At 46.1% G+C, this 57,671-nt stretch carries 55 protein-coding genes, 1 other RNA gene and 1 pseudogene (1 of these 57 running past the window's edge); 34 read left to right on the forward strand and 23 right to left on the reverse strand.

Annotated features, from left to right (window positions below; all coding sequences use genetic code 11):
• Positions 1-314: 314 nt before the first annotated feature.
• Positions 315-1,886: a CHAT domain-containing protein gene (locus tag QUB06_RS19930; protein WP_445251405.1), complete on the reverse strand. Its 1,572-nt coding sequence runs from the start codon at positions 1,884-1,886 to the stop codon at positions 315-317.
• 852 nt (positions 1,887-2,738) lie between these two features.
• On the opposite strand from QUB06_RS19930, the gene QUB06_RS19935 reads away from it, so the two are divergent.
• The 3 genes from QUB06_RS19935 (at position 2,739) to QUB06_RS19945 (ending at position 6,761) form a co-directional block, all read left to right on the forward strand.
• Complete coding sequence (locus QUB06_RS19935) at positions 2,739-4,691, forward strand: FAD-dependent oxidoreductase (protein ID WP_333436764.1); 1,953 nt, start codon at positions 2,739-2,741, stop codon at positions 4,689-4,691.
• A gap of 313 nt (positions 4,692-5,004) precedes the next feature.
• Complete coding sequence (locus QUB06_RS19940) at positions 5,005-5,691, forward strand: class I SAM-dependent methyltransferase (RefSeq protein WP_333436723.1); 687 nt, start codon at positions 5,005-5,007, stop codon at positions 5,689-5,691.
• On the forward strand, positions 5,691-6,761 hold the full coding sequence (locus tag QUB06_RS19945) for an aromatic ring-hydroxylating dioxygenase subunit alpha (protein WP_333436724.1): 1,071 nt from the start codon (positions 5,691-5,693) through the stop codon (positions 6,759-6,761). Before QUB06_RS19940 ends, QUB06_RS19945 begins: the two co-directional genes overlap by 1 nt.
• Positions 6,762-7,002: 241 nt before the next feature.
• Here QUB06_RS19945 and QUB06_RS19950 read toward each other — a convergent pair whose 3' ends face one another.
• Positions 7,003-7,476 carry a hypothetical protein gene (locus QUB06_RS19950; RefSeq protein ID WP_333436725.1) on the reverse strand — a complete coding sequence of 158 codons (474 nt, stop codon included), beginning with the start codon at positions 7,474-7,476 and terminating at the stop codon, positions 7,003-7,005.
• Between the two features lie 189 nt (positions 7,477-7,665).
• Between QUB06_RS19950 and QUB06_RS19955 the strand changes: the two genes are divergently transcribed.
• From QUB06_RS19955 to QUB06_RS19970, 4 genes are read left to right on the forward strand one after another with little or no spacing between them, the layout of a single operon-like run.
• Positions 7,666-7,953 carry a type II toxin-antitoxin system RelE/ParE family toxin gene (locus QUB06_RS19955; protein ID WP_333436765.1) on the forward strand — a complete coding sequence of 96 codons (288 nt, stop codon included), beginning with the start codon at positions 7,666-7,668 and terminating at the stop codon, positions 7,951-7,953.
• Positions 7,950-8,330, forward strand: a complete 381-nt coding sequence (locus QUB06_RS19960) for a transcriptional regulator (RefSeq protein WP_333436726.1) — start codon at positions 7,950-7,952, stop codon at positions 8,328-8,330. Before QUB06_RS19955 ends, QUB06_RS19960 begins: the two co-directional genes overlap by 4 nt.
• Before the next feature lie 4 nt (positions 8,331-8,334).
• On the forward strand, positions 8,335-8,679 hold the full coding sequence (locus QUB06_RS19965) for a type II toxin-antitoxin system RelE/ParE family toxin (protein ID WP_333436727.1): 345 nt from the start codon (positions 8,335-8,337) through the stop codon (positions 8,677-8,679).
• On the forward strand, positions 8,651-9,046 hold the full coding sequence (locus QUB06_RS19970) for a transcriptional regulator (RefSeq protein WP_333436728.1): 396 nt from the start codon (positions 8,651-8,653) through the stop codon (positions 9,044-9,046). Before QUB06_RS19965 ends, QUB06_RS19970 begins: the two co-directional genes overlap by 29 nt.
• Before the next feature lie 16 nt (positions 9,047-9,062).
• On the opposite strand, the gene coaBC is transcribed toward QUB06_RS19970, so the two are convergent.
• The 6 genes from coaBC to QUB06_RS20000 all read right to left on the reverse strand — a co-directional run bounded on the left by coaBC (position 9,063) and on the right by QUB06_RS20000 (position 16,572).
• On the reverse strand, positions 9,063-10,262 hold the full coding sequence (gene coaBC / locus QUB06_RS19975) for a bifunctional phosphopantothenoylcysteine decarboxylase/phosphopantothenate--cysteine ligase CoaBC (RefSeq protein ID WP_333436729.1): 1,200 nt from the start codon (positions 10,260-10,262) through the stop codon (positions 9,063-9,065).
• A gap of 395 nt (positions 10,263-10,657) precedes the next feature.
• Positions 10,658-10,870: a protein IsiD gene (isiD, locus tag QUB06_RS19980; RefSeq protein WP_006632739.1), complete on the reverse strand. Its 213-nt coding sequence runs from the start codon at positions 10,868-10,870 to the stop codon at positions 10,658-10,660.
• A 45-nt stretch (positions 10,871-10,915) separates the two neighbouring features.
• A complete protein-coding gene (locus QUB06_RS19985; protein ID WP_333436730.1) occupies positions 10,916-11,539 on the reverse strand; it encodes an alpha/beta hydrolase in 624 nt (207 codons plus the stop codon).
• 274 nt (positions 11,540-11,813) lie between these two features.
• Positions 11,814-12,104, reverse strand: coding sequence for a hypothetical protein (locus QUB06_RS19990; RefSeq protein WP_333436731.1), 291 nt, complete (start codon positions 12,102-12,104; stop codon positions 11,814-11,816).
• 91 nt (positions 12,105-12,195) lie between these two features.
• Entirely contained in the window at positions 12,196-14,283 is a 2,088-nt protein-coding gene (locus QUB06_RS19995; RefSeq protein WP_333436732.1) for a CHASE domain-containing protein, read from the reverse strand.
• Positions 14,284-14,661: 378 nt separating this feature from the next.
• Positions 14,662-16,572: an ATP-binding protein gene (locus QUB06_RS20000; RefSeq protein WP_333436733.1), complete on the reverse strand. Its 1,911-nt coding sequence runs from the start codon at positions 16,570-16,572 to the stop codon at positions 14,662-14,664.
• A gap of 395 nt (positions 16,573-16,967) precedes the next feature.
• Here QUB06_RS20000 and QUB06_RS20005 point away from each other — a divergent pair, with 395 nt between their 5' ends.
• Both QUB06_RS20005 and QUB06_RS20010 read left to right on the forward strand, forming a co-directional pair.
• Positions 16,968-17,165 (forward strand): hypothetical protein, encoded by a 198-nt coding sequence (locus tag QUB06_RS20005; RefSeq protein ID WP_333057913.1) that lies wholly within the window; start codon positions 16,968-16,970, stop codon positions 17,163-17,165.
• A gap of 350 nt (positions 17,166-17,515) precedes the next feature.
• Positions 17,516-18,361, forward strand: coding sequence for a cyanophycinase (locus QUB06_RS20010; RefSeq protein ID WP_333436734.1), 846 nt, complete (start codon positions 17,516-17,518; stop codon positions 18,359-18,361).
• Between the two features lie 161 nt (positions 18,362-18,522).
• On the opposite strand, the gene QUB06_RS20015 is transcribed toward QUB06_RS20010, so the two are convergent.
• Positions 18,523-18,771 carry a hypothetical protein gene (locus QUB06_RS20015; protein ID WP_333104672.1) on the reverse strand — a complete coding sequence of 83 codons (249 nt, stop codon included), beginning with the start codon at positions 18,769-18,771 and terminating at the stop codon, positions 18,523-18,525.
• A gap of 841 nt (positions 18,772-19,612) precedes the next feature.
• On the opposite strand from QUB06_RS20015, the gene QUB06_RS20020 reads away from it, so the two are divergent.
• Positions 19,613-21,268 (forward strand): alpha-amylase family glycosyl hydrolase, encoded by a 1,656-nt coding sequence (locus QUB06_RS20020; RefSeq protein WP_333436735.1) that lies wholly within the window; start codon positions 19,613-19,615, stop codon positions 21,266-21,268.
• An 11-nt stretch (positions 21,269-21,279) separates the two neighbouring features.
• Here the strand turns inward: QUB06_RS20020 and QUB06_RS20025 are convergent, their stop codons facing one another.
• Positions 21,280-21,522 carry a hypothetical protein gene (locus QUB06_RS20025; RefSeq protein ID WP_333436736.1) on the reverse strand — a complete coding sequence of 81 codons (243 nt, stop codon included), beginning with the start codon at positions 21,520-21,522 and terminating at the stop codon, positions 21,280-21,282.
• Between the two features lie 24 nt (positions 21,523-21,546).
• On the opposite strand from QUB06_RS20025, the gene QUB06_RS20030 reads away from it, so the two are divergent.
• Both QUB06_RS20030 and QUB06_RS20035 read left to right on the forward strand, forming a co-directional pair.
• The gene (locus QUB06_RS20030; protein ID WP_333042016.1) at positions 21,547-21,924 is read left to right on the forward strand and encodes a BON domain-containing protein; all 378 of its coding nucleotides are present in this window, start codon (positions 21,547-21,549) and stop codon (positions 21,922-21,924) included.
• 108 nt (positions 21,925-22,032) lie between these two features.
• Positions 22,033-22,449, forward strand: a complete 417-nt coding sequence (locus QUB06_RS20035) for a DUF2294 domain-containing protein (protein WP_333436737.1) — start codon at positions 22,033-22,035, stop codon at positions 22,447-22,449.
• On the opposite strand, the gene QUB06_RS20040 is transcribed toward QUB06_RS20035, so the two are convergent.
• Together QUB06_RS20040 and QUB06_RS20045 are read right to left on the reverse strand one after the other, a co-directional pair.
• The gene (locus QUB06_RS20040; protein ID WP_333436738.1) at positions 22,418-22,876 is read right to left on the reverse strand and encodes a response regulator; all 459 of its coding nucleotides are present in this window, start codon (positions 22,874-22,876) and stop codon (positions 22,418-22,420) included. The two genes, QUB06_RS20035 and QUB06_RS20040, sit on opposite strands and share 32 nt — an antisense overlap.
• Positions 22,851-22,976, reverse strand: a complete 126-nt coding sequence (locus QUB06_RS20045; protein WP_333104665.1) for a hypothetical protein — start codon at positions 22,974-22,976, stop codon at positions 22,851-22,853. Before QUB06_RS20045 ends, QUB06_RS20040 begins: the two co-directional genes overlap by 26 nt.
• A 444-nt stretch (positions 22,977-23,420) precedes the next feature.
• On the opposite strand from QUB06_RS20045, the gene QUB06_RS20050 reads away from it, so the two are divergent.
• The 3 genes from QUB06_RS20050 to QUB06_RS20060 all read left to right on the forward strand — a co-directional run bounded on the left by QUB06_RS20050 (position 23,421) and on the right by QUB06_RS20060 (position 27,396).
• A complete protein-coding gene (locus tag QUB06_RS20050) occupies positions 23,421-24,224 on the forward strand; it encodes a DUF2267 domain-containing protein (protein WP_333436739.1) in 804 nt (267 codons plus the stop codon).
• A 206-nt stretch (positions 24,225-24,430) separates the two neighbouring features.
• Entirely contained in the window at positions 24,431-24,766 is a 336-nt protein-coding gene (locus QUB06_RS20055; protein ID WP_333436740.1) for a hypothetical protein, read from the forward strand.
• Positions 24,763-27,396, forward strand: coding sequence for an EAL domain-containing protein (locus QUB06_RS20060; protein ID WP_333436741.1), 2,634 nt, complete (start codon positions 24,763-24,765; stop codon positions 27,394-27,396). The genes QUB06_RS20055 and QUB06_RS20060 overlap by 4 nt, the downstream gene beginning before the upstream one ends.
• A gap of 110 nt (positions 27,397-27,506) precedes the next feature.
• Here the strand turns inward: QUB06_RS20060 and QUB06_RS20065 are convergent, their stop codons facing one another.
• Both QUB06_RS20065 and QUB06_RS20070 read right to left on the reverse strand, forming a co-directional pair.
• Positions 27,507-29,159, reverse strand: coding sequence for an alpha-amylase family glycosyl hydrolase (locus tag QUB06_RS20065; RefSeq protein WP_333436742.1), 1,653 nt, complete (start codon positions 29,157-29,159; stop codon positions 27,507-27,509).
• Between the two features lie 439 nt (positions 29,160-29,598).
• Positions 29,599-30,318, reverse strand: a complete 720-nt coding sequence (locus QUB06_RS20070; protein ID WP_333057024.1) for a response regulator transcription factor — start codon at positions 30,316-30,318, stop codon at positions 29,599-29,601.
• Positions 30,319-30,715: 397 nt separating this feature from the next.
• Between QUB06_RS20070 and QUB06_RS20075 the strand changes: the two genes are divergently transcribed.
• Complete coding sequence (locus tag QUB06_RS20075; protein WP_333436743.1) at positions 30,716-32,584, forward strand: PAS domain-containing sensor histidine kinase; 1,869 nt, start codon at positions 30,716-30,718, stop codon at positions 32,582-32,584.
• Between the two features lie 252 nt (positions 32,585-32,836).
• Here QUB06_RS20075 and QUB06_RS20080 read toward each other — a convergent pair whose 3' ends face one another.
• Complete coding sequence (locus tag QUB06_RS20080; protein WP_333082890.1) at positions 32,837-33,364, reverse strand: orange carotenoid protein N-terminal domain-containing protein; 528 nt, start codon at positions 33,362-33,364, stop codon at positions 32,837-32,839.
• Positions 33,365-33,691: 327 nt separating this feature from the next.
• Between QUB06_RS20080 and QUB06_RS20085 the strand changes: the two genes are divergently transcribed.
• Positions 33,692-34,060, forward strand: coding sequence for a hypothetical protein (locus QUB06_RS20085; protein WP_333436744.1), 369 nt, complete (start codon positions 33,692-33,694; stop codon positions 34,058-34,060).
• A gap of 190 nt (positions 34,061-34,250) precedes the next feature.
• On the opposite strand, the gene QUB06_RS20090 is transcribed toward QUB06_RS20085, so the two are convergent.
• Positions 34,251-35,387: a glycerate kinase gene (locus QUB06_RS20090; RefSeq protein ID WP_333436745.1), complete on the reverse strand. Its 1,137-nt coding sequence runs from the start codon at positions 35,385-35,387 to the stop codon at positions 34,251-34,253.
• A gap of 96 nt (positions 35,388-35,483) precedes the next feature.
• Positions 35,484-35,816: a DUF565 domain-containing protein gene (locus tag QUB06_RS20095; protein ID WP_333294226.1), complete on the reverse strand. Its 333-nt coding sequence runs from the start codon at positions 35,814-35,816 to the stop codon at positions 35,484-35,486.
• A gap of 361 nt (positions 35,817-36,177) precedes the next feature.
• Here QUB06_RS20095 and QUB06_RS20100 point away from each other — a divergent pair, with 361 nt between their 5' ends.
• From QUB06_RS20100 to QUB06_RS20115, 4 genes are all read left to right on the forward strand, one after another.
• On the forward strand, positions 36,178-36,756 hold the full coding sequence (locus tag QUB06_RS20100; protein WP_333436746.1) for a hypothetical protein: 579 nt from the start codon (positions 36,178-36,180) through the stop codon (positions 36,754-36,756).
• Positions 36,757-37,196: 440 nt separating this feature from the next.
• Positions 37,197-39,188: a glycosyltransferase family 39 protein gene (locus tag QUB06_RS20105; protein WP_333436766.1), complete on the forward strand. Its 1,992-nt coding sequence runs from the start codon at positions 37,197-37,199 to the stop codon at positions 39,186-39,188.
• 42 nt (positions 39,189-39,230) lie between these two features.
• On the forward strand, positions 39,231-39,758 hold the full coding sequence (locus QUB06_RS20110; protein ID WP_333436747.1) for a GNAT family N-acetyltransferase: 528 nt from the start codon (positions 39,231-39,233) through the stop codon (positions 39,756-39,758).
• A gap of 137 nt (positions 39,759-39,895) precedes the next feature.
• The gene (locus tag QUB06_RS20115; protein WP_333436748.1) at positions 39,896-40,165 is read left to right on the forward strand and encodes a hypothetical protein; all 270 of its coding nucleotides are present in this window, start codon (positions 39,896-39,898) and stop codon (positions 40,163-40,165) included.
• On the opposite strand, the gene QUB06_RS20120 is transcribed toward QUB06_RS20115, so the two are convergent.
• Complete coding sequence (locus tag QUB06_RS20120) at positions 40,162-40,782, reverse strand: hypothetical protein (RefSeq protein WP_333436749.1); 621 nt, start codon at positions 40,780-40,782, stop codon at positions 40,162-40,164. The genes QUB06_RS20115 and QUB06_RS20120 overlap by 4 nt on opposite strands.
• 18 nt (positions 40,783-40,800) lie before the next feature.
• On the opposite strand from QUB06_RS20120, the gene QUB06_RS20125 reads away from it, so the two are divergent.
• The 9 genes from QUB06_RS20125 to nuoK all read left to right on the forward strand — a co-directional run bounded on the left by QUB06_RS20125 (position 40,801) and on the right by nuoK (position 47,613).
• Positions 40,801-41,019, forward strand: a complete 219-nt coding sequence (locus QUB06_RS20125; RefSeq protein WP_333042039.1) for a hypothetical protein — start codon at positions 40,801-40,803, stop codon at positions 41,017-41,019.
• Positions 41,016-41,234, forward strand: a complete 219-nt coding sequence (locus QUB06_RS20130) for a ParE family toxin-like protein (protein WP_333436750.1) — start codon at positions 41,016-41,018, stop codon at positions 41,232-41,234. Before QUB06_RS20125 ends, QUB06_RS20130 begins: the two co-directional genes overlap by 4 nt.
• Positions 41,235-41,319: 85 nt before the next feature.
• A complete protein-coding gene (locus QUB06_RS20135) occupies positions 41,320-41,580 on the forward strand; it encodes a type II toxin-antitoxin system prevent-host-death family antitoxin (protein WP_333436751.1) in 261 nt (86 codons plus the stop codon).
• Positions 41,581-41,640: 60 nt separating this feature from the next.
• Entirely contained in the window at positions 41,641-43,419 is a 1,779-nt protein-coding gene (locus QUB06_RS20140; RefSeq protein WP_333436752.1) for a serine/threonine-protein kinase, read from the forward strand.
• Positions 43,420-43,664: 245 nt separating this feature from the next.
• Positions 43,665-44,055, forward strand: a transfer-messenger RNA (tmRNA) gene (ssrA, locus tag QUB06_RS20145).
• Between the two features lie 635 nt (positions 44,056-44,690).
• Positions 44,691-45,809, forward strand: a complete 1,119-nt coding sequence (nuoH, locus tag QUB06_RS20150) for an NADH-quinone oxidoreductase subunit NuoH (RefSeq protein ID WP_333436753.1) — start codon at positions 44,691-44,693, stop codon at positions 45,807-45,809.
• A 103-nt stretch (positions 45,810-45,912) separates the two neighbouring features.
• Positions 45,913-46,488: an NAD(P)H-quinone oxidoreductase subunit I gene (ndhI, locus tag QUB06_RS20155; protein ID WP_333042046.1), complete on the forward strand. Its 576-nt coding sequence runs from the start codon at positions 45,913-45,915 to the stop codon at positions 46,486-46,488.
• 116 nt (positions 46,489-46,604) lie between these two features.
• The gene (locus tag QUB06_RS20160) at positions 46,605-47,228 is read left to right on the forward strand and encodes an NADH-quinone oxidoreductase subunit J (protein ID WP_333070831.1); all 624 of its coding nucleotides are present in this window, start codon (positions 46,605-46,607) and stop codon (positions 47,226-47,228) included.
• Between the two features lie 79 nt (positions 47,229-47,307).
• Positions 47,308-47,613 carry an NADH-quinone oxidoreductase subunit NuoK gene (gene nuoK, locus QUB06_RS20165; RefSeq protein WP_199292736.1) on the forward strand — a complete coding sequence of 102 codons (306 nt, stop codon included), beginning with the start codon at positions 47,308-47,310 and terminating at the stop codon, positions 47,611-47,613.
• A gap of 98 nt (positions 47,614-47,711) precedes the next feature.
• Here the strand turns inward: nuoK and folB are convergent, their stop codons facing one another.
• From folB to QUB06_RS20180, 3 genes are all read right to left on the reverse strand, one after another.
• Entirely contained in the window at positions 47,712-48,068 is a 357-nt protein-coding gene (gene folB, locus QUB06_RS20170; RefSeq protein WP_333436754.1) for a dihydroneopterin aldolase, read from the reverse strand.
• A 155-nt stretch (positions 48,069-48,223) separates the two neighbouring features.
• A complete protein-coding gene (locus QUB06_RS20175) occupies positions 48,224-49,591 on the reverse strand; it encodes a serine/threonine-protein kinase (RefSeq protein WP_333436755.1) in 1,368 nt (455 codons plus the stop codon).
• A gap of 387 nt (positions 49,592-49,978) precedes the next feature.
• Entirely contained in the window at positions 49,979-51,262 is a 1,284-nt protein-coding gene (locus QUB06_RS20180) for a glutamate-5-semialdehyde dehydrogenase (protein WP_333436756.1), read from the reverse strand.
• 320 nt (positions 51,263-51,582) lie between these two features.
• Between QUB06_RS20180 and QUB06_RS20185 the strand changes: the two genes are divergently transcribed.
• The 4 genes from QUB06_RS20185 to QUB06_RS20200 all read left to right on the forward strand — a co-directional run bounded on the left by QUB06_RS20185 (position 51,583) and on the right by QUB06_RS20200 (position 56,790).
• Positions 51,583-51,870: a hypothetical protein gene (locus QUB06_RS20185; protein ID WP_333436757.1), complete on the forward strand. Its 288-nt coding sequence runs from the start codon at positions 51,583-51,585 to the stop codon at positions 51,868-51,870.
• Positions 51,871-52,135: 265 nt separating this feature from the next.
• On the forward strand, positions 52,136-53,116 hold the full coding sequence (locus QUB06_RS20190) for an SMP-30/gluconolactonase/LRE family protein (protein WP_333436758.1): 981 nt from the start codon (positions 52,136-52,138) through the stop codon (positions 53,114-53,116).
• Between the two features lie 159 nt (positions 53,117-53,275).
• The gene (locus QUB06_RS20195) at positions 53,276-55,003 is read left to right on the forward strand and encodes a hypothetical protein (protein ID WP_333436759.1); all 1,728 of its coding nucleotides are present in this window, start codon (positions 53,276-53,278) and stop codon (positions 55,001-55,003) included.
• A 326-nt stretch (positions 55,004-55,329) separates the two neighbouring features.
• The gene (locus QUB06_RS20200) at positions 55,330-56,790 is read left to right on the forward strand and encodes a DUF1565 domain-containing protein (RefSeq protein ID WP_333436760.1); all 1,461 of its coding nucleotides are present in this window, start codon (positions 55,330-55,332) and stop codon (positions 56,788-56,790) included.
• A 119-nt stretch (positions 56,791-56,909) separates the two neighbouring features.
• On the opposite strand, the pseudogene QUB06_RS20205 reads toward QUB06_RS20200, so the two are convergent.
• Together QUB06_RS20205 and QUB06_RS20210 are read right to left on the reverse strand one after the other, a co-directional pair.
• Positions 56,910-57,144, reverse strand: a pseudogene (locus QUB06_RS20205) (transposase); the annotation flags it as partial.
• A gap of 163 nt (positions 57,145-57,307) precedes the next feature.
• Positions 57,308-57,671, reverse strand: partial view of an NAD(P)-binding domain-containing protein gene (locus QUB06_RS20210; protein WP_333436761.1) — the final stretch only. The gene runs 401 nt beyond the window's last position; 364 of the gene's 765 nt are visible here — the last part of the coding sequence; its start codon lies beyond the right edge, outside the window; the stop codon is at positions 57,308-57,310.

Here is a 57,671-nt window from a genome sequence, read left to right on the forward strand (position 1 = left end):
TGGGTGAAAATTGTAATAAGCGCACTTTTTTCAGTATAACCGATAATTCATCAACTTATTTATTTTTCATTCCTAAGTGTCCTGATTCGCCGATCGTCGCGCAAAGCCTAGTCGAAATTGGGCGGGCCTCATAGGCGATAAGTCCAGGCGCATCTAAGTCGGGACTTATATCAATTCCGGTTGCATCGGAATTAATATCACCCGAAATCAGGATACGGCGAGTGCCTAAGTCCCTACAATAAATCTGGCGTAGGGAAACGGCACTGCCGTGTCCTCGCTTATCATTCCGGCGCAGCCGCCGGAATTGATATAACTTACCAAGGACTGCCGATAATGCTGAAAGCTGCCCAATAATACGGATGGGATAAATCTTTGCTGTCGAGTTTGGGGATGGAGGGGGGCAAGGGAATGTCGCCTCGGGCACTTCGCAGTTGACCGTCTTCGATCGTCACTTTGCCTTCGATCGCGGCAATTTGTGCTTGCCGCATTGCTTCAGCTTTAATGATTGGAGGGTCGTTTGGCCTGCGAATTCTTAACTGCTGGTAAAACTCTGTCATCAGGGCGAGAGTGCCCGCATCGCTGACGTACCACAGGCTGGCGAGGGCTGATTTTGCTCCCGATTGCAGCGCTAAACCGGCAAATCCGAGTTCTGCTTCTTTGTCTCCCAAGGCGGTTCTACAGGCGCTTAATACTAATAGTTCGAGGGGCGGATTGTTCCATTTTAAATCTCTCATTTGATCGAGACCCAGTTGGGTGTCCCAAAATTGAATGTAGGAGTTATTTGGGGTTCCTGGGCGGAATTCGGCGTGGGTGGCAAGGTGGATGATTCCGTATTTTTGTTGCAGTCGCTGGGATTGCAAGTTTACTATGGTGAAGTCTTGGTTGAGAAAGGATTGACCGGGCCACTGTCGGGCGATCGCACCTAGTTCTAATGGCACTGCTGGCAGCGGTTCTTTGTTCGCCGTTTCTGCGAAATCTGATGCTCCCATTGCTAGAACTTGCACGTTTCTGAGGTCGGTGTAATTGCTGTCTGTGAGTTTGAATGCGGGGATGCGGGCAAGACTGTATTTTTGGATCAGAAATTGCTTTCCGTCGTGCATTGCTGCTAGGGGTACGGTTCGCAAACCTGCGCCGACGCAGAACAGCAAGGTTTCAATTTTTGCTGTTTGCAAATCTGTTTCTAGGGGTGCAACTATCCATTTGTAGAGTTGTTGGGCTGGTTCTAGATAGGTGGTGGTGTTGAGTTTTACGGGGTTGGTGATTTCGCTACCTAATTCTTGGACTACTGAGAGCAGTTTCTCTTGTTTGGCTTCCGGGACGCTGCGGAGAATGGGCGGGCGATCGGGTAATATTAAGATTAATTCTAGTTGGTCGGTGCGCGGGATAGCGTAAATTAAAGCAGGTTTTTTCTTTGTTTGAACTGCTAGGCGGGAGAGAGTTTTTGATATGGCTTCGGCCGTTTTCGCACGGGTCTCAAAGTCTTGTTCAAAGTATGTTTGATAGTCTTCTTCCCAGCTTTCTTCGATTCTGGTTACGGCTTCGGTGAGGTTGCCCCGATCGAGCAAATTTCTCATTTCTTGCCCGTTAAGCCCGCCCTGGCCTGTGTTTTGGGCAATTGTAGCGAGGTTCGCGGTACTCCAGCAGAAAAATATTGCTGTCAAACAGTAAAAAATAGCTTTTTTAATTTTTTTCTGAGTCGTGTGTTTTTGGCGTTGCTGCTGGGATTGGTAGTGCATGATTTTGGGGCGGTTAAGGGCGCCGTTGGCGGCAGCAGTTGGCAAAAGTTTGGATGTAGGTGGGAATTTTGACTGTGCTGGCGATCGCCGCACGATTTTAGCATTCAAGACCAACCCCAAATATCTACCGTAGGGTGTGGATACCAGCAGCAACAGAGGCCCCGCACCCAGAAATTCGCGATTTATATAAATTTTTGTAAATTATGCAGGGGTTTTGCATAAGGCGGACTTACGCAAAAACCCAGTTTCTTCACGTAGTAAGTCCTGTTTTTTACCTAGCAGCCAGGTGCATTTAACTGAGATGTTGCACCATTCTCAATAATCCTTTTATGAACAGCCATCTTGCCTGTTCCACAAAAAATTCATCTTTTGTGGAACGGGCATCTTGCCCGTTCTTAAGAATGGTGCAAGATGTGAGTTTAACCAGCATTAGCTATACGGGCGTCTTTTAATTTTTGCGGCACATCCGCACTTCTCAGGTTGAATCTAGTTTGGTCTTGGTATTAAGTGAGGAATAACCTGCATCGATCGCCGATATATTGAGTTACCTCAGTAGATATATTCTCTGTATTTACTTATTTTAAAATAGTTATATTTTTTGCCCCAACTTACTTAAAGCTCGACTGGTTAATTGTTTGGTCTCGGATATCTGCCAGGTTATTTCGTACAATTCGTCTAAACTGCCTTTTGCCTAAGATTTTGCCTGAAAACCTCCTAATTTTTTAACATCATTGGCGGCGGTTGCCAAGAGTTGAGCAACATAAATAAAAACACGTAATTATTTAGAGGATTTTACGCTATGGGGTCGATCGCTTTTTCCTTCTTTTCTCCTAAATAAGTAAAGCCTTCTTCCTTCTGCTATACATTGTGTGCGATCGAACCGTGCCAAGTGCGATCGGACTGGGGAATGTGTCTTAGTATTTCTTCACATATCCTGATTTCGGTCTATGATATATGCCTTATGGCGTATTTGTGTTTAAAGCCCGTTACCGCGTACCGCTGATGAGTCAATCAACCAATTCACCGCTATCCCAACCAGTTTCTCGAAGAACCGCTCTCAAATTCCTCGGAGTCGGTGCCGCAGGCGGGCTGCTGGGCTACTCTCGATTTTCCAAGCCAGAACCCACCATTTTTGTGCAAGATTCTCTTGACTTGCCGCGACTGCTGAATAACCGCAAAACCGTTGCAGTTGTGGGGGCAGGCTTGGCCGGGCTCGCCTGTGCTTACGAACTCTCCCAGCGAGGTTTCGCCGTAACATTGCTCGAAAAATCGCCCCAACTCGGTGGCAAAATTGCTAGTTGGCCGATTCAAGTCGGGAACGAAACTTTTATGATGGAACACGGTTTCCACGGTTTTTTTCCGCAATACTACAACCTCAAAAGTGTGGTTGAAGAACTAGAAATTACCGATAACTTTGTATCTTTAGAATCCTACGCCGTTCTGTTTCGAGACGGCAAATACAAACCCGAAGTTTTTCGTCCCAACCATTCAGCTTTTCCCTGGAATATAGTTGACTTGGGGATATCTTCTCCCAATCGGCTTAAATGGGGAATCAATCTGACAAAACCCGCTCACTGGCAAGTATTTCGGGAAATAGGCGGTTTTCAGACTCAAAAAAGTTTTGAGAGACTAGACAATATATCCGTTGCCGACTGGGTAAAAGGTGAATTCCCGCGCGGACTTTATGACTTGTATTTTCTGCCTTTTGCCAAATCCAGCCTCAACGCTCCCGACGAATTGAGCGCGGGAGAATTAATGCAATTTTTCCACTTTTACTTTTTCGGAAATCCAGAGGGTTTGGCCTTCAACGGCACGCGGCAAGATATGGGGACGAGTTTGGTGCAGCCTATTGCCAGAGCCATTGAAAGTAAAGGTGGCAAAGTATTGACAGATGTCGCAGTCAGTGAGATTCGCTGGGAAAACGGCAAGATTGATTCTCTGAGTTACCAGTCTGGAGACGTGCAAAGTAAAATACCTTTTTGGGTGAAGCGAAACGCGCTGTTAACTGACAGCAACTCTACCGAATATTTCGGCGCTGGGGACAGCGTATTTGCCGCCGCACCGTCGGGAAAAGAGGCAATTTCTCTGAGCTGCACTCACCAAGGCTGCACAGTTCAGAAACAAAACGACGGTCAATTTCACTGTCCTTGTCACGGGGCCGTTTTTGATGCCGAAGGGCGAGTGGTGAGCGGGCCTGCTCAGCGGGATTTGCCTCGATTTAAGGTAGTCGATGAAAAAGCAGATGAAATACAGTTAGTAGCAGCGGTTAAGCAATCGCAGCCGCAAAATTTGGCGGAAACATTGAAGGCGGATTACTATGTTTTTGCGGCCGATGTTCCGGGGATGCAGCATTTGTTTAGTTTGGCTAGCGGTGAGGTAAATCCGCAGGTGCAGAGTCGGATCGAGAGCTTGAAAATAGCCGATCCGTTTGCCGTGGGTCGTTTTTGGTTCGATCGCGAATTTCCCTGGCAACACAGCAATTTCAGTTCGCTTTCCGGTTACAAACTGACTGACAGCATTACGCTTTACCACCGAATTCAGGATCAGTTCATCGAGTGGAATCAGAAAACTGGCGGTAGTGTTGTGGAACTACACGCTTATTGTTACAAGGAGAAGGAGTTTCCGAACCAGGAAGTTTTACTGGCCACTTTTGAGCAAGAATTGTACGAAATTGTACCGGAATTAAAAGAGGCAAATATGCTGCACCGGGAATTGGTAAATCAAAAGAATTTCTCTGGATATCCGCCCGGTAGCTATGCAGAACGACCAGAAACTTGCTGCGCTGTTCCCAATCTTTTGTTTGCGGGAGATTGGGTAAAAATGCCGTTTCCGTGCGGTTTAATGGAAAGGGCAGTGAGCAGCGGTTTGTTGGCCGCTAATGCTATTTTATATCAGGAGGGTTTGCAGAGGCGATCGCTCTTGACGGTGAATCCCGAAGGCGTGTTAAAAATCTAAGGTTTGCAGCGGGGCGGGTTTTATAAATCGTCAATTATCGGCTGGTATCCTCGGTGAAACCCGCCCCCTGTCATACCCTTTTAGATTTTAGATTAGAGATTTTAGATTTTAGATTTGAAGAAATGGGAATGACTGATTTAATAAGGGTTTGGAGCTTTCCTACAGTTGCATTCTTTTTTTAAGATGAGTTACGGTTTGTGGGGGTGGTTTCGCTGAGGGGAAAAGGCAGAGCTTGCCAACAAAAAAAATATCTACGTTGAGGGGGGTGGATATGCGGTTAAAATATTATTGAATGAGTATAAAGCAATAATAGATGCTAAATAGTAACTGCAAAATTCGCAATAAATCTGTAACCTTTGATGCTTTTGCAACAGAATACGATTTCGCCGCCACCTTGCAAAACCAGAACGATTTCTTTACTAAAAATCTATCGACCAGCAAAGGTGCAGTATTAGATATTGGCTGTGGATCGGGAATTCTTGCTTTTGAATTAGCCCAGTATTACGATAATGTTGTCGCCGTCGATTTGTCAGCAAAAATGCTAGATATAGCCCGTCAAAAACGCTCAGCCCCCAATATCGAATACATCCAAATGGATGCCAGTCAATTAGCGCTAGATCGCCAATTTGATTTAATAGTTAGTGCTGCTACTTTTCACCACCTGCCCAACCTCCCCGCCGCCCTTGATGCAATTAAAAAAATGTTAACTCCGCACGGAAAAATCGTGTTTTTAGATAATATTTCGGAGGTCGAAACACCTGCTACAATAGGTTACATATTAGGTGCTACGAGAGATTTTAGACTCGACTGTTCCACCTACGGATTTCGCAATGCTTTAAGATTATTAAAATTTCGATTGTCGCCAGGGTGGTTGAAGCATTTAGCTAGCGATAGGTATTTGTCAGAACGGAAATTTAGAAAAATTTACGGTCGTTGCTTTCCGGGCTGTTATTTTGTAAAATTGGGTTGTTTTATGGGCGTAATTTGGGAACATTTGTAATGCAAAACAACGCGATAAAATCAGAATCTGCAAGGGGACAAAAAACTCACATCCGCCAGTTGGGCATTAATCTCGATCGCTGGTATGCGATCGCCCGCAGCAGCGAGGTGGAAACTGGGCCCGTCGCTGCGAAAATCTGGAATCGGGCGATCGTACTTTTCCGCGACAGTTCAGGCAAAATCAACGCTTTAGAAGATAGATGTCCGCACCGGCAAGTTAAACTCAGCCACGGCAAAGTTAAAGGCGACTTAATCGAATGTGCTTACCACGGATGGCGGTTAAATGCAAGGGGAGAATGCGCCGAAGTCGATTATTTAGCAGAAAACCAAAAGCTACCTAACTGCAAAATTCGCTCCTATCCTGTCAAGGAACAAAACGGTTTTATCTGGCTGTTTCCCGGCGACGAAACCCAAGCAGAAAAAACTCATTTACTGGATTTGCCAGAGTGGGAACATCTCAATTATATTGCCACAGTTTCAGTCATCGACTGTCAGGCCCACTATTCATTTTTAATTGAAAACTTGATGGATATGTACCACGGACACTTGCATGATGATTGGCAAGCTTGGGCAAACCCGGTGTTAGATACTTTAGACGAAGATGAGCATCAAGTAACAGCGCGCTATCAGGCCCAAAGTTATTACAAAATAGATAAAATCTGGTCAATTTCTCAGTTATTTTTTAAATCTTTGCGCCGACTGCACCCGGAACCGCTGGAGGTGAGTTATGTTTACCCGCACTGGGTTTCAACTTTGGGAAGCGACTTTAAAATTTACTGCTTGGTTTGTCCGGTTAGCGAGACAGCAACTCGCGCTTATTTAATTCACTTTACCTCATTAAATGCGTTTTGGCGGCTGCATAAATTGCCTGTTTGGTTTCGCAAGTTTATCAAAGATAGTTGTTTCGGTGCTGCTCAAAAGTTATTAGATGGTTTGGTGCGGCAGGATGTGTTAATGATTGAGGAAGAACAGCAGGCTTTTTTGCATAATTCAGAAAGAAAGAGTTATGAATTAAATCGGGCTTTAGCTAGCGTGCAAAAGTTGATGAGAAGTCAGGCGGAAAATGGATAATTCAGGATCAGATTGAAGCCTGAACAGGCTAATATGTATATTTCACAAAAATCATGGAAGTATAACCGAGGGAAATTCGGCTAGTCCTGAACGCAGAAATTGTATTTGGATGCGCTAGGATTTAGACTAAAAGTTACTTTAAAAGAAGATGAATTGGCGGGGAATGAAACCCAGCGCAATTCATCTGCGTTAATCCGCGTGCATCAGCGGTCAAAAAATCTAAATTCCGCCAGCAAAAACTTTACTTTTTAGGTTGCTGCTTCTGGTAAACGCTGACAACTTTATCCGCATAAGTAGCAGTTGCACCACTTTTGCAAGCTGCGGAGTCCCCAGTCATCCACCAGCAAGCGGCGCGGCGTACAGCGGTTAATTCATTGTTGCTGCTAGCTTTGTATTCGTCGCGCAGCAAATCGCCCACGATACAGGTAACAATTGATTTGGCTTTTGTCGCGTCGGCCTCAAATTGTTGGGGTGTTAAATCTTGTTTGGTACAGAATTTTGCCCAGCGGGAAATATTCCCTGGCAAAACTTGCCACTGACTGTACATTCCGTCATTTGCTGCTTGTGGCGGGGCGGCTTGTCGCATTGCTTCTACGAGGGCGGAAACTTGCGCGTCGGTGACTGATTGCGCTGTGGCTGGAAGTGCTTGCAATCCGAGGCTAATTATCAGGCTGCCGAATAGTAGATTGGTTTTTGCGATCGATTTACAATTCATTCACAATGCCCTGTTTGATTTAAACTTTGTTTCCTCAAACAAGGTTTACTATTTTGTCTATCGAATACCTCTGTCTTAAGTATGATTTATTTGCCCACTTAATGCACTGTCGATCGCCCTTACGATAGAAATTGTTAATCAAGTACGATAAAATCATGGAAGTACAACGAGAGAGAAATTCGCAACTACCTGAGAGCAGATGGGACAAATCCTTTTGAAGATTGGTATAACTCGCTCCGGGATACCACAGGCAAAAATAGGATTCGGTTAAGGCTTAAGCGAGTCATGACTGGTAATCTAGGAGATTGTAAGCCCGTCGGAGAAGGAGTTTTTGAACTCAAAATAGACTCTGGCCCTGGATATCGGCTTTACTTTGGACAAGTGGGGCTGACAATTGTACTTCTGCTAATAGGTGGAGATAAGAGAAAGGAAAGAGCAAGATATTGGCAAAGCTATTCAATATTGGAGAGACTATGAAAGACGTGAAAGCACCAACGAGTAGGAGTTACCAAGAATTTCTGATCGAATCTCTGAGAAATGCCGAAGAAGCAGCAGGTTATATCGAGGTGACATTGACAGAAGCCAGCGATGAACCTAAATTGCTCCAAATGGTACTCAAAGACGTTGTAGATTCTCGGCTAAAGTTCAACAATTTATCAGAGTCAGCTCAACTTCAATGGGAAAAACTTGACAAGATGTTGACAGAAAGTGCAGGTTCGGAAATTTTCTCCTTTGTAGAATTGCTCGAAGCGTTAGGATTTAAACTAGAAATTAATATGGCAGATATTGAGTTGTCTGCTGAATGTACTACCGATCATCGCCCTACGATAGAAATTGCCGAGCAAGTCCGATAAAATCATGGAAGTACAACCCAGGGAAATTCGACGTTACACTACAGCAGAGGGTAGGGCACCATTCACCGAGTGGCTTGATGCCCTCCGCGATCGGAATGTTAGAGTTAGAATCAAATCTAGGCTTGACCGAGTTGAGCAAGGTAATCTCGGAGATTTCAAGTCAGTGGGACAAGGAGTTTTTGAACTCAGAATTAATTATGGCCCGGGCTACCGCCTCTACTTCGGACAAGTCGGCTTGACAATTGTGGTAATCCTCATAGCTGGGGATAAAAGCACCCAAGAACATGACATTCGACAAGCTATAGAATACTGGACAGATTATGAAAAACGTGAAAGCACCGACAAGTGATAGCTACCGCGAGTACCTAATTGAATCTCTCAAAGAGCCGGAAGAAGCTGGTGGTTTTATCGAGGCTATTTTGGAAGAAAAAGACCCGGAACCCGCACTTTTGAGAAATGCCATCCGAAAGGTGATTGAGGCTCGAATCAGGATGAATGCTCTTTCGGAGCCAGCTAAGCAGCATCACGAAAAACTTGACAAGATGCTGACAGAAAGCGGCGGATCGGAAATCTATAGTTTGGTAGAATTGCTCGAAGCATTAGGATTTAAACTAGAAATTACGGTCGCAGATACTGAGTTGTCGGCTGACTCGGAATCAACGGATTTTGGGCAATCAGAGTTATCGCCAGAACCAGTAGTAATTAATCCCAGTTAATGAGTAAATCGCGCCCTCACCCTCCCCTCACAAAATCTAACAATCGGTGAGCCATTTCTAGCTTGCTGCAAGGTGCTATTTCTACTTGCTTGCCGGCGGCATTAATTAATATTGCTTGATTGGTATTGCTGCCGAAACCTGCACCTATTCGATCGATCGGGTTTGCGGCAATTACATCCAGTTTCTTTGCCCGCAATTTCTCCAAAGCTGGCTTGACAATATCCCCAGTTTGTGCTGCAAACCCGATTAATTTTTGGTGCGGCTGTTTCAAAATTCCCAACTCTGCCACAATATCCGCTACCGGTGCCAACGGTAAACTATTCGGGAGCGATCGCTTCGGCAATTTCTCACTACTGTACTCAGCCGGCTTCACATCCGCTACCGCCGCAGCCATCACCGTCAAATCCGCATCGTGAAAGCATTGCAGCATCGCCTGCCGCATTTCTTGTGCACTCGTAACGGCGATCGCCCGCACACCTGAGAGCGGCAATTCGCCAGTTATACTGTGTACCAGCGTCACTGTCGCGCCCCGGTGCTGTGCAGCTTGCGCCAAAGCTATACCCATTTTGCCAGTGGAAGGATTGCCGATAAAGCGCACCGGATCGAGGTGTTCCCGCGTTCCTCCCGCACCGATCAACACCCGAATGCCCGCTAAATCTCGATCGCCCTTCGCATACAACAGCGATTCAATATGAGGCAAAATCTCATAAGGTTCTGCCATGCGGCCGACACCCGCGCGATCGCACGCCAGCATTCCCGCCCCCGGATTCGCAGCATGATAGCGCCGATAACTCAACACTTCCCGCCAATTCCGCTGCACCGTCGGCTGTTCCCACATATCCGTATTCATCGCCGGCGCCAGCAAAATTGGGCAATTAGAAGCTAAGACAGTATTAGTCAGCAAATTATCAGCAAAACCCCCCGCCAACTTAGCCAAAGTATTAGCTGTCAGGGGAGCAATAACAAAAACTTCCGCCCATTCTCCCAGTTGAATATGCAGGGGGCGCCCGTGACTTGCTTGCCAAAAATCTTTGTCAGTAAAAGCAGGATGGCGGCACAGAGTAGCAAAAGTCAAAGGCGTGACAAACTCCCCGGCGGCATCAGTAAGAATAGCTTTAACTTCAGCTCCAGCTTTCGCTAAAGTTGAAACTACTTCGCAAACTTTATAAGTTGCAATCCCGCCGCTAACCCCGATTAAAATTCGTCTGCCCTTCATGATTTTTGGTAATACAGCAACCTTCGAGGTTATGAGAACTTGATGAATTCCTGAAACCATTGCGGAGAATTGCCCGATCGCATCTCCTCATTCCTTCTTCCTTCTTCCTCATTCTTTCTTCCTTCTTCCTCATTCTTTCTTCCTTCTTCCTTCTTCCTAATTCCTTCTTCCTAATTCCTTCTTCCTAATTCCTTCTTCCTAATTCCTTCTTCCTAATTCCTTCTTCCTTCTTCCTTCTTCCTTCTTCCTTCTTCCTTCAGCCCTAAAAAAGAATCAAGAAAGAAATTAAGATAAAGACAGACTAAAATCCCTCATTCATCTGTTTAATCCGCAACAAAATATGCTGCTAACTTCTTCCTCAATTCCGTTGAAAATTTTGAGCTAGATTTTTCAGTCTATGCTTCGTCGTAGGCTTCCATATCCAGAAGGTGGAGATAAGGTTCAACCAGCTCCGGCCGCTGAAAAGCAAGCGATCGCAACAAATGCCAATCATTCAATCCCTCAAAAGGATCTGTATAATCGTCAACTTCCAAACGGACAGCCAATTCTGCCACGTCCTGAGAAGTAAGTACAGCAATATCGCGCGATGCTTTGGTTAAAGTTTTCATTTTTTTCCCCTGCCCGAGACTTCCGCCATACTATATACTAAACCTTTAATCAGATTTCGACACAGTTTCTAGAACAAAACTTCGCATTACCTCTATAACTTCCGGCAGAATCTCGTGTCCCATGTTAAATTCTCGATACTGCACCGCAGATCCCCAAGCCGTCAAACTCTCGCGCGATCGCGCAGCAGCACTAACGGGAACAATAGTATCTTGAGTACCGTGTACGATTAAAACAGGTGGCAAAGCACTCCCAGCAACTGGCGAAATCTGGTGTAAATAACCACTAAGACAAATTAAACCAGCTAGGGGCAAAGTCAATCCCACATCTAGAGTCATCGCTCCGCCTTGAGAAAAGCCACCTAAAATCGTGCGAGACAAAGGCACGCCCGTGGTGCTTTCCAAAGACAGCAAAAATTCCCTCAGCAATTGCCGGCTTTCTACCAATCCCTGAGCGTCTTTGCTTTGAAGGTTATACCACGCTTTGCCGCTCGTTACCTGGGGATGGGGAAAGGGGGCATCGGGAAACACAAACTGATAATCCGGCAAATTGAAAAAGGGTGCTAAGGAAGTCAAATCCCGAGCATTAGCACCCCATCCATGTAAAGCGACCATCAAAGCGACAGGTTTGCGATCCGTTGTGGGCGGTATGCTAATAGATTGTAAAGACATCGTAGTTAATAATTGGTAATCTGGCCTTGCTACAATTATAAATTGTTACGACTGGTAAAACCCCAGATATTTGTTTTCGGCAATATTCCACTGGGGATTAGCACAGGTTGGCTAATAACTATAATAGTTGACTGTTGACTGTTGACTGTTAACTGTTAACTGTTAACTGTTGACTGTTAACTGTTAACTGTTGACTGTTAACCGTTGAAAGTAGAGTGCGACATCGCGCCTTTCCAAAGTAGAGTGCGGATAGTTCACCTTTTCTAAACAGGAATTAGGGAGCATCTCCTATTTGTAAAAACACTTCTTCTGGCTCCTTCCTTCTGCCTCCTTTCTTCTTCCTCTTTCCTCCTGCCTCCTGTCTCCTTTCTCCTTCTTTCTGCCTCTTTCCTCCTGCCTCCTGCCTTCTGCCCCCTGCCCCCTCCTGCCTCCTGCCTCCTGTCTCCTGTCTCCAATTTATAGCTGGGCTGCTTTCATTGAGATGCTCCCAGCAAGACTCCGCTAGAAGCGAGATTTGTTCCGCTAATTCCAATTGACCGAAAGCATCCAGGATACAAGCCGCCATATTAATTTATAAAAAAATAAAAAAACTTTTATCCGATAAACAAGCCCCCGAATTTATCCGTGGGGTCAATCTAAAATCTAAAATCTAAAATCTAAAATCGTATGGCCCCTACCGCAGGTGAAACCTTAGAAACAGATTGCTTAGACTGTTGCCGCACCGGCACCTCAATCCAGAATTCAGTTCCCTCTCCCGGAGCCGATACACACCTGAGCGAACCTTGATGTTTGTCCACTATTTGATAGCAGATAGACAATCCCAAGCCAGTACCTTTGCCTACAGGCTTGGTAGTAAAAAACGGATCAAACAAACGTTTTTTGACATTCTCCGTCATGCCCGTTCCATTGTCAGCGATTCGCACGCATACACAATTAGAACTTAAAAGTTCAGTGCGAATCCGAATAGTAGGTAAAAATGCAGAATTAGAGGGGTTTTTTTCGATGATTTTTGGATTTTCTGGATCAGATAAAACATCAATAGCATTGCTCAAAACATTCATAAATACCTGATTTAATTGTCCCGCCCAGCACTCCACTAAGGGCAAATTTCCGTATTCTTTGATGAGTTTAATGCCAGAAAAATCAGCTTTTGGTTTCAGCCGACTATCCAAAATCATCAAGGTGCTGTCAATGCCTTGGTGAATGTCAACCGACTTCATGTCAGCTTCATCCAAGCGCGAAAAATTCCGCAGAGAAAGCACGATCTGGCTGATCCGTTGAGCACCCATATTCATAGAGTTTAGGATTTTAGGCAAGTCTTCACTGATAAACTCCAAATCAATATCTTTTAGTTTCGCTTGCACTTGGGGCGTTGGGTTGGGATATTGCTGCTGGTATATTTCCACAAGTTCCAGCAAGTCTCTAGTATATGCGCCTGTATGGATCAGGTTGCCAGAGATGAAGTTGACAGGATTATTAATTTCGTGGGCAACTCCAGCCACCAACTGCCCCAAGCTGGACATTTTTTCAGTTTGGATTAGTTTAAATTGAGCTTCCTGCAAATTTTTTAGTGCTGTTTCTAGTTCAGCGGTGCGCTGTTTTAGTTGAATTGTACGATCGTACACTTGCTGTTCTACTTTTGCAGTACGTTCTAGAGACATCAACAGGTAAATCGTCAAGCTGCCAGTCATCAATAGCCCGATCGCACAAATTGCCAGCGAACCCTGATGCGTCCTCATACTCTGGTACCCCTTCCCAGGCAAAACTAGCAGCTTCCACTGGCGGTCTGCTACGTTAAATAGGCGAGTGCAAGCACTAGGATTTTGACAGATTTTTCCCCGGATATTAGCTAACTCTGGCTTTTCGTATTTTGGGTTATCTATCAACTGCTTAGCTTGTGAGTCGTAGCGCACTAGAAAGCGTTCTTTCTCTATAGCAGAGTTGTCATAGAGGTAAAAATTAATCTTGTCTAAATTTAGCGATTCTAAAGAGGAATCGACCATACTGGTGATCTGAAACAGACCCGCAATAACTCCCATTAGGTTTTGGCGGCCGTTGACCGAGTTATCTGGAGAATTTGTGCGGCGGGGTACTGGTAGAAATACTTGCAATCCCGGTTGATTGTTGCTGACTAATCTAATCCGCGCGGAAGCAGCTATTTTCCCGGTATTCACCGATTTCTCTAAAGCTGTTTTGCGATCGGGGCTGGAGGCAACATCAAAACCGATCACTTTGTTATCTTCTTCTAGTGCTTCTCTGTAAATAATGGGAAAGTATTCCGATCGCACTTTTGCTTTGACCTGCTTTTTGTCAGGAGTTCGTTCGTAAATTTGAAATGCCGGAAAACCTTCGGCTCGAATTTTCCGTTCATAAGCTGCTTTTTGGGCAGCCGGCACGCGCCGAATCCAGTTAACAGAATGTATAGCAGAATTTCGGGCAAGTGCAGGTTGAGTGAATTCCTTAAAATCTTCTCTGGTAACTTCAGTAGATGCCCTGTAGAATCCTTCAAGTGAGTACAGAACTTCTAAATTTTTATTGATGCTTTGCTGCAATGCCGCATTCAGGCGATCGGCTTGCTGATGAAATTCAGCTTGCATTCGTTCGTTTTCCGAATGCCACACAACGGCTGCGGCTGCCAATGACAAACTCGTACCTGTGCAAAGAGTCAGCGCTGCTGGAATGTAACGACGGTGCGACTGTAAACTTTCGGTCAGCGAATTAAACCAATTGCTCGCAACATTCATATTCCCACACCTTGTGCCACCGGAGTGCAATTCGTTTAAGGACTTTTGAAATTCCTTGATAGCACGATCGACAGCGCACCAACCAGATTGTCTCAAAACTTACGATCGCAGCAATAGGACTTACCGTAAGAAACCCAATTTCTCCGAAAATCTTGGTGTGGTAACGAGAAATTTGGGAAGAAAGCGGGTTTCTTAGCAATAGTGCATCCACGACTGAGGAATGGAAACCAATTGTAACTAAGTGTAACGAAGCGAGTTCAAATCTGGGCGCTCCCCAACTTCCTGCCCCGGAAGAACCTGGGAACGAGAAAAAGCCTTGATCTGGTGGGGCGGGTACTCAATACCCGCCCCACAACGCCAACTTAAAGGTGGAACAGCTTACAAAACAGTCCCTATTTCCTTCAAATAAACCCGTGTAAACGGTTCATCATCCCCCAGAGTATACTGTTCGATCAATCCCTGGCGGCGAAGAGAAATACTATTTCCTTCCCTCACCACAACAGTATCGTCATCAGTGCTTTCTCTGACCAACATCATCTCAGTTTCTCCCGGATTGTCCAGCACCACCATATTGCTGCCCCGATAAAACATTCCCTCAGCTTCCAAAATCTCTTCTGGATATTCAGCAATTAACAAATCGAGCTTGGGATTCCGCAGCAAACTTTGCAAGTTGAGATGGTAATTCTTATTCAAAACTTTTTCCGAACGGTTAACAAAAAGTCCACCGCGACAAACAGCACCGATTGTCCAATCGGGATGTTGCAACAGAATATGGTCGATGGTTTCTTGTAGGTCATGTACCGAAATTCTGTTGAAAGTAATAATCGGAATTCTGGCGGATTTTCCCGATGCAAAGAAAGTTTCGATAATATGCGAAGGCACATCAACTCCTTCGCCGACAGCGGGGTTGAGGTGCATAAAAATTCCCGGCGCGGCATTGATCTCGATAATCCCAAAATTGCCTGTTTTCCAAGATTTGGCGAGAGTTTCTGTTATCACATCAATCCCCAAACAAGTTAACCGAAAATGTAGGGCGATATCTTGAGCCAAAACAATGTTATCCGGGTGAATAGTGCGGGTAGCGTCGATGCTGATGCCGCCTGCGGAAAGATTAGCGACTTTGCGTAGATACACAGTGCGATCGCGAGTTGGCACACTATCCAATGACAGCCCTTGTTCTTCCAGATACATTTCCATCGCTTCGTCGGACTGAATTTTGCTCATCGCCGAAGTTGGCGTATCCAAACGTTCTGGTTTGCGGTTTTCACGGCGGATCAATTCGCGAATTGTTGAGTCGCCATCACCTGTTACCGAAGCGGGCCGGCGTTCAGTTGCAGAAACAAATTTGCCGTCAACGCACAGCAGCCTAAAATCCGATCCTTTGATGCTGTTTTCCACAATTACTCGCACCGGGTCTGTTTCGGGAATGGCCTTAACTGCTCTTTTAAAAGCCGCCTGCAATTCCTCACCATCTCGGACATCTGCTGTTACGCCAATTCCTTTATGACCGACTACTGGTTTGATAGCAACTGGGTAGCCAATTTCTCTAGCAACTGCTAGAGCTCCGTTTTCTGTGGAGACGATATCGCCTTTGGGAACAGGAAATCCTAATGTAGCGAGAAAAGCTTTACAATCGTCTTTGCGCGTGGTAAAATCTGAGTCTAAGTGGCTGTCAGAATCAAAGGTAGTTGCAGAGCCGCGAACCAGTTTTTTACCGTACCCATATTGCATGAGTCCTTCATCCCACAAATAAAATGCGGGAATGCCTTTTTGGGATGCAGCTCGCATTAACGAATAAACTGTGGGGCCTCCGTAAACTGACTGCCGGAACATATTTTGCAGCGCGCCAATTTGTGATTCCAAGGGAAAGTCTTGATTTTGATTGATGGCTTCAAACCAATCCCAAACTGCGTACACTACTGCTCTGGCCGTGCGGGCGTGAAGTGCTTCTATGCTGATTCTGTTAAACTGAGAAAACGGCTTGATGTTCCAGTTTTGGAAGTGCAAACCCATGTCGAGTTTTGCTACTTCTGAGGCGGTACGGCCGAACAGTTGGGCATGGTTTGAGAAAGTTTCGTGCAGCAGTTGCGGGTAGCGCTCGCTAATAATTTCCTGGTAATGTGCGATCGGCAAAGGTTCGCTCGCCCCCGTCACCGCGAAATCAAAAACTAAAGCCGCGGTGTCTAAATAAGGGTTGGGCCCGATATAGTGTTTGAAGTTGAAAACATCAAAAATATCGGTTTTTCGAGCATTGACGCGGGCTGTTTCAGTGGTTTTTTCTTGCAGCATTTTCTAACCTCCTTTGACCTAATTTTTTACGGTAACTTTATAGTCGGTGCATGGGATACTACCTGCGGGCATAGATATTCCAGCAGTGAGACAAATACTCCGACCACTTCTGCCTTGAGTATTGCCCGAAAGGGGGAGTGGGAGAGTAGGGGAGATGGGGAGAGGGGGAGAGGGTGAGAGTGGGAAAATATTCCTTCTTCCTTCAACATCTGACTAAGTATTGATGACTAAGCATTGATAACTAAGCATTGCTAACTAAGCATTGATGACTAAGCACTTATGACTAATGACTACTTCTTTCCCCCCTCCCAAAAAAAAGCTATAACTTTTGAGAGGTACACTCTGTACTTATAATTGTTTATGACAGTGAAAGAAAATTTAAGAGGCAGCAAATTATGAAGATCGCACAAACTGCTCTCAGGGAAAAAGTTCACCACTTAGCTGAGGAAGCATTTCACCGGAAGCTAATTTCTGGCTACGGCGATGGTCAAAACAGCAACGAATATCAGATTGTCTGGAACGGCAAACCCAGACACCTACCTTTAGAACGGGCGAGTACCATATTGAGCAATTTGATCGATCGCTCGCACTAACGGGCGATCGGACTAATTGAGGACTTACGCTCATCAACCGGATTTCTACGAGCAATCAGAGGAGGATTAGCGAAGAATCGGATCAGAAACCGGATTGATCACCGCGCGCGCGTGGGCCCCATAGTTTAAGCTCATTTCTTGACCCCCCCTATCTCCTGTGAGGGGGGGTAAGTTTTTTGTGTGTGTCGATCATCGAGGATGAGTAAACTCCCATATCACCCTTGCTGTGTGCGCCCTGGAGGGGTAGAAGTCTGAGATATTTGTGTATCTAGATATACCTTTTGGCGGTTTTCGGAAAAAAGAAGTTTGTGTTTTAGTGAAATTATTAATAAATTAACAGTGGAGATAATATGGCGAGCAGCGAAATTCAGGGGAAGTTGCTAATTATTGGTGGCGCCGAAGACAAAGAGGGGGACTGCAAAATTCTGCGGGAATTCTTGCGCTGCGCCGGAGGCACTAAAGCCCGCATTGTAGTGATGACGGCTGCGACAAGCCTGCCGGGAGAAGTAGGAGATAATTACATCCGAGTGTTTGAGCGACTCGGCGCTGAAGATGTGCGAGTTGTTGACACCCAGAAACCGGAAGATGCCAACAATCCAGATTATTTAGAAGCGATCGAACAAGCCACTGGCATATTCTTTACCGGCGGAGATCAAGCGCGGATTATTACCTGCTTGAAAGACACAAAACTCGACGCAGCTATGCACAAACGCTTCTCTGAAGGAATTATCATTGGGGGCACCAGTGCCGGCGCGGCAATGATGCCAGACGTGATGATTATTGAAGGAGACTCGGAGACAAATCCCCGCGTTGATGTGGTAGCAATGGGCCCGGGAATGGGTTTCCTTCCAGGAGTTGTCATCGACCAGCATTTCGCCCAGCGAGGTCGTCTGGGACGCTTAGTTTCGGCACTCTTGCTGCAACCGGCCGTGTTGGGATTTGGTATTGACGAAAATACAGCTATTTTAGTCCACGGTGACGAGTTGGAAGTCATTGGCGCAGGCGCTGTAACTGTCATCGACTCGTCGGAACAACTCCACGACAATCTGGAGGGACTGTTGAAGGATGAGGCTTTGGCGGTTTGCGGGGCCAAGTTGCATATCCTCCCCCACGGATACCGGTTTAACTTGAAAACTCACCAGCCGGTGCTCCATAACGTAGCAACTACAGCAGAGAAAGAAAGGGCGATCGCCTAATTTACTTGCAACTGGCAAACCTCTCAAAAGTATGTAGGGTGTGCAGTGCACACCTTACCGCTGCAACGAAGTAGGATGGTTAAAAACCCAGTTTCTGTCTCCAAAGATAATAAAAAGAAGAGGATGTTACCTCTTCTTTTATTGCTGCAGTTTCAGATTTTTTAAGCACTTTTCTGTTCGCCAAAAATCGACTGCTGCCCTTCTGCAGTCGATATTAAATTCCACCCTTGAACTCTCAGCTTCTGATAAGTTGCCCATCCCTTAGAACCGCCCGGTTCCCGGTAATCGGATACAGCGAACTGCGGAAAAGCTGTATAAGGCCGCCACCCCTGACGGGCATCGGTGCGTAAGTGCAATATCTTTTCTCCATTGCGTCCCAATCTGGGCAACCAACACATTTGTTTTAGCATTTTTAACACTCCAGAGTTTTACAGTAACGGTAATTCGCCAACATCCCACATTAAACTTTTAGAGCCTTAGAGCTACTGCTCGGAATATCTAACGGGTAACAGGGACGAATGAGATTTTCACCAATTACCAATTACTGAGGTAGCAGCAGTCGTTAAAGCTGATTTGGGTTCTACAAAGTTTGCCGGTCAAAAACTATAAAACAAGTGCTACCAAGACATAAGCAAAAATAATCATTGCTATTCTCGGCTCAAACTTGGCTTAAAGTCCCAGGAAAACCCAGTTGAATAAAGGATTCATGTTTCTGGTTTCCCTTGCCTTCTAATTACACGCTCATCCTCGCTGTTTCCGCATAAAATGACATCTTTCTACGGTATTATTCCTGTAGCGTAAAAAATGTTTCTTTAGTTACAAATGTTAAATGTTGACCACGATTTATCTAGTTATCAAAAGTTAAATTACTTTTCATACAATACTTCGGACAGTTTTTGAGAGCCAACCGTAGAATAAGGGTTTCAAGGCTCTAAGGCAAGTTCGCTACCAACGGAAAATCTAGCGCTTCAGACTACTAACTAAAAACAGTCTCGACTATTTTTCATAAACAGCACTTAATAATTTTTAGTTACTTTAACTACATTTTTGATTAAAATCAGGTTTCCGGGTGCCTAGGGCTACACCTTACTCAATCGCTAGGGTTCGCACTACTAAACCCTCCGGCTGCGCCCCCAAGCACCTGACAACATAAGAGTTACAGGTTTAACTCTTAAGAACGATGGCGACAGATTTGCAAAATGGTAAAAATTAATACTAATCACACTTATAAGTTCTGCAAACAAGCTATTCATGGCCGCTGCAATTGAATTCAAACTCTTCGCCCCGAACAACAAAGCAGCTACACTGCGAGGCTCCTTTTCCAACTGGGCAGAAATTCCCTTAGAAAAAGATGACAAAGGTTATTTCCGCACTCACATTAAGTTAGAAGACGGTATTTATCAATACAAATTCCGAGTTCAGTCGCAAAGTCCAGATTTTGAACCCGACGAATGGGTAGAAGTCAATGACCCCTACGCTACTGAAATTGACCGCACTACTGATACAAGTACAGTTCGGATCAAAGCAGGCGCGCGAATTATTGATACCTATGTTTGGCAGCACGACGACAAAGAACTCCCCGATAATGAAGAATTAGTCGTTTACGAAATGCACGTTGCTGATTTTTCAGCGCCGGATGGTTCCCACAGTGGCGGTAAATTCCAGGATGTGAGGGAGAAATTAGATTATCTGTGCGATTTGGGGATAAATGCGATCGAACTAATGCCAGTTAATGAATATCCGGGCGATTATAGCTGGGGCTACAAAGTCCGCGATTTCTTTGCCGTAGAGTCCAGCTACGGTGCAACCGCAGATTTGAAGCAATTGATTGACGAGTGCCACGGACGGGGCATTCGGGTGATTCTGGACGGGATTTACAACCACTGCGATGAAGAATGTCCCTTATTGCTAATCGATCGCAATTATTGGTACTACCGCGACAAACACTATCCCGAAGATCCGGCTAACTACTGGGGCCCGGAGTTTAACTACGAAAATTTCGACCCAAAACTCGGCATTCGTCCTGCTTGGAAATTTATCGGCGATGTCGTTAATTTCTGGATTCAAGAATATCATATCGACGGCATTCGCTACGATGCTGTGCGGCAGTTGGACAATCGGGATTTCCTACACTGGATAACTCGTGAAGCGAAAAAAACCGCCGGCGACAAGCCATTTTACAACATAGCAGAACACATTCCCGAACTTCCCGAACTCGTGGCTGCGGACGGGCCGATGGACGGGTGCTGGCACGAAAGTTTTCGCATTTTTGCCATAGAAAATCTCGCGGGGAATACTTTCGATATCGAAAAGCTCAAGCAAGTTCTCGAACCCAAACAACAAGGCTATCAAACCACAACTAATGTGATCAATTATTTAGCCAGTCATGACCGCGATCACTTGCTGGCAGAAGCCAGCTTTCGGGATATCGATCGAGAAACGGCTTTTAAACGCGCTAAATTGGCAGCGGTTTTGTTAGTCACAGCAGTAGGAATACCGATGCTGTGGATGGGCGAAGAGTTTGGACAATCCACTCGGCAAACTCCCAACCAGCCGAATAAACTACAATGGTCTTTGTTGAAAAATCCGCCCAATCATGAGTTATTGGAATACTACAAACACGTGATTCGGCTGCGGCAACATTTGCCTGCACTTTATACCGACAATATTGAATTCATCCACGAAAATCCCGAAGCCAAAGTGCTGGCTTATTACCGCTGGAGCGATGAGGGAACGCGAGCAGTAGTTGTCGCTAATTTTTCGGATACTTATCTATCTAGTTACTGCATTCCTAAGTTTCCGGCTGGGGTAACTTGGCACGAGTGGATGTACAACAAAATAGTAGAAGTTGGGGAAGAAGGGTTTAAGTTTGATTTGCCGGAATGGTCAGCGCAAGTATTTGTTTGAGAGCGGGAGAATTATGTCTCCAGGCAGATGATGGGCGTAGTTGTACAACAGTAAATTGTATTTAGGATGGGCGCACAAAACTCAACAAACCTGGTTTTTCTACCGGGGCGGATGGCTGTAACGATACTTTTTTGTAAAAAAAACTCGGTTGCTGCATCCAAGAGTGCGATCGTAATTCCTGGTATTGAGAATAACAATTGCAGGGCGACTTGCCAACCGTGAATTAACACGTCAATTAACACGTCAATTAACACAAACTTTGTCGGAGGACAAACTCTATGGGCTGGTTAAAAAGATTGTTTGGTTTAGAAAAACTTGAAAATCAAGAAACAGTTGACGCTCCTGCTTACCAAGCACCTGTAGCTCAATCTCAAGCTCAAGCTCAACCTGCTGCGAGCGCTCAGACAATCCCGCCGGAACGCATGGGCTTGAACGGAGAATACGATCAAAGCGGTTTAGCTAAACGGGTGGCTCAGGCTTTCGATGCAAATCCAGATGTTGCGGATATTGAGACTGTTTATGTGGCTCAACTTGGCACTACGGTAGTTCTCAAAGGTACAGTTCCCAGTCAGGAAATTGTCAACAAGTTGGTGACAATTGCTAAAGGTGTTAAGGGTGCAACTGGGGTGGAAACTAATGAAGTTACTGTCGGCTAACGCGACGGTTATTTCTAATAGTTAGCAGTTAGGAGTTAACAGTTAACTTAACTGCTAACTGTTAACTGCTAACTGTCTTTTTTATCTCTCATGCTTTCAATAAAAAATATGACAGGGGAAACCTTAGAACCTACTCGCGGGAAATTAGAACGGACTCTTTCGCAGGGAATTCAAGCTTTGTACCGCTCTCAACTCGGACACCCAACGAGTCAGGCGCTCTGCAATCTTTTGGATAACAAATTGATAATAGTTGTCGAAAATGGGCTTACTCAACCCGAAAAACTTCTGGCTGAGAACGGTCAGCAAGATTTGGCGTTGCAGGTGCGGACACAATTGGAATCAGTTCTGGAATTGCCACTGAAAGAATTAATCCAAACGGTTTTGGGCGTGGGAGTCACTGATTTGCTCCGCGATGCGACCTTGGAGACTGGCCGCACTGGAACGATCGCAATTTTGGACTCTGCACCTCAAGTTCGTGATTCTAATTATAAATCTAAAACTCAACCAAAACCAGTCGAGAGTTGAGGTGCTGGCGGATAACACTTTCTAAATCTTTGATGTTAAAAGGTTTGGAAAGGTATTCCACGCAGCCTGCTTGGAGAATTCGATCGCGGTCTTCTGGTTTTGCTAGTGCTGTGACAGCAACAATCGGAATATGTCTGATATCGGGGTTTTGTTGGACGCGCTTTACTACTTCCATACCGTCTATATCCGGCAGGCAAATGTCGAGTACGATTAGGTCGGGCTGTCGATCGACTGCTGCTGAAAGAGCTGCGTACCCGTCAACTGCTCCCACGCACTCGCAGCCGAATAAATCGAGTATTTGTGTCAGCAGCTCTAAGTTGTCTGGATTGTCGTCTACAGCCAACACTAAAGGACGCTTATCAACCGGGGGTTGACCGCTAATGAAAGACGAGGATTCCAATTTATTGTCCCAATGAAGGTAGTTCATAAATGCCGATCGCAACCATCAAAAAATTTGTCTCCGAGGCATTCTTCAAGTGGCGCTGCGGCACTTGAAACAGATTGGCTCGTATTTGTAGCTCTCCCATGACCAGTTTTTGGTCTCACCCGATACAATATCGCTACAAGCTGCGGGCAAAACGACCGCAGTTGATTGATGCCATAGCATCTGCTTAATTCTACCTCTCCCAGCACCAATTACCAGGTGAGGCCCTCTTGGTGCGTCAGCCTTGGTAAAAATACGCACTAAACACGAAAACTCTTACCAATAAAGCATCCTCGCTTAATAGCATTGAATAGTGGCGACAGCTTTTTAGGATATTAACCACATTAAACATGGGTTTCAATACAAGGATCTACCTAAAGGAAGATTCTAAGCGATACTTAATTTTAATAACTTCCACCTGCTGAGAGATACTTGATTACTCTACTTTATACTTCAATGTTTTTAAGTAGTAATCATCACAATTTAAGCCAGTAAAAAAATTCAGTTTTTACATGAGCTTTACCGGATATTAACCTAGGAGGTTTTAATGACAATTCCAATCAGAGACGACCTGACTTACATTTTGCTCAAAAAGATTGGCAGCGGCAACGCCAAGGGAGAGTCGGAAATTAGGAATGCAGCGGAAGAATATGTCGGTCACAAGGTGGCGGAAGCGGAATTGCTCGGTCATTTGGACTACCTCAACCAAAGGGAATTTATCAAAGCTCAGTTTAGTGGCGAGCCTTATGGAGGAGCTGAGTTAGTGCCGCCTTTAGTGGCATTTCAAGAAGCTGAGTTAACAGAAAAAGGTCGCAAACTGTTACACAAAATGGAGACGAATCCTCCGACCTCGCTCCACCAGGAAGGATCGGCAGTTCCTATCGCTTCAAAGGATATGCCGTTTTTGGAAAAAGTGATGGTAAACGGTAACATGGAGGATATTTTTGATGCCCGCGACATTACCGAAGTAGTGTACCGGGTCATGCGCGACGTGATGACAAAAGACGCCATCGAGCACGTGGAATCTGAATTGCACAAAGAAGTTTTGCCTACGGATGACAAAACCCTGCAACAAGAAATAGCAGACCTCTGGAAAGATACCAATCCGCTGGTGGGATTGCTGAGCCGCATACGTCAACCTTTGACCGGCCCGCCTGCACCTGCGGGGATCGATGGCAATTTGTTTGCACGGAGGGTGGAACTAGAAGGCGCACTTCCTTCGGGAGTAAAACCGGAAACTGCGATCGCCGCTGTATTTTCGGCAACGAAGGATGAGCTGTCCGAGGAGCGAATACAGGAAATAGCTGGCTTTTTGCCGGACAGAATTCGGGAAATTTGGGCGTCGGCTTAACGAGACTTTTTAAGGTATAAATACTTACTAGCCGGGTTGAGCAAGCAGTATTCTCCCTCCAGAGGGCAGAAGACTGGTTGGTCAACCCGGTTTCTCTATAGCTTTTGTCTTGTAGCTGTGCAATTGCTTTGTACTGAGGACTCAAGTCCGATCGAGTTCAATCGAACTTTCGTCCTCACTAATTCTCAGAGCGATCTTTCCTTGCCTTGTCATATCGTTTCCGGTTGCATCGGAATCATAAAATCGAGTCAACAGTCAACAGTCAACACTCAACACTCAACACTCAACACTCAACACTCAACACTCAACACTCAACAGTCAACAGTCAACAGTCAACAGTCAACAGTCAACAGTCAACCATCATTCCGGTGTTACCGGAATTTGTCGCCAAATCCGAAATATCCCCAGAAACCGAGTTTCTCGCTCCAGGGTTGGGTCTAGCCCCTAGACGGCGCGCAAGTGTTGTAATGTATAATACAGGACAAGTTAAGACTGTGGCTCGCAAAAATGCTGTCAACAGCCCGGGAGCTCAAAAGCGATGACCCGCACCAAAGTTAGACAAATGTCACGATCGACTTTAGAACAAGAGATTTTACTCAATCGAATTACAAATCGCATCCGCAACTCTTTAGAACTGCAAGAGATTTTGACAACAACGGCCCTAGAAATCCGCAGCTTTTTAGAGAGCGATCGAGTAAAAGTTTATCGCTTTGAGACCGACGGTAGCGGTGAGGTCATTGCTGAGTCCATCAACGGCGACAATTTGCCCTCTATGCTGGGTTTGCGCTTTCCACCAGGCGACATCCCCCAGAGTGCTCGGGAAATGTTTCTCAAAGCGCGCCAGCGAGTGATTGTAGATGTGGAATTGCAGCATCAAACAATTAATCGGTTAGATTGTCCCGAAACCGGCAAAACTTTAGCAGTTGAAGATATTAGCTATCGTCCTGTAGACCCCTGTCACGCTGAATATCTGAAGGCTATGGGGGCACGTTCTTCTCTGACGGTGCCGATTTTGCATCAAAATCACCTTTGGGGACTGTTGGTGTCTCATCACAGCCAACCGAAACGGTTTAGCGATCGAGAATTGAAAATGGTGCAGTTGCTTGTGGATCAACTTTCAATTGCGATCGCCCAATCTTTTCTGCTGAGTCAAGCTAGACAGCAAGCGCGTGACGAAACCGTTATCAACCAAATTACCAGTTTGCTGCATTCTCCTTTGGAACTAAACGAAATTCGGAAAGCAGTTCTCGAACAAACTGTCAAGCATTTGCGTGGTTCAGGAGGGCGACTCTACCTTGCAGCGGAGTTTGGCGATCGGCCCGCTTTGCTTTATACCTGTGGCCAGCAGCCCGCGAACATCGACCTTGAACTCAGCCCATTTTGGCAGCAGATTATGGGGAGGGCGAACCAAGACGAGCCAGCACAAACTGGTAATCAGAAAAGCCAATTAGGTATTTTTGAAAATCTATATTCCCAGCATTACAGTTCAATTGACAGCAATATTTCCAGTTTTCTCGTACCGCACTTGTACGCAATTTCCGATATTTCTAAAGAACCTCAACTCAAATCTGTATCGGCCAATTTAGTCGCAGCTTCCATTCGCTCATTTTTGGCCGTACCGCTGCAATACCGCCAACAGTGCATCGGCTGTCTCACCGTTTTTCGCAGCCCTATACAAACCGAAATTTTGTGGGCGGGCCGTTGCAGTTCGGACGCCCGGAGCGATCGTCCCCGACAGTCCTTTGCAGCTTGGAAAGAAATCAAAACAGCCGAAGCTCAAAAGTGGACTAGCGAGGAACAGAAGCTAGCACAATCTTTAGGAACTCACCTGTACATGGCTGCAATGCAGAGGCGTGTAGAGGCGATGATCCGACATCAAGCTTCTCACGACCCATTAACGGGTTTACCTAATAGATTACTGTTTAATGAAAGGCTGTCTTTAGCTTTAGCTAGCGCTCACCAAAATGGAGAAATGCTGGCAGTAATCTTTCTAGATTTAGATAGATTTAAAAATGTTAACGATACTCTCGGTCATCCCGTGGGCGATTTGTTGCTGCAAAGTGTATCTCGGCGTTTGACTAACTGTTTGCGCGTGGGGGATTCGATGGCTCGTTGGGGCGGAGATGAATTTACTGTGCTGCTGTACAATATCAACACCCCGGAGGAAGCAACTAAGATTTGCCAGTTAATTATCCAGAGTTTAAGCAGTCCTTTTGATTTTGATGGTTTGGAACTTTATATTAAGGCTAGCTTGGGAATTGCTTTGGCTCCTTACGACGGAGAAGATGCAGAAACTTTGCTGAAAAATGCTGATGCTGCAATGTACAAAGCTAAACAGAAAGGTCGCAATAATTATCAGTTTTACACGCAGGCGATCGGCAGTAAAGTCTCCGAGGATCTTAACTTAGAAAATCATCTTTACAAAGCTATAAAAAACTCTGAGTTTGTCCTGTACTATCAACCGCAAATAAATTTAAATACTGGCAAAATAGTGGGCTTGGAAGCTCTGATCCGCTGGGAGCATCCCGAACGCGGTTTGATTCCTCCCGATCGATTTATTCCCTTAGCTGAGGAAACAGGATTAATCTGCCAAATTGACGAATGGGTGATGCGGACTGCTTGCTTGCAAAATCGAGCGTGGCAGTTACTGGGATTGCCGCCGATGCGGATAGCGGTGAATTTATCAGCCCGCCAGTTTCTGCAACCTCATACGGTACAAATCATCGCTGAAATTTTATCAGAAACCAAGTTAAATCCTGAGTATTTAGAAATAGAAATTACCGAGAGCATTGCCATGACAGATGTGAGCTTTACGGTGTCGGTATTGCAGCAGTTGCAGGACATGGGAATTCACATTTCTCTGGACGATTTTGGCACCGGTTATTCTTCGCTGTGGTCTCTGAAAAACTTTCCGCTCAATAATTTAAAAATAGACAAATCCTTCGTGGCAGATTTGGTGACCGGCAGCAACGGTGCTACTATTGTGAAACTGGCGATCGCCTTGGGACAGGGCCTGAATTTACAGGTGATTGCTGAGGGAGTGGAAACAGCAGAACAGTTGGCGTTTTTGCGATCGCATAAGTGCGATATGGGTCAGGGTTACTTCTTTAGCAAACCAATACCGGCGGCGGCTATAACCCAATTGTGCTTAGAAAATCAATCTGGGAAATAATATCGATTCTCTAACTGCACCGCCCGTGATTGTTGACTGTTGACTCACAGTGAACAGTGAACAGTCAACAGTCAACCGTCAACATCATTCCGGTGTTACCGGAAATGATATTACTGCCAAACAAACACTTTCGCTTCGTATTCCGGCAAGTCAATCATAATATTGTTATCGCCCGATTCAATATCATAATTGCCCGTCCATTCGTGCCAAGTTCCGTTTTCCGGGAAGTGGGGAACGCTGTAACCGGCGAGATAATTTTCCGACATATTCGCCACTACTACAACTCTCGAACCTTCATCGTTCCAGCGAGTGTAAGCAAAAACTTTCGAGTCGGGGTCTTCGTGGAAAAACTCGATGTTTTCTGTGTAAAGTGCTTGGTTATTTTTACGCAGGTGAATCAAGCCTTTGTAGTATTCCCACAAACCTTTATTCATGTCATTTCCTAGCAGCGTCCAGTCTATTTTAGCTTGCTCAATTGTTTTGGCTTTGTATTCGCCAAATTCTTCGCCCATCCAAATCAGCGGCACGCCCACTGCTGTCATTAACAGCACGGTTCCCAACTTCGCCCGCTTGAATGCTGCTTCATCCAAAATCCCGCACGATCCCAATTCGGCAAAAAGGCGATCGTGGTCGTGATTGGTCAGATAATTCACTACATTCGTAGCACCCAAGTAACCTTGCCGCTTGCAGTCGATTACCTCTTTAAGCCGTTCTAAATCAAAATTGTCCCCGCAGAGTTGTGGAATTATCGAGTGATAGAAACTGTCGTGCCAGCAGCCGTCCATCGGCCCGTCTAGATTGGTGATGCTGGGATCGTCGGGAATGTATTCGGCAACGGTGTAAAACGGTTTGGGGCCGGCGGCATCTTTGGCTTCTTGAACTATCCAGTGCATGAAATCGTAGTTGGCAATTTGTCGCGCGGCGTCGAAACGAATGCCGTCGAGATGATATTCTTGAATCCAGAAGCGGACTGTATCGCCAGCAAATCTGCGTGCGGGGAAAGTTCCTAAGTTTTCGTCGTAGAATTCGTAGTTAAATTCCGGGCCCCAATTGTTGTCTGGATCGCGGGGTTCGTGGTGATACCAATAATCGTGATCGATTTGAGTCAGGGGGCTCGATGCTTCCGAGTGGTTGTAAATCCCGTCCATGATGACGCGAATGCCGCGCCCGTGACACTCGTCTATCAGGTTTTTGAGTTCTTCTGTGGTTCCGTAGCTGGACTCGGCAGCGAAGAAGTAGCGGGGGTTATAGCCCCAACTGTAGTCGCCTGGGTATTCTTTGACGGGCATGAGTTCGATCGCGTTGATGCCGAGTTCGACTAGGTAATCGAGTTTTTCGACGACGTGCTTGTACTGGCCGCGGGCGAAGGGATCATCTTCGCCGCCAGAAAAGTCGGCAATGTGCATTTCGTAAATCACTAATTCGCGATCGGCCGGCAGCGGTTTGTCGTCGTGTTTCCAGACGTAGGTATCGATAATGCGATCGCCGTCTTTGATCCGAACAATGCCGTTTTGAGTGGGATTGTCGATGTCAGTCGCGTAGGGATCGACCACATCTATCCACTGATCTGCTTCCACAAACCAGCTTTTCGACTGAACGCGGAATTTGTATTGATAAACGCCATCCTCCAACTCAACTCGCGTGCGGAAATAACCTTCTTCGTCCTTTTCCATCGGAATCTCTTCCCAATTAGAAAAAGAGCCAATCAAGGCAGCTCCTTTGTTGTAGGGAGCAAATAACTTGAATTCAATTGGAGCGGCCATAATACCTCTTTCTAAAATATTTCAGTAGCAGTTGATACTTTTAATTTCGCAAATTTAAGCGAACTCAGCATCACTCTACGGATATAATTTCTTTAAGGCTTAACTATTCCTAAAAGTATCGTAATCTTGCCTGTGCCTGCGCCTTTTATGAAGTGAAATCGCGCCATATCGGCAGTGCGATCGAAATTTATCTAACTGGGGAGCGCTCAACAATAAGTATTAGTAATATGATTGTTTTTTATCATCTATCTCAAGATAGATTTACTTCTCAAAATTTTAAATAAAATATCTGTACTGGGATAGATGCGGCTTTAAAGTTTGGCTTTTTTTAACAATAAACAATTAGTCAGTCGGTGTGCAGTGCACACCCTAAATCAGTGGCCGTAAGGTGCGCTGGGCGCACCCTACTTTTAACTTGATTTTGCCTGATGATAAGGCATCATCCAACCAAGCCAGAACGCAGGGCGAGAACGGCTGCCTGAGTGCGGTCATCAGCGCACAACTTGTTCAAAATATTGCGGACGTGAGTCTTGACTGTACCGACAGTAATGTACAGCTTTTCGGCGATTGCAGCATTGCTGTAACCCTGTACGATCAGTTCCAGAACCTCTAATTCCCGCTCGGTTAAAGGGTAAGTCTCAATGATGTGACTAAACTCGGGTTCGGCCGCCTTAATTGTGACTCTTTTGCCCTCAGCCTTCGGTTCTTCCGGCGCGGGTTCCTGAGTGCGAGCTTGTTTCAGGACGATACGGGCGATCGCTGGATCGATCCAAGAGTTACCTTCGTGAGTGACTTTTACTACATCTAATAACTGATCGAAGCTAATATCTTTCATGCAGTAAGAGTCAGCTCCGGCGGCAAAAGCTGCCAGAACTTCTTCTTCATTGTCCTGAAAAGTCAGAATCAAAATTTTGGTATCGGGATCGGACTCCGCTACCGATTTCTTGAACTTTTGTGTAAGTTCAATGCCATCAAAATCCGGCAAGCCAATATCTACAATTGCCACGTCAGGTTTTGAAGACTGAAGCAGTTTCAATCCCTCTGTAGCGTTAGCTGCATCGCCGACAACTTCTATGGTGTCACGCTGTTGTAAAGCAGTGCGGATGCCGACTCTTGTCAGGTCATGGTCTTCTACCAAAGCAACGCGAATTTTACTCATCTTTCTTCCAATAGCCCGCTAAACTTTTAAAATATCGTCAACTGACTCAGCTAAACTGAGTAAATTTGAGAATGTGTCCTGATTTATGGTTTTACAGGTCGCACATCATTTTTAAGCATACTCATGCAGCCGCCAAGAATGCAAGTTAATTTTTAAGTTATTTTGCCGCGATGCCTGCACGAGCCCGATCGGGACAGGTAAGCTCTCAATGTTTCAATAGTTTAACTGAATTATCTCATTGTCCGCCCGTTGATAGAGGTAAGGATACCACTACCCAGATAAATTTAAAGTATAAAAAATTTTGATGCACTTGGGCCCTCAAAATCAATAAAGCTAGCAGCACGAGTCTTTAATCGGTGTTAGGGCTCTAGTCCAACGCTTATTTATATAACCTGTTATGACTCAGTATCACGGCAATAAGTCTTTTCCCTCGGAGTTTTCCGACTCGGAAATCTTACACAAAGTATCTGAAATAACCTCCCCCCAACCGCAAGTTGGCGACCGCGAAACTCAGGACGATCGCCTGTGGTCGGCAATTCCTCAGATAGTTTGGAAAACAAATGCTGACGGCTGGGCGACTTATTTCAGTCAGCGCTGGGAGGAGTACACGGGGCTACCAGCAGCAGCAGCTTTGGGTTTCGGCTATCTGGCGCGCGTCCACCCAGAAGACCGCCCTCGTCTATTGGCGAGATCGCACACTTCTAAGTTCCAACCGCCAAGTTACGAAATTCTATTTCGTCTGCAGACGCGAGAGGGCACTTACCGCTGGAACGTGGCCAGAGGATGGCCCGCTAATCTAGACAGTCAGGAAGTTTTGGAGTGGGTGGGAACCTACACAGATATGGAGCCGATCAAACAAACTCAAGCCGAGCCCCAAGCAGAACAAGAGTTTTGGCGCCATCAACCGCGCTCGGAAGCTAACTTCAAAGATGAAAAATGGTGCGAAGGCCCGACGGTAATAGAGCCGGGGCGGGAGTTACAGGTGATAGAGCAGTTTACAAATATATTGAGCCAGCGCGCGGGTAATTGGAATGAATTGTTGCAAGCGATCGCGGACGCGACTGTGGAGGCGATCGCAGGAGCGGAATTTTGCCTAGTTGCTCTCCTGGAGTCCGATTGCAGCGGCCTCAAACTCAGCGCTGTCGGGGGCACGGAAAACTTTGGTAAGGGCAAAACCCCGCACGTGCAAAACAAGCTGCTGTGGAAAGCATTTGCGACGGGAGAGTCTGTACTGTGGCGGTCGGAGTACCGCAAAGGCTTGCTGCCGGCGGCGGCTTGTGCAGCGGCGATCGAGTCGGGGCAAAGCGGGCGTTTGGGTGTGTTAGCGATCGGCAACGGGAAAGACAGCACGGCGATTGACGCGCATACTCAGGAACTGCTGGCGGTTATGGGAAAACAAGCTGCGATCGCGATTAACAACGCGCTGGCGATCGAAAAATTAAAAAAGCAGGAACAGCTTTTAGACTTGCAAAACGAGCTGCTAATTCGTCAGCAGGAAGAACTGGAAAATCAGGGGCGACGCATTCAACAGCAAAAATTGGAACTGCTAGAAGCAGCCAAGTTAAAATCGCAATTTTTGGGCATCATGTCCCACGAATTGCGAACTCCCATGAATTCGATTATCGGCTTTTCCCAATTGCTGCTGCGCCAGCAAAAACAACTGCTGACCGCCCAGCAAACAGAAATGGTGGGCCGCATTTTACATAACGGCAAAAATCTGCTACTGCTAATTAACGATATCCTCGACCTCTCCAAAATCGAGAGTGGCCGCACAGAATTAAAAATTGAAAAATTTCATTTAGCGCATTTAGTAATGGATGTGGCCTTGGAATTCGGAAATCAAGCCACCGATAAGAATGTGGCCATGTCCGTCAGCGTGTGCTTGCAGGATCAGTTGATAGTTAATGACAAGTTGCGCCTGCGGCAAATTTTGGTGAATCTCGTTTCCAACGCGGTTAAATTCACGCATGAGGGCAGCATTTACATTGAGGTGCGGGAATTAAATTGCGATCGGCTAATTATCACCGTTCGGGATACAGGAATCGGCATCTGTGAAAAGGATCTTCCCCACATTTTCGACAAGTTCCACCAAGGCGACCAAAGTACAACTCGCCAATATCCCGGCACTGGTTTAGGACTAGCTATTTGTGCTTCTTTAGTCAAGATGATCGACGGTACAATTACTGTCGAAAGTCAACCCAAAAAAGGTTCGATATTTCGGATGGAATTCCCGCGAAAAGTTTACCCTAAAAAACTCACTTGCTGACTGAAGACCTTTTAATATTTCTCAGAAGAGCCGATTTTAACTGCTCACAAAAAAAGTTTCGTCCCTCTCTAAGACACGAAAAAATAAATATGACTAAGAGCAAAAAAAGGTTTTACCTACTCATTAGGGCGGTAGGGTGCACCTCGGCGCACCCTACATATAGAGGTTTTGGGTAATTCCTTTATTCTTGAGTCCCTCTCTGCTAGGAGGAGAGTTTCTGTAGGATAGGTTGCAACAGCAGACTTTTATGTCTTAAAGACTAGAAGTTTTCCCTACTTCCGCCTGAGTAGCAATTGGTTTAACATCGGTGTAGCCCATATTATTAGCTACGTCGCGCAGCACTGTAATTTGCTGTTCAAACTCAAGACCTTCAATTTGACCTAACACGCCATTGACAGCCTCAGTTGCCTCATATCCTTCGGGAATATCGACAATTGTTTCCCCCATACCAATAGCCCAAGCATACCAAACCACCAACTGATTGTTAGCAGTTAAAGCTCCGTAAGCGTGGGAATAGGGCGTGTCGTCGCGGTTGACAATACCGCGCATTATATTCAGTTGTTGGTCATGGGAAAGCTTGTAAAAATCATCGAGCAGCATGGGAGCTAATTGTGGGTCGGCAGCGGCGGGAGCGGCTGGTGTAACTGAATCTCCCATTTTTTCATAAACAAAGTAGAGCAGCGCCAGCTTTTCATCTGTACCCAACCCGTTGATTGTCTGAACGATGTTTTTAGTGTCGTTGGATAGAGAGTGAGGATTGGTGGCGGCGGGTGAGTTCATAAACAAAATTCCTTAAAAATGCTTCCAGAATATACAAATATCAAGATTTGTAAGTACAAGTCACCATCCCCTAGAGGTAATACGATTTTAGTTTTTAGATTTTAGATTTTAGATTAAACAATGGGGAATGGCTTAGTATGTATGGGTTGGGAGCTTGCCTAAAGCTGCATTCTTTTCGGAAAGTGATGTAATGTTAAGGCACTAACCTAGGATAAATCATCCTTAAGATAGAAGCCAACGATACATCTGCGGGTAGATGAAAAAGCCGGGGAGTAAAGTAATAATTGATACAGTGAATTGTTAAATAAAACTAGCAAGGAGTCGGCTATGTCTGAAATCAATACAGAAGTCAATAACATTGAAAACTTTGACGCTCAGCAGATCACTGAAAGCGCGGAAGCTGGAGAACAAAAGTTGCCGACCGTTGATGTATCAGCAGATTACGAAGCTTCAAAAGAATTCAGCGTTAGTGACATCGATCGCACGAGTGCCGGCGCCGCAGCCGCAGCCGCTGCAACTGCACCTAAATTTCCTATTCCCGCCCCTACAGATAATATTGCAAAGCCTGCAGATACAAGCGGCAATCCCGCTGATTTTCGTTCGATGGCTCATGACATTACGCCTGCAGGTACACCGGGCGAAGTTACCGACGATTTGATGCAGAAAGCGATCGATCTTGGTACTCCCGGCAGTTAATTTAGAAATTCTCCATTCTCGATGCAAAACCTCTGTATTGTAGGGTGCTGATGCCCCGCCTTACCCCTATAATTCCCGCGTCAAATCACGTTTTGCATAAGTCCTGAATGGTCAAGTGAGTGCACGATAAGCTGCAATACAGTAGGGACACAACAATGTTGTGTCCTTAAATCTTTAATTTTTAGTTTCCCTAATCGCTTAATTTTAAGTCGATCGCCCGACAAATTTTGCCGACAGTGCGATCGCCCAAAACTTCAATTACTAAATCCACGCGCTCGCCCTCCAGCATCGACTTAATAAATAACTCAGGATGCAGCGCTTTCCAGAAATATTCAACAAACCGATTAATCTCAGCTTCTGACATTCCCGACTTCCCCGCCGCCATCATTTCCCGTTCCGCCTGATTGCGCCACACTTGAGAAATGCGATAATCTTGGGGATACAAAACCATCAACCGATCTAATCGGTTCCACAGCGGCAGATAGTCGTGCAGCTTCGCATTCATATCGCGCGCAAACTGACAGTCGCCCTCTGTGGAAATCGGAAACGGTGCAGCAGCCAAAAACTCGCTTAATTTGGCATCAACCACCGGATTCACACCGACAAACCAACCTTCAAAAAGTACAATATCCGCACCGGAAATAATTTCGGGTTGACTTCTATCTCCTGCACCTCCATAGGCTGATTTGTCAAACCTGGGAATTTCTATATTTTTAATTATATCCGGTTTGAGGGCATCAGCTCTGGGATTGTCAACTGCTGCTAAATTGTGAGTTTGAGAACCGCGCAACTTGTCTAAAACTGCGATTCCCAAGTCAATATCGTGAGTGCCGGGAGGGCCGCGCCAAATTAAACGCGGGTCAGCTTTTTGGAGTTGTTGGCGATCGGCATAAGTCTTGTAAAGATCGTCTAAAGAAAGGCTGACAGTAGAATATCCCAATTTTCCCAGAATCAGCCTCAAAACTTGGCATAAAGTAGTTTTTCCCGTTCCTTGCACTCCTAAAATTCCTTGAATTAAAGGACGGTTTAAACTTTGTTTGGCAGTCGATAATTGCATTGCCAGCGGCAGCCACAGATTCCACAAAGTTTCGAGGAAAACAGTTGACTTTAGCGGGAAAGTATGCAGTTCGTCAAGAAGAGAAAAGAATAAATCGGTTTTGCAGCGGACAACATCGGCTACATTGTCGGGAGTAATGCCAAAAGCGCGCGCTCGTAAATCATCCGCAAGTTCCCAAAAAGCCAGGTGCTCGAAGTCGGGAGCTTTTGGGCGATCGCCGGCTTGCCACCGATGTAAAATTTCAACAGGGGTTACAGTCGATCGATCCATATCCTAAAAACTCTCTATGCGGGGGCGGGTTTTGTACAAATATTATCCGCAACTGACAAATATTTCATCTTAAACCCGCGCCGATTCAAAAAATTTTTAAGAGCCTAGTTTGAAAGCCTCCACAAATAAATTGTAAGTCACGCCAATTTTCAGAGCATTGAGCATATCCACCCAAAAAGAACGGGCTACAGGCCGCGGGCCGCCGTAAACCAGCCAGCTAACGAACTCCGTCAACAACACCAACAGCCCGGCGGCGATAATATCCCAATCAGCAGATTGTCCGGCGATCGTCGAAATAGCTGTTCCCAAAAAAGTGCCGAATAGCAGACTAATTAGCAGGAGCGAAATCCGCCGCCAAGGATTGCTCAGCCAGCCTCGGAAGCGATCGCCCAGAACATCAATCAATCTGTTAATTCGGGTATTCTGCATAAAAGTTATACCATTTGAGATTTGAGATTTGAGATTTGAGAGTGGGAATGACTGATGACTATGGGGGTTTGGGGTACGGGCCTATAGTTGCATTCTTTTTTTAAACTGGTATTAAAAGTTATACCGATGAGTCAAAAAATGCCGCTCCCGACCAACTCCAAATCCTTACCGGGGTCAGTATGTCGCCATCTAAAATCTCAAATTTAACATCTAAGATGGTATTGAGCGATCGGCGACTTATCGCCGAGAACGGTCAAGTAATTAAGTGTAACTGTATCTTGTGGCACAGCAACCCCTGGTTTTACATTAAAAATAGTTAAGACTCATTGCGGGTGCAGTCTATCCTTTAAGCCTAAAATTTATGAATCTTAAAATTTACCAGATCGTAATTGGAGTGTCGATCGTCCTAATCACAGGAATGTTTCTAGGACGTTTTGAAATCACTATCTCCAACGGTTCAAATCAGTCGAGCGATTGGCCCTCACAAGCCACCGCACTCCCCCCAATACCCCCGGTTTCCCCAGTCGCGACAGCTTCTGCAGACACCGCCAGCGAGCCCAAACCCGACTCCACACCAACCCCCCCAGATGCAGAGGAGGAATTGCTTTCCTCAATCCCTGTAGATGCTAAAGCCGCCGGCAGTCTGCGCGTCAGCAACCGCAGCGAACACCCAGTGCGAGTGGCCCTCCTGTCGAAACGGCAAGCCAAGGAATCCTACGGCAAACCCGCGCACTGGGATTTTGCGCCCGGAGAAGGTGGCGACAAGGGACTGATGCTATCGCTGCCGGAGGGCAAGTTACAAGTCAAACGGGGAGACATTTTAGTGGTTTTTGCTCAGGATGGTTCTCGCCACTACTGGGGGCCTTACGTCGCCGGGGAGACACCCTCGCCCGCTTGGAACAGCACAGCCGGAGAATGGCAATTAATTTTGCAGCCGTGAACGCTTAGCTGCAGGTGCCGAGATTGTGGTCAAGAAACCCGGTTGATACGGTTTTATTGAGAACGATGCCGCTATGTGAGGTTAAACTCACATAGCCGCACCATTCTCAAGAACAGGCAAGATGCCTGTTCCACAAAGAGTGAATTTTCTTGTGGGGTGGGCATCCTGCCCGCCCATGAAAGCCTTGTGGAGAATGGTGCAACATCTCTGTTTAACTGATATCTTGCACCATTCTCAAGAACAGGCAAGATGCCTGTTCCACAAAGAGTGAATTTTATTGTGGAACAGGCATCTTGCCTGTTCATAAAAGCCTTGTTGAGAATGGTGTAACATCTCTGTTTAACCAGATTCGATCGAATTGGGAGTTTCTAGAATGCGAATCTTTCGGTAGACTCTCTATGCGAGCGAAAATTTTAAATCTAAAATCGCAGGAAGTTTGCGTGAAGGAATTTATTAAAAGTTTGTCAGAGTTTAGGAAGCGTCCGTTAGCGTTAGCGAAGCGATCCGAAGGAAAGCCCGCCCCTACGGGGGCTACGCCAACGAAGAGGATCGCACCTTTGCTGCTATCGATTTTATGGCTGTGCGCGATCGCCTGGGTAGGTTTCTTGTGGAATCTCGGCAACATCGGTTTAGTTGACGAAACCGAACCGTTATTTGCCGAAGCCGCGCGTCAAATGACGGTGACAGGGGATTGGATCACTCCTTATTTCAACGGCGAAACCAGGTTTGACAAGCCGCCGTTGATTTACTGGCTGATGGCGGTGGCTTACCGCACTCTGGGCGTTAACGAATGGGCCGTGCGTCTTCCCTCGGCTTTGTGCGCGATCGGTCTGACTTGCCTCGGATTTTATACCCTATCGAAATCGAAGGAAGAAGGAAGAAGGAAGAAGGAAGAAGGGTACGACACGGATTCGGACACGGATACACGGATGAATGTAACTGTCTTTCCTCCCTCGATCTCCCACTCTCCCACTCCCCCACTCTCCCCCTCTCCCCGTCTTCCCCTCTTTTTTTCTACTCCTTGGATTGGTGCGGCCCTAATAGCTTTAAATCCCCAAACTATTGCCTGGGGACGGACTGGCGTTTCAGATATGCTATTAGTCGCCTGTATGTGTTCGGCACTATTCGCATTTTTTCTCGGTTACACTCTAGAAGAACAGAGAGAACAAGCCGAATTTTCCACTGTTTCCGCTTCCCGATTTCCCAATAAGTGGTATCTGACTTTTTACGTACTAATTGCCTTAGCAATTCTGGCTAAGGGGCCTGTGGGAATTGTCTTGCCAGCGCTGATTGTTGGCTGCTTCGGGCTTTATTTGGGAAAATTTCGGCAACTTTGGCGCGAAATGCGTCCGGTGTCTGGAATCTTGATTATTCTGGCGATCGCCCTGCCGTGGTACATTTTCGTTATTTTAGCCAACGGTCAAACTTATATTGACAGCTTTTTTGGCTATCACAATTTCCAGCGTTTTACTGGAGTCGTCAACAAGCACTCGGCGCCTTGGTATTTTTACTTTTTTGTAGTGCTAGTTGGTTTTGCACCTTGGTCGATTTATTTGCCGGTGGCGATCGCCCGCACCCGTTTTTGGCAGCGCAGTTACTGGCGTCGTCAACCGCGATCGGCTCAGTTGAGTTTATTTGCCCTATTTTGGTTCGGCTGCATTTTTGGCTTTTTCACGATCGCCGTGACCAAATTGCCCAGTTATGTATTGCCTTTAATCCCCGCCGCTGCGATTTTGGTAACGCTGCTGTGGAGCGATATTATTGCAGGCAACGAACCTGAAAACCGGCGGATAAAGTTAGAAAAAAAACCTAATTCTTTACCGCGAGGGCTGTTAGCTACATACATTTTCAATGTCGTATTTTTATTAATTATAGCCGGAGCAACTTTCTACTGCTACAACTGGCTCGGAGACGACCCGGCAATGCCCAATTTTCCCCAAGCAATTCAGCAGTCGGGATTGCTGATTGTCGGCGGTACGATTTGGATAATTACAGCAGTGGCGATCGCACTTTTACTCGGGAAGCGGCAACAGCGCTGGATTTTGGTTGCTAACTTCATCGGGTTAGTAGCATTTATCATCTTTGGTCTTACTCCCGCCTACAATTTGGTCGATATCAACCGCCAGCTACCTCTGAGACAGTTAGCGCAGGTTGCGGTTCAACAAAAACTGCCAGGGGAAGAGTTTATTATGGTTGGTTTCTGGAAACCCAGTCTGGTTTTTTATACCCAAGGGCCGGTGACTTACTACCGAGCTGTCAGAAGGGCGATCGACTACATTAAGCAATCTAAAAACGCCAATTCTCCCTCTATTTTGTTGCTGGGATATCCAGAGAAATTTGTGGAATTAGGATTGCAGCCAAGTCAATATCAATTGTTGGAAAGTCGGGGCGCTTACCAACTCGCCAGGGTTCCGAGACAAGCGTTTCGATAGTGCCTATAGTGTGATCTCATACTTGTTAAACAAGGTACAAAAATGATTACAACTAAGAATCTTCAACTACTTGCCGTCGAAAGGATTCACATAGAAGCTTTCTTACGAAGTAAAAGCGAGCTTGCAGCAATTTTAAATGTCATAGTGCCTAATAGCTGGCCTCATTTCCCGGAAGCATTTTCCCTCCCGGCTGACGAATCTTGCGAATCCAATCCGCCTCCAACTGACTGGCACAACTACTTCTTTATTCATCCAAAAAATCAAGTGCTTGTCGGCAATGGAGGTTTCAAAGGCTCACCTGATGAGTCGGGGACTATAGAGATAGGTTATGAAATTGCTTCCGAATATTGGAATCGCGGATTTGCAACTGAGGTGGCACAGGGAATGATCGATTATGCTTTCGCTCACGAGGAGGTGAAAGCAGTCATCGCTCACACTTTAGCTGAAAAAAATGCCTCCAATAGCGTGTTGCAAAAAGTGGGAATGAAGTTCATTGCAGAGGTGGACGATCCTGAAGAAGGCAAGATATGGCGATGGCAAATAAGCAGGGATGAATATCATCCGACTTGAACTGTAACGCCGTTTGGCTGTTTAAGTCACTGGTTTTGGCGGTAATTTGAAGGTTCTCGGTTGGAGCATTAAATCTGCCAGATTGAATAAAAGCTATAATCTACTCACTACCTAAAACCCGAAGCTCGGAGCCTACAATGGTTTCAATTCTCAACAAACCCTCCTCGTTAATCCATGAAATTTGCATTGAAAAAGTCGATGGGTGGAAGTTGTTCAAATTTAGTGAATCGCTCCAACAGCGCATGGAACAATTGTTAGAGAAGAAAAAGGCAGATCAACTAATGGCAGAAGAGGTAGCGGAACTCGACGCCATTGGGGAATTAGATCGCATCTTTACCCACATCAATGCAATGATGGTGGCTCAAGATGTCGATCCGCGATCCGACGATAGAGAACGTTTTGGTTAGCCACGCCCTTCAATGTATCCCTTGACAAGTTGGGTAAAAGCTAATATCTCAAGCATTAAGTAAGTGAATAAATTAGCCATTAAAAATGATTTATTAACGTGGCTTTTTTCAATTATTTTTAGTCCCCAACTCCCTATTAATAATTCTAGGTAAACGGAAAAGAAAAACATAGGAATCAGTGTAATCATAATTTCCAACGGCAGAAATGGAAAAGAACCAGGCTGTACAGGCACGGTTGTTTGGAAGACGATATGTCCAATAAACGCCCCAATACATAGGATAATAAAACCTCCCCCAATCGTCGATATGATATTTGTTATAAAAGCAATAAAAATTGCTTTTAGGATACTGATATTGAGTAGTTTTTGGTGAACATAAGCTTCTATCGCGATAATTGGGATGAGCAAAATAATTTGATAGAAAACACTCTGAGTGAATAGTGGAATTCCTGCATTTGCGAGATATAGAGATGTATTTAAGTGCATGAAAAACCTAGTAGAAAACATACAAGTGGGTTTCCCGTAGTTATTAATAATGATGATAATTAGCCTACCATTTGTTCGACCTATCCTCAACTTGCCTGAAACAAGGGATAATGGATAGGATGCCATTTTCATTGTAAAAGTGTGGTAGCCATGACTGAGTTACTCGAACGTGCGATCGCCAAGTTGAAAACATTGTCTGCCAGCGAGCAAGATGCTCTCGCTTCAATGATTCTGGAAGAACTTGAAGACGATAGGCGCTGGGATCAAGCATTCTCCCGTTCCCCAGATGCTCTTGCTAAACTCGCAGCGGCCGCAATGGCTGAGTATCGTGCAGGCAAAACCCAAGAACTCGATCCAGAAACATTGTGAAGTCAAGCACTACAACCGAGTTCCGTAGATTATTTGCTGATTTACCCGAACAAGTTCAACAGCAGACACGCGGGGCGTATCGCCAGTTCAAGGAAGACCCAAGTCATCCAAGCCTGCGTTTCAAGAAGGTGCATCCTGACTTACCAATCTACTCAGCCCGAATTAGCAAAAACTATCGAGCAGTTGGTCAGTTGGATGGAGACACTGTAATCTGATTTTGGGTTGGTTCACACGCAGAGTACGACAAGTTTCTGGGGCAGTTGTAGCAGTGTCTACAGCCAGCCAATATCAATTAGAAAAGTGTATTTAAACAAGTGGAAAATTACGATCGCAATCAATGAAACTCAACAGCAGTTGCAGCAGTCGATCGCTCCCATGAGTCAGTCACTTCAACCGATCGCGATCGCAGGACAAACTAGCAATACAGTATTATTATCTGAATCTGACTCCGCCTCTGTTGAGGAAACACTGTATCTTCTCTCAGTGGCGGGGATGCGGGAATCGATTCGGGAAGGACTGGCAACGCCGATCGAGGATTGCGATCGCCCTTTAGACTGGTAACTTAGCCCACCATACGTGCCATAATCAGCGATATTATCTGGTACGCGATCGCCTGAACCTATGGATGCGCTAATCGGCAAAACTTTACAGGGTGGAAAGTACACCCTAGAACAAGAATTGGGCCGCGGCGGCTTTGGAATAACTTTCAGGGCAAATCACCGCTATTTAGGACAGCCTGTAGTCATTAAAACCCTCAACGAATCTCTGCGGCAGCAACCCAATTTTGCTGAGTTCGATCGCAAGTTTCAAGACGAAGCGAGGCGGTTGGCTTCCTGCGTTCATCCGAATATTGTCCGCGTCAGCGATTTCTTTGTGGAAGACGGCCAGCCTTACATGGTGATGGACTACATAGCCGGTCAGAATTTGGGCGATGTAGTCGGTTCAAATAATCCGCTGCCAGAAAATCTTGCAATTCTCTACATCACTCAAATTGGCTCTGCTTTAAAAGTTGTTCATCAAAAGGGTTTGCTGCACCGAGATGTCAAGCCGCAAAACATTCTTTTGCGCCAAGGTACTCAGGAAGTCGTGCTGATTGATTTTGGCATTGCCCGCGAGTTTACTCCGGGTGCAACCCAAAGTCACACTAATATGGTGTCCGACGGCTACGCGCCCCCAGAACAGTATTTCGCCCAAGGAAAATATACGCCCGCCACAGATGTTTACGGTATGGCGGCGACGCTTTACACTTTACTGACAGCACAGGTGCCAGTGGCTGCAATTTTACGCACCAGCCAGCCGATGCCTTCGCCCCGCGACTTGCAGCCTCAGCTAAGTGCGGCTGTCAGTTCTGCGGTGATGCGGGGGATGACGGTAGAAGCTCAAAATCGCCCTGCTAGCGTGGATGAGTGGCTGTCGCTGCTGCAGGGGCAGCCTCTTGGTGCAGCGTCGCCCAGCACCGGGCCGACGGTGGCGGTGATTCCGGGACACGGGCCTCAGTCGCCTGCGGGTTCCAGAACAGCGCCTGCTGTGGTGTCTTCTGGGGGAGGAAACGGCAAGGTTTGGTGGATTTTGGGGTTCGTGGCGATCGCACTTATTGTGGCAGGTTTGGTCGGGATTGCTAGGGTTTTCCTCAGCCGGCCGTCTTCGGAACCCGCACCCGTAGCCCAGGACGATCGCACTTCGGCCCCAGCAGATCCAGAGGCGCGATCGAGCCCCGCACCAATTCCCGCGCCCACACCAACGCCAGCCCCGACTCCCAGAGAAACTCCGCCCCCGGCTGCTGAAACTCCAGCGCCTGCTGCTGAAACTCCAGCGCCGGCTGCTGAAACTCCAACGCCTGCTGCTGAAACTCCAACACCAGCCCCAGCGCCAACACCAGCGCCTTCTCCGGAGGCTGTCGAACCCACACCAACGGAAAAACTTGTTGACAAAGAGTTGCCGCCAGATCGATCGCCCGCACCCAGCGAACAACCGGGAACCAGTTATCAGAAGACTCCCACAATCCCTGGGTATGCGGTTGGTACGCCGGAAAGTCAGATTTTATCCGAATTGGGAGAACCGACTGACTCTCAAGCGCGGGGCTATTGGCCGAATACTCGCACGGCACTTTACGAAATATTGCCCAATCGGATTACTCTCGGCTACATTTACGATCGCGATTCGGGCGAGCTAGTACAAACAGAGGGTTCTTTTGCCCAGTCGGTGGACGCTTTGGTAGTGCGAACCGCCTTAAACGGGATGGTGGGCGGCGCCAGCCGGGAGATTTTGCAAGGACTCGGCGACGTGCAGCAGCGCCGGAGTAATCGCTTTACGTTTAGGAAGGGTTCTCTCGAAGGGATGATCGAACGCAATGAGCGCGATCGGATTTACATCGGCGTCTGGGAAGAAAATTTGCATTAAACTTGGCCGGGCTGACATTTTGCACCCTTGTCAATAAACGTGGGCGGGCTCTTCGGCCCACCCCACAGGAAAACTCAACTCTTGTGGAACAGGCCGGAAAGCCTTTTCAAGAAAAGGGTGCACGATGTAAATATTCCCGACTCAGCTTTGTGCCAAAATCGAAAATCCAAAATCGAAAATCCAAAATCTAAAATCCCTTGACTTGACGCCACACGAAATATTGTCTATCATAAAAGAACACACGAGGGGCTGTAATGGTTTCGACAGGGTGGCGAAAGCTGCTCCGTGATGCAGGTCGAGAGGGAGTCTACTCTCGTTAATATCGGCTCAAAAAAAATAGTAAATGCGAACAACATCGTTCCTTTCGCTCGCAAAGCCGTAGCTGTAGCCTAAAAACTTCTTGAGCTTGGTTTAGAGTGTATGCCACCTCACTCCGTTAACGGTAGCATAACAACCCCCAACGGATGCCCTAGCTAAACGTTTCTAGTCGGCTAGCTAGGAAAGCAATCACTAGAAAATCCCCCCATTTGGGATAAAGATGGTTCCCGCCCCGAGGATTAGAGGGGATAAACCTGTGAACGATCGGAAGGTAAATACCCGCTTTGGACGGCAGTTCGATTCTGCCCAGTTCCATAAAAGAAGTGACGTAAAATCAATGGTTTAAACCATTTGAAAGGCACTTTAAAGCATCAAAAGGGCCCAGAGTTAACTCTGGGCCCTTTTGTTTGGCCTATATCTGGCTTATAGCTGAGTCTAGATCCCCCTCGCATCCCAGGGCTGTTTCATTCTCAGGAAAATCATGGTTTTGTAGGGATAGCCCCCGTGCCTACCCCCCACCGACGATCGAATGGGCGTTTCAGGCATCGGGGCAACCACGGGGGGTTTGCCCCGGAGCGAGAATGAAACAGCCCTGCCTCGCATCCCCATAATTAATTAAAGGAAGTCCGGGGGATCGAGGTTTGATACACGAGAGTGCATAAATCCAGATTGATTTCTTACTCAAAATCGATCGGGCACTCAACACTCAACAGCCAACAGTCAACCGTCAACAGTCAACAGCCAACCCTCAACCATAAGTTACCCACCCATTAGCTACGCTGCAGGCTCATATAATTAGAACTTCACCTTGTCTGTGCGTTCTTGGAGCCTGTCGGGCGATATACTATTAGGCGGTAAAGCATTAAAAATCTTTACAAAGACCCCGATTTCTAAGCCTACTCCTACGAAGGACGGGTGAAAAATTATATGCTGACCGCTCAAAAGCTGGACAAATGAACCCAGGAATTGACTTACAAGGAAGTTTCGTAGAAGCCCTCATGAATTTGGGCTTACCGGCGGACATCGCCCACGTGCTGTGGCTACCGCTGCCGATGTTGCTGATGATTGTCGCTGCCGTTTTCGGGGTACTCACTAGCGTCTGGCTGGAACGGAAAATTTCCGCCGCCGCTCAACAGCGGGTAGGCCCGGAATTTATCGGCCCTCTGGGAGTGCTAGCACCCGTTGCTGACGGTCTGAAGTTGGTATTCAAAGAAGACATCGTACCTGCAAAAGCTGACGCGCTGCTATTTACCCTAGGCCCGGTAATTGTGGTGATTCCAGTTTTTCTCTCCTACTTAATCGTCCCCTTCGGAGAGCATATGCTGATCGCCGATATGGGGACAGCGATATTTCTGTGGATTGCCCTGTCTAGCATTCAGCCGATCGGCTTGCTGATGTCCGGCTATGCTTCCAACAACAAATACGCCCTCCTCGGCGGACTCAGAGCCGCGGCTCAATCCCTCAGCTACGAAATTCCCCTAGCTTTGGCAGTATTGGCAGTCGTGATGATGTCCAATAGCCTCAGTACGATCGACATCGTACACCAGCAAGCCGGCTACGGCATTGTCGGCTGGAATATCTGGCGGCAACCCGCAGGTTTCCTGATTTTCTGGATTGCAGCACTAGCAGAATGCGAACGCTTGCCCTTTGACCTCCCGGAAGCAGAAGAAGAATTGGTAGCAGGATATCAGACTGAGTACACAGGCATGAAATTTGCTTTGTACTATATCGCTTCCTACGTTAACCTCGTCCTTTCTTGCTTGCTAGTAGCAGTTTTGTACCTCGGCGGCTGGGAATCCCCGATTCCTGTCGAAGTGTTGACAAATGCCCTGGGATTGAGCGAAACGACCCCTTGGTTGCAGGTAATTACTGGCTTGCTGGGCATTACGATGACCATGTTGAAAGCCTACTTTTTCCTGTTTCTGGCAGTTCTGCTCCGCTGGACTCTGCCGCGAGTTCGGATCGACCAATTGCTAGATTTGGGATGGAAGTTTTTACTTCCTGTTTCTCTAGTTAATTTGCTATTGACCGCAGCTTTGAAACTTGCCTTTCCCTTTGCTTTTGGCGGTTAATTAATAATAGGTAAAGGGCAACAGCTAAACCAAAATAGCTGTTAACCAATTACCTATTATTAATTATCAATTACCAAAAACTCAAGTACAGAGAGAGAACACCATGCTAAAATTCCTCAATCAAGTAGGCGAATACGCCAAAGAGACTCTTCAAGCTGCTAAGTATATCGGTCAAGGGCTATCTGTTACTTTTGACCACATGAGACGCCGGCCGATTACGGTGCAGTATCCTTACGAGAAACTAATTCCTTCGGAACGTTTCCGGGGTCGGATTCACTTTGAATTTGACAAGTGCATCTCCTGTGAAGTTTGCGTTCGGGTATGTCCGATCAATTTGCCTGTGGTGGATTGGGAATTTAACAAAGAAACTAAGAAGAAACAACTCAAGCACTACAGTATAGATTTCGGTGTTTGTATCTTCTGCGGCAACTGCGTAGAATATTGTCCGACTAATTGTTTGTCCATGACAGAAGAATACGAGTTAGCCACCTACGAACGTCACGAACTGAATTTTGACAACGTAGCCCTCGGACGTTTGCCCTACAAGGTTACAGATGACCCGATGGTGACACCGATGCGGGAATTCGCTTATTTGCCCAAAGGTGCGATCGACCCCCATGAAGTTTCCTACACCGATCGCCGCGCCGGTCTGCGTCCAGAGGAAATTATCGAAAAGTAAGTAATTAGTCATTAGTCAGCAGTCATCAGTCATTAGTGAAATAACCAATTATTAATGACTGCTAACTAATGAGTAAAAACGAACAATACAAAACTAATAATTGAGGATAAAAAATTGTGAATCTAGCTGAAGGGGTTCAAATTGTTTCATTTGGCATACTGTCGGTAATGATGATTGCAGGAGCACTAGGAGTAGTGCTGTTCTCAAATATCGTTTACTCAGCATTTTTGCTGTGCGGCGTATTTACCAGCATTGCCGGCTTGTACCTGTTGCTGAATGCCGACTTTGTAGCAGCAGCACAGGTGTTGATTTATGTTGGCGCTGTTAACGTCTTGATTTTGTTTGCCATCATGTTGGTGAACAAGCGCGAAGATTTCCGCACAATTCCCAACGCTTGGGTGCGTCAAGTAGCAACAGCAGTAGTTTGCGTAGGCTTGTTTGCGCTTTTGGGTACGATGGTGGTGTCTACTCCTTGGGCTATTGTCGCAACGACAGGAGCACCGGCCGAAAGTTCGATCGTCACTATCGCCAAACATTTTTTCACCGACTTTTTGCTGCCTTTCGAGTTAGCATCAGTGTTTTTGTTGATGGCAATGGTGGGAGCAATTGTGTTGGCGCGCCGCGATTTCTTCCCGGATGAACTGTCAAAGAAGCTATCCGAAACACCTGCTTTAAGTTTGCCGGAAAGACCTCGCGAATTAGTTTCTGCCGGAGATGTGTCTTCGCCAGAATCTAAGTAATATTATGGTGCGCTTAGCGCACCATAGTGTTAGTTTTGTAGTAACTTTAGATTGAGACAAAATCGCAAAATTTATGCAACTGCAACTCCAGTATTTCCTGTTATTAGCCGCCGCTCTTTTCTGTATTGGTATTTACGGTTTGATTACCAGCAGAAATGCAGTGCGCGTGTTGATGTCGATCGAGTTGATGCTGAATGCTGTCAATCTCAATTTGATGGGTTTCTCCAATTATCTCGACCCTGTACAAGTTAAGGGCCAAGTATTTACCGTGTTTGTAGTTACGGTAGCGGCCGCTGAGGCGGCCGTAGGTTTGGCAATTGTTTTGGCGATTTATCGCAACCGCAATACCGTAGACATGGAAGAATTTAACTTGCTGAAGTGGTAATTCATCAATAGTCATCAGTCATTAGTCATCAGTCATTAGCGACAAACTAATGCAGATTAAAGACTGATGACTAAGGACTAAGGACTAAGAACTAATGACTAATGACTTCTAGTAATTTCTAGAGTAATTCTCCCCCCGAAATCAGGGATGGGGGCAGCAGGTTTCGAGAGTTGTAGTTTAACTTTTTCGACTAACGGTAGTTCTAAAAGCGCTTGAACAATAGTATCTGCTAGGCGTTCGATTAATAAAAATTTCGACTCTTTGACTAGCTTTTGAATCAGAGTAATTGCGCTGCGGTAATCAAGAGTATGTTGAATATCATCACTTTTTCCAGCTTGCGATAAATCCAGCCAGAGAGTGACATCCACTTCAAACCACTGCCCCAAAACTTGCTCTTCCGGCAGATAGCCCGTATATCCGTAACAGCGAATTCCTGTAAGTTGAATAGAATCCATTTTGCAATAAACTAAAAGTGCGTTGTCTATACCAATTTGTATTAAACCAGATAAAGTTATCTTTCTCTTCCCTCTCTTTTTGTGCTCCCTTGTCCACTTCCCTCTGCGCCCTCTGCGCCCTCTGCGGTTAAATCAGTCTTATTTTATCTTAAATTTCACAACCGTCCTCCTTTTTCCAACTTGTCCAGTAAATCCTCAGCAACTTCATACCATTTCCGCCTAATTTCAGCATCTTCTGGCTTTTCTGTCAAGCTGCGCCCTTGTAATTCTGGATATTTATTGTAATATAATTCATCCACTTTTTGATAGAATATATCTTGAGCAATGTTGAGATTTTTGCGTCGTTTACCAATCTTTTCTTGACGAATTATTTCGGCTTCCTCTAATGATGTATCGGGAGGTTGCTGGCGCGAAGAAAATTTAGGTAACTCCGGCAACTTGGGCAACGTGAAACCAGATTTGACTACACTAAAAGCTAAAAGTCCTGGCACCAAAACGACAGTTAAACTCCCTAGGGTTTTCCAAGGAATTAACTTGAATGTGCTGTTGTGGTTAACAACTTGAGGATTTTGGTGAACAGGAGTATGATTGCTGGTAGCAGTTTTAGTGGTGTTTTTGAAGGGGCGGCCGACAAAGTTCATTGTCACCATTTGGGAAATTATACTGCCAATGTGAGAGAGTTTTGGATCTTTGAGTGCTTCGCGGACTGCTTTTGCAGATTGGTAGCGATCGCCCGGTTGTTCTGCTAACATCCGATCCAATACGCTGGCTAAATTTGAGCTGACACTGACGTGCGATCGCCAATCCCAAGTTTTATTATTGATATCGTACAATTTTTGAGGCTTTTTGCCGCTTAACAGTACCAAAGCCGTGACGGCTAAAGCATACAAATCGCTAGCTGCAGAAACTTTACCCAGCCGCATTTGTTCGGCCGGCGAATAACCCTGTTTGCCGATCGCCGTATCCGATTGTCCGTTAAACTGAACTACGGCATTTGCTGCGATTTGTTTGACAGAACCGAAATCAATTAAAAAGGGTAGTTTGTCAGCATCATGCTGAATAATATTATCCGGGGAAATATCGCGGTGAATTAAATTTTTTGAGTGGATGTATTCTAAAACTGGTAAAAGCTGAAATAGCAGTTGAGTAACTTCGGCTTCGGTAAAATTTTTACCTTGCTGCTGGCGCGATATCAATATTTCTTCGTAGGTTTGACCCTTGATATAATCTTGCACTAAAAATAAAGATGGATTCCCGCCCAAATCCGTTCGCAGGAGTTCTCGAAATTTTGGAATTTGCGGGTGTTGGAGGTGGTAAAGCATACTCGCTTCGCGATCGAACAATTCGGCGGCTTTGGGGCTGTGAACCACCGGAGAAAACTCTTTGAGTACGCAAGATTCGTTGTAGCGGTTGATATCTTCGGCGAGGTAAGTGCGCCCGAAGCCACCGCGGCCTAATTCGCGGAGGATGCGGTAGCGTTTTTCGAGAGTTGAACCGGGGGCGAGGAGGGAGGAGTTAGACATAAACAACGGAAAATTGTTCGAGTTGGGGAGTCGCCGAGCACAGTATAGCTTATTGTAGCTAAGTTTGTTTGAATGGGAGGGCGATCGCTTTTTTTGGGATGGATGAAGGAGAAGGGACACTTTACTTAAGATTCAGTATCTACAGGATATCGTAGGGGCGGGTTTTACCAACCATCTATGTTAGAAACCAAAAATATAATAAACCCGCCCCCACCCAACGACAAATCCAAATCTACATTTTTGGCATTCGATCGAACATCAGGTTAATCTGGATTATCGGCTGTCTAGGGGCGGGTTTATATAAATTGTTCGCGAACATCAAATATTGTTGGTAAAACCCGCCCCTACAGGCTTTTTTATTGTCTGGTTTGCTCTGCTATCGAGGATTTACAAATCTCGATGCGTAAATTCCTTCGCATCCTTCCCTACATAACTAGCTGCAACATGGCCATCTCCAACAACTCGATACTTATAGGTAATCAACCCCTCTAAACCGACAGGGCCGCGAGGTGGCATTTGCTGGGTGCTAATCCCCACTTCTGCACCGAAGCCGTAGCGGAAACCGTCGGCAAATCGAGTCGAGCAATTGTGATAAACTCCGGCCGCATCGACTCCATTTAAAAATGTTTCGGCGGCTTCGCTGTCTTCGGTAACAATGACATCTGTGTGTCTGGAACCGTATGTATTGATATGGTTAATTGCCTCTTCCACAGAATCTACTATTTTGATTGACAAAATCAAATCGCTGTATTCTGTAGACCAATCCGCTTCATTGGATTCGGCAATATTTTCGAGGAGGGCGCGAGTTTTTTCGTCTCCCCGAAGTTCGACTTTTTTCTGCTGCAAAGCTGCGGCAACAGCGGGCAGGAATTTGGGGGCGATCGCACTGTGGACTAACAAAGTTTCAATGGCATTGCAGGCGGCTGGATACTGGGTTTTTGCATCTACAGAAATCTCTACGGCTTTCTGAATATCCGCTGCTTTGTCTGCGTACAAATGACAAATTCCGTCGGCGTGTCCTAACACGGGAATCCGGGTATTTTCCTGCACGAAGCGCACGAAAGAGTTAGAACCTCTGGGAATAATCAAATCTACATATTCATCCATTTTCAGCAGTTCGATTGTTTCTTCCCGCGTGGTGAGCAACTGCACGACTTCTGGATTAACCGCAGTTTCTGCTAATGCTTGATGTATCACTTTTGTCAATATTTCGCAGGAACGGACTGCTTCTTTGCCGCCTTTGAGAATGACGCCGTTTCCTGATTTTATTGCCAAGGATACTATCTGAATTAACGCCTCTGGGCGCGCTTCAAAAATAATGCCTAAAACGCCCAAAGGACAGGTGACGCGCTTCAGAATTAATCCTGTATCCAATTCACGGTGAATTTGCACGACACCTACGGGATCTGGGAGTTTCGCAACGTCGCGCACGCCTGCGATCGCACTTTTCAACTTGCTCTCATCCAACTTGAGGCGATCGTACAGCGGTTTCGCAATTCCATCCGCGCTTGCCGCCATGCAGTCAGCCGCATTCGCCGCCACAATATCCGGCGCAGCAGCTTCTAAAGCTTTCGCAATCGCCTCAATAGCTTGATTTTTGGCCTCAGCGGACAAAACTGCCAACTTTCTAGCAGATACGCGCGTTTTTTGGGCAATTTCAATAATAGACATGGCAGTAAATTTTAAATAGTTTTGAGTTTTTGGTTTTTGGTTTTGAGTTTTGAATTGAATCCCCAGAAATAAATTTCGGGGCGGTTTTCAGTCTTAACAATTCTAGAGGAAATTCTATATTTTTGTTGAGACCCCTTATAGAAATCCGCATTAACAGGTTAAAACAGGGAAGTATAGACAAAATCCCACGAGCATTGCCATTTGTCAATAACCTTCAGAGAGTATTATGTCATCTCAGGCCCCTTTACGCAAGGCAGGGCGAGCCGCCAAAGCCGGCTTTAAACTGATACAGCGATGCGGGTTATACCTTCGGTTCTGATTTGAAATTGCAAGACACAACGGGAATGATTTATCTGCGGTATGCTTCTGGTTTTGGGCCAATTGCTAATTTTCTGTTTGGCATGAAACGGGTTAAAAGTTTGATTGGAATGGATGTTAGCGCTTTGGGTTGGTTCCGCCGGGGTGTTGCACCTTGGATGGATTTGATTCAGCTTGAAAGTGATAGCGGTACGGTGGTTAACAGTTATCACCGCTTCTGGTCTGTTGTGATGGGTATAGGGGCGATCGCGATCGGTATTGCATTTATATTCGTGTCATTTCCTGCTTAACAGTTGACAGGTGAAACCTTTTAAGTTAAATATAATTAAGCTCGATTATTCGAGCTTCTTTTTTTTGTTATATACGGTACTCTCGAATTTAATACCGCTCTGAATTATCTTTTTTTTATCAAAATCGTGAGTTGACGAACCGCTTTCGACGTGTTAGTGAAGCGGCGCGATAGCGCTCTTGTCGCACAGAAAGAAAAAAGGAAGAAGTAAAGAAGGAGATAGGTAATCTTATGGTGAGAAGGAAGTAATTCATTGATGAGCAAATATGACAGTCAAAATTGCTACAATCAGTTTCTTGTTGATAGTATTAAGTTTAGCAGTCAGCAACCCCAGCCAAAAAGTCAGGGGTAACTTAACAAAGTTGACCGCCCAAACGGAAAACAGGGAGAAAAAAAACACCATGCAAAGTATTCTCGATGACAGTGCAAAAGTAGAAAAACTAGCTGGCGACTTCCAATTTATAGAAGGCCCGATTTGGCATCCAGACGGATTTTTGCTGTTCAGCGATATTCCCGCCAATATTATCTATAAATTCGCCTCAAATCAGCAAGTTGAGGTATTTCGCCGCCCTTCGGGAAAAGCCAACGGGAATACTTTAGACAAAGAAAACCGCTTACTTACTGCCGAACACGAAAATCGCCGCGTATCCCGCACTGAAAAGGACGGCAAAGTTATCACATTGGCGGATAGATACGAGGGCAAGCGGCTCAACAGTCCGAACGATTTGGTTGTTAAATCCGACGGCAGCATTTATTTTACCGATCCCTCCTACGGTGTTAGTAAAGAGCAGGAAGAATTGGGCTTTTACGGTGTTTACCGACTGGCACCAGACGGAAAATTAACTCTGCTGGTTAAGGATTTGGTGCTGCCGAACGGCATCGCTTTTTCACCAGACGAGCAAAAACTTTATGTCAACAATTCGGAAGCGGGATACATTGCCGTTTTCGATGTAAAACCGGACGGAACTGTTACCAACCAGCAGCTTTTTGCGGAGTTAAAAGATACCAGTCAAGGCGGAGTTCCCGACGGTTTAAAAGTTGATGTAGAGGGGAATGTTTACAGCACCGGGCCGGGGGGAGTGTGGATTTTTTCGCCGGATGGCAAGCTTTTGGGCAAGATTTCTGTGCCTGAGACGGCGACTAATTTGGCTTGGGGAGAAAGCGATCGCAAAACGCTTTATATTACGGGAAGTACAAGTCTGTATCGGATTCGCCTTAAAATTGCCGGTGTGCGGGCTGGAAAATAATCTAAAATAGGGCGAAGTTGAAAATAAAGCGGTTTGTCGTGAGGACTTTATTCCTTACGGCAAACACTTTTTATTAGGGGTAATTGACCTGGCATAATATAATCCTACTTGTCAAAATCAGTCATTCCCAATTCTAAAATCTCAAATCTAAAATCTCAAATGGTATTAATAGCTCGGTTGCACAAATTTCTAACTGCTACAGTCGATCGCACATCCGGATCGCACACAATATTTTGGTTGACTCTGAGCTTGACATTTGCCACAGTTTATGCTATTTTAGGACTCAAGCAAGTCTTTAGCGCCGAGTATATGGTGCAAGACGATGCGAGACAGCACGTTTTCTGGATGATGCGGTTTGTCGATCCTGAATTATTCCCCAACGATTTCATTGCTAATTATTTTCAATCTGTAGCCCCCGCAGGATACAGCACGCTCTACAAATTAGCCGCAACAATTGGCATTCACCCGCTATTTTTTCACAAAATATTGCCGTTATTTCTCGGCTTAATCTCCACTTATTACTGTTTTGGTCTTTGCCTAGAAATGCTGCCAGTGCCGATGACTGGATTTATTGCATCTTTGCTGCTAAATCAGCATATGTGGATGACCGACGATTTGGCTTCCACAACGGCAAGAGCTTTTATCTATCCGATATTTCTTGCTTTGTTATATTATTTGTCGCGCAGTTCGTTGCTGCCTTGTTTAGGGGCTATCGCCCTGATCGGACTATTCTATCCTCCTTACGCCTTGGTTGCTGCCGGAATTTTAGTTTTGCGGCTGCTATGCTGGGAAAAGGGTAGTTTGCGCTTGTCGGGCGATCGAACTAATTACCTATTTTGCACTACAGGTTTGGGAGTAATCTTTTTAGTAATGCTGCCCTATGCCTTAGATAACTCTGAATTTGGCCCAACTTATACCGCAGCAGAAGCGAAGCAAATGGGCGAATTTGCACCAGACGGCAGAAATGCTTTTTTTCGTCCCAACCCCAAAGATTATTGGTTGACAGGGCGGGGCAGCGGGATGTTTCCCAAGTCGCTGTTTACGCCTGTAACTCACTGTGTCGGATTGTTATTTCCGCTACTGCTGTTTTTGCGATCGGCTTTTCCCTTAGCAAATCAGATTCAACGCCAAATCTGGCTTTTGCTTCAGCTATTTTTAGCATCCTCGGCGATGTTTTTGGCGGCTCACGCTACGCTTTTTAAACTGTATCAACCGGGTCGTTATACAGCCTACAGCTTGCGATTCATTGTTGTTTTAATAACTGCGATCGCCCTCACTTTAATTATCGATGGAGTCGGTCATTGGGTCTCAAAAAACGCAACAACATTTGATGTAAAAAATCTAGTTGCACTAATTACGACAGCGACAATCGCTATCGCCGTAGTTCTTTATCCCTGCTTAGTCAAAAAATTTCCCACAGTCGGGTATATAGAAGGTAAAATGCCGGATTTGTACAATTTTTTTGAGCAACAACCTAAAGATATCCTGATTGCTTCAATCGCGGCCGAGACTGACCATTTGCCAACATTTAGTCAGCGTTCCGTTCTGGTGGCAAAGGAATATGCAGTGCCGTATCAGAAAGGCTACTACAGCAAATATATGCAGCGACTTAACGATTTAATTCGCGCTCAATACACTCCCGACCGAGCTGTCTTGCAAAATTTTATTAATCAATATGGAGTGGATTTTTGGATGCTCGATCGCAATGCTTTGACTCTTCAGTATATAAAGGATGATGGCTGGCTAAATCAATTTGATTCTACACCAGAGGCGAGCCTTTTTTTACAACAAGGGAAAATTCCCGCCTTAGCTTCAGCAATGACAAGTTGTGCTGTTTTTCAGAATGAAATGGTAGTGGTTTTGGAGGCATCTTGTATTGTGAAATAGGCTGGAGTTAAGACGGCTCACACCCAGAAATAAATCCCTTACCATCCCCTGACTGAGAACGAGAAAAAAAGCGCCTTTCTTGACTTAAACTCTTGATTTTTAGGTTGAACCGGAGGCAAGAAACCCGGTTTCTGACCCAAGAATTAATAGTTTAGTGATTTGTAGGGGCAATCCCCTTGCGGTTGCCACTCCTGATGGGTGATGTTGCGGATATCGTGCAATTAAATAATCTCGGCAATCAAAGCTGAATATAGATCCGGGGTCAAGTTCGCAGACAATGAAAATTGCACAAAAGCTCGATCGCCAATTATCTCTTCAACAAAAACATGACAACACTTTACGTCAACCCGCAAACAGGCAGCGATTCCGCAGCCGGCAGCCAATCAGCCCCATTCAAAACTATAACCCGCGCGATCGCTCGCGCTGCATCGGGAACTACGATTCAGTTATCACCGGCCACTTACAGCGCTGCTAGTGGCGAAAAATTCCCCTTGGAAATTCCCTCGGAAGTAAAAGTTATTGGCAATGAAGCTAACAAAGGTAGAGGCACTCTAATTCAAGGAAGTGGCAAATTTGTCAGTCCCACCGCTGCAGGTCAAAATATCACCATACTGCTAGCAACTAATTCCCAATTGCGCGGAGTAACTGTCACTAATCTTGATAGTCGCGGCACGGGAGTCTGGATTGAGTCAACTTCTCCGACTGTGGCTAACTGCACTTTCACGCTTTGTAAGCGCGAAGGCGTTTTTGCCACGGGCACTGCTAATCCTGCGATTCTCGACAACATATTTCGGGAAAACTCAGCGGCTGGCGTAATTACGGCGGGGAGTGCTAAGGGAGTAATACGGCGCAATATTTTTCAAAAGACGGGTTTCGGCATTTCTCTGCAAGCTCAGTCGGCTCCTTTGATTGCTGACAACCAAATTTTGGAAAATCGCTCCGGTATAGTTGTAGCGGGGGAATCTAAGCCGGTTTTGCGAAAGAATCGCATTGAAAAAAATACCGAAGACGGTTTGACTGCGGTGGGTAAGTCGCTGCCAGATATTGGTACGGCTCAAGATTTGGGCGGCAATATCTTTCAGAATAACGGCGAATTCGACTTGCAAAATGCGACTGTGGTTAAGATTTTTGCGGTGGGAAATCAGCTCAATTCTTCGCGGGTGAAAGGTTTATTTGATTTGGGCAATGTGACGCCAACCCCGACTCCTGGGGGGGTAAAGTTCAGCGACATCAGCACGCACTGGGCCAAGGATTTTATCGATCGCTTGGCAAAGATGAATATTGTTAGCGGGTTTCCCAACGGCACTTTTCAACCTTACGAGATTGTAACTAGAGCTCAGTATGCGGCTATGTTGGCGAAGGCGTTTGAATTGGTGCCGCGCCGTGAGGCGACGGTTTTTAAGGATGTGGCGGCGGATTTTTGGGCCAAGGGAGCGATCGAGCAAGCCAATCGAGCTGGCTTTTTGGTTGGATATCCAGACAGCACTTTTCGCCCGGAGCAGAATTTGACTAGAGTTCAGGCGATCGTATCTTTGGTAAACGGCTTGCAGTTGGGCGGCGGCAACCCCAATTCTTTGAGCGTTTATGTCGATCGATCTCAGATTCCCAGTTTTGCCACCGACGAGATAGCAACCGCCACAGAGCGCAAAATCGTGGTCAACTATCCCGCGCGCGAAAAGCTTTCCCCCGCCCACGACATCACCCGGGGCGAGATATCCGCCCTCATCTACCAAACTCTGGTAGCCACAAACCGCGCCGAGCCCATTAACTCTCCCTACATCGTCTAAGGGAATTGGGAGACAAGGGAGAGGATAACTTGGGGTACAAAGAACTCACATCTTGCACCATTCTCGCTCAACAGGCTTTCCGGCCTGTTCGACAAAGAGTAGATTAACCTGAGTTCGGGTTAAGCAGAAGGGAGAAAAAAGGCATCGATATTGAGAGAAGGCTTTTTAGGATGAAGGCAATAGGCAATCAATCCACAGATCAAGTTGACTAAGAAATTGCCCGGACTGCGACGGGTGAGAATGCTCAATCTGAGAGATGTTTTTTAGTTGGTCGATAATCGTCTCAATGATGGAGCGTTTGCGCGTTAGCAGCTTATCCATCAGTGGCATCAGCTTATTTTTCATATTGCGCTTTGGCTTTGTAATCAGTTGAATCCGAATCTGGGTTCAAAAACTTGGCAGAAATCATCGACAGCGCAAAATAGTTCTTCTAAACTAATCATGGGACGAGCCTGTAAAGCTTTGGTGTGATGACTTTTAGCTTACTTGCTTGTCCCTTTCTTATCCCGAACTCACGTTACATATAAATCGCACGGCTCAGACGAACCCCGAAATCGGCATCCGGATTTGTCGTAGCGTCACCCAGCCGCTCTTGCAGCACTGCAACTGCTAAGTCCCGGCGCTTTGGCGATCGTGATGCGTCGGCAGATGCCAGGGCTGCCGCCATCTGTTCGCGCGTGAGATCGGTGCAATAGCAGGGCGTGCCTGGCTGCTGGCGCCACGAATCGGCGAGCGTGCCGGCGTCGAAAGCATCAAGCCCGGTGTCTTCGACCAGCGCCATCGCCACTTCACGATCGTTCTCGCGGTCAGCAGCCACAGGGAGGGCTATACGGTCAGGGCTTCCAGCAGGCTTGCCCAAGGTGGCGAAGGAGCCAGACCCG

Origin of the sequence: Microcoleus sp. D2_18a_D3 (assembly GCF_036702455.1) — a bacterium.
Lineage (GTDB): Bacteria > Cyanobacteriota > Cyanobacteriia > Cyanobacteriales > Microcoleaceae > Microcoleus.

Bases quoted from the DNA above. Each gene is read 5' to 3' on its own strand.
- QUB06_RS19935 (WP_333436764.1), top strand. From the start codon at position 2,739: ATGAGTCAATCAACCAATTCACCGCTATCCCAACCAGTTTCTCGAAGA.
- QUB06_RS19940 (WP_333436723.1), top strand. From the start codon at position 5,005: ATGCTAAATAGTAACTGCAAAATTCGCAATAAATCTGTAACCTTTGAT.
- QUB06_RS19945 (WP_333436724.1), top strand. From the start codon at position 5,691: ATGCAAAACAACGCGATAAAATCAGAATCTGCAAGGGGACAAAAAACT.
- QUB06_RS19950 (WP_333436725.1), bottom strand. From the start codon at position 7,476: ATGAATTGTAAATCGATCGCAAAAACCAATCTACTATTCGGCAGCCTG.
- QUB06_RS19960 (WP_333436726.1), top strand. From the start codon at position 7,950: ATGAAAGACGTGAAAGCACCAACGAGTAGGAGTTACCAAGAATTTCTG.
- QUB06_RS19965 (WP_333436727.1), top strand. From the start codon at position 8,335: ATGGAAGTACAACCCAGGGAAATTCGACGTTACACTACAGCAGAGGGT.
- QUB06_RS19970 (WP_333436728.1), top strand. From the start codon at position 8,651: ATGAAAAACGTGAAAGCACCGACAAGTGATAGCTACCGCGAGTACCTA.
- coaBC (WP_333436729.1), bottom strand. From the start codon at position 10,262: ATGAAGGGCAGACGAATTTTAATCGGGGTTAGCGGCGGGATTGCAACT.
- isiD (WP_006632739.1), bottom strand. From the start codon at position 10,870: ATGAAAACTTTAACCAAAGCATCGCGCGATATTGCTGTACTTACTTCT.
- QUB06_RS19985 (WP_333436730.1), bottom strand. From the start codon at position 11,539: ATGTCTTTACAATCTATTAGCATACCGCCCACAACGGATCGCAAACCT.
- QUB06_RS19990 (WP_333436731.1), bottom strand. From the start codon at position 12,104: ATGGCGGCTTGTATCCTGGATGCTTTCGGTCAATTGGAATTAGCGGAA.
- QUB06_RS19995 (WP_333436732.1), bottom strand. From the start codon at position 14,283: ATGAATGTTGCGAGCAATTGGTTTAATTCGCTGACCGAAAGTTTACAG.
- QUB06_RS20000 (WP_333436733.1), bottom strand. From the start codon at position 16,572: ATGCTGCAAGAAAAAACCACTGAAACAGCCCGCGTCAATGCTCGAAAA.
- QUB06_RS20005 (WP_333057913.1), top strand. From the start codon at position 16,968: ATGAAGATCGCACAAACTGCTCTCAGGGAAAAAGTTCACCACTTAGCT.
- QUB06_RS20010 (WP_333436734.1), top strand. From the start codon at position 17,516: ATGGCGAGCAGCGAAATTCAGGGGAAGTTGCTAATTATTGGTGGCGCC.
- QUB06_RS20015 (WP_333104672.1), bottom strand. From the start codon at position 18,771: ATGCTAAAACAAATGTGTTGGTTGCCCAGATTGGGACGCAATGGAGAA.
- QUB06_RS20020 (WP_333436735.1), top strand. From the start codon at position 19,613: ATGGCCGCTGCAATTGAATTCAAACTCTTCGCCCCGAACAACAAAGCA.
- QUB06_RS20030 (WP_333042016.1), top strand. From the start codon at position 21,547: ATGGGCTGGTTAAAAAGATTGTTTGGTTTAGAAAAACTTGAAAATCAA.
- QUB06_RS20035 (WP_333436737.1), top strand. From the start codon at position 22,033: ATGACAGGGGAAACCTTAGAACCTACTCGCGGGAAATTAGAACGGACT.
- QUB06_RS20040 (WP_333436738.1), bottom strand. From the start codon at position 22,876: ATGAACTACCTTCATTGGGACAATAAATTGGAATCCTCGTCTTTCATT.
- QUB06_RS20045 (WP_333104665.1), bottom strand. From the start codon at position 22,976: ATGGGAGAGCTACAAATACGAGCCAATCTGTTTCAAGTGCCGCAGCGC.
- QUB06_RS20050 (WP_333436739.1), top strand. From the start codon at position 23,421: ATGACAATTCCAATCAGAGACGACCTGACTTACATTTTGCTCAAAAAG.
- QUB06_RS20060 (WP_333436741.1), top strand. From the start codon at position 24,763: ATGACCCGCACCAAAGTTAGACAAATGTCACGATCGACTTTAGAACAA.
- QUB06_RS20065 (WP_333436742.1), bottom strand. From the start codon at position 29,159: ATGGCCGCTCCAATTGAATTCAAGTTATTTGCTCCCTACAACAAAGGA.
- QUB06_RS20070 (WP_333057024.1), bottom strand. From the start codon at position 30,318: ATGAGTAAAATTCGCGTTGCTTTGGTAGAAGACCATGACCTGACAAGA.
- QUB06_RS20075 (WP_333436743.1), top strand. From the start codon at position 30,716: ATGACTCAGTATCACGGCAATAAGTCTTTTCCCTCGGAGTTTTCCGAC.
- QUB06_RS20080 (WP_333082890.1), bottom strand. From the start codon at position 33,364: ATGAACTCACCCGCCGCCACCAATCCTCACTCTCTATCCAACGACACT.
- QUB06_RS20085 (WP_333436744.1), top strand. From the start codon at position 33,692: ATGTCTGAAATCAATACAGAAGTCAATAACATTGAAAACTTTGACGCT.
- QUB06_RS20090 (WP_333436745.1), bottom strand. From the start codon at position 35,387: ATGGATCGATCGACTGTAACCCCTGTTGAAATTTTACATCGGTGGCAA.
- QUB06_RS20095 (WP_333294226.1), bottom strand. From the start codon at position 35,816: ATGCAGAATACCCGAATTAACAGATTGATTGATGTTCTGGGCGATCGC.
- QUB06_RS20100 (WP_333436746.1), top strand. From the start codon at position 36,178: ATGAATCTTAAAATTTACCAGATCGTAATTGGAGTGTCGATCGTCCTA.
- QUB06_RS20110 (WP_333436747.1), top strand. From the start codon at position 39,231: ATGATTACAACTAAGAATCTTCAACTACTTGCCGTCGAAAGGATTCAC.
- QUB06_RS20115 (WP_333436748.1), top strand. From the start codon at position 39,896: ATGGTTTCAATTCTCAACAAACCCTCCTCGTTAATCCATGAAATTTGC.
- QUB06_RS20120 (WP_333436749.1), bottom strand. From the start codon at position 40,782: ATGAAAATGGCATCCTATCCATTATCCCTTGTTTCAGGCAAGTTGAGG.
- QUB06_RS20125 (WP_333042039.1), top strand. From the start codon at position 40,801: ATGACTGAGTTACTCGAACGTGCGATCGCCAAGTTGAAAACATTGTCT.
- QUB06_RS20140 (WP_333436752.1), top strand. From the start codon at position 41,641: ATGGATGCGCTAATCGGCAAAACTTTACAGGGTGGAAAGTACACCCTA.
- nuoH (WP_333436753.1), top strand. From the start codon at position 44,691: ATGAACCCAGGAATTGACTTACAAGGAAGTTTCGTAGAAGCCCTCATG.
- ndhI (WP_333042046.1), top strand. From the start codon at position 45,913: ATGCTAAAATTCCTCAATCAAGTAGGCGAATACGCCAAAGAGACTCTT.
- folB (WP_333436754.1), bottom strand. From the start codon at position 48,068: ATGGATTCTATTCAACTTACAGGAATTCGCTGTTACGGATATACGGGC.
- QUB06_RS20175 (WP_333436755.1), bottom strand. From the start codon at position 49,591: ATGTCTAACTCCTCCCTCCTCGCCCCCGGTTCAACTCTCGAAAAACGC.
- QUB06_RS20180 (WP_333436756.1), bottom strand. From the start codon at position 51,262: ATGTCTATTATTGAAATTGCCCAAAAAACGCGCGTATCTGCTAGAAAG.
- QUB06_RS20190 (WP_333436758.1), top strand. From the start codon at position 52,136: ATGACAGTCAAAATTGCTACAATCAGTTTCTTGTTGATAGTATTAAGT.
- QUB06_RS20195 (WP_333436759.1), top strand. From the start codon at position 53,276: ATGGTATTAATAGCTCGGTTGCACAAATTTCTAACTGCTACAGTCGAT.
- QUB06_RS20200 (WP_333436760.1), top strand. From the start codon at position 55,330: ATGACAACACTTTACGTCAACCCGCAAACAGGCAGCGATTCCGCAGCC.